36 protein-coding genes (1 of these 36 running past the window's edge) are annotated in these 40459 nt (G+C 54.6%); 9 read left to right on the top strand and 27 right to left on the bottom strand.

The window, feature by feature from the left end:
• Positions 1–310: 310 nt before the first annotated feature.
• Entirely contained in the window at positions 311–889 is a 579-nt protein-coding gene (locus KXG62_RS02300) for a histidine phosphatase family protein (protein WP_218090273.1), read from the bottom strand.
• 221 nt (positions 890–1110) lie between these two features.
• Here KXG62_RS02300 and KXG62_RS02295 point away from each other — a divergent pair, with 221 nt between their 5' ends.
• Genes KXG62_RS02295 through KXG62_RS02285 form a run of 3 tightly spaced genes read left to right on the top strand, consistent with a single transcriptional unit; the run spans position 1111 to position 4819 of the window.
• Positions 1111–2211, top strand: a complete 1101-nt coding sequence (locus KXG62_RS02295) for a GerAB/ArcD/ProY family transporter (protein WP_218090272.1) — start codon at positions 1111–1113, stop codon at positions 2209–2211.
• Positions 2208–3644 carry a spore germination protein gene (locus KXG62_RS02290; RefSeq protein WP_218090271.1) on the top strand — a complete coding sequence of 479 codons (1437 nt, stop codon included), beginning with the start codon at positions 2208–2210 and terminating at the stop codon, positions 3642–3644. The genes KXG62_RS02295 and KXG62_RS02290 overlap by 4 nt, the downstream gene beginning before the upstream one ends.
• Positions 3641–4819, top strand: a complete 1179-nt coding sequence (locus KXG62_RS02285; RefSeq protein WP_218090270.1) for a Ger(x)C family spore germination protein — start codon at positions 3641–3643, stop codon at positions 4817–4819. Before KXG62_RS02290 ends, KXG62_RS02285 begins: the two co-directional genes overlap by 4 nt.
• 180 nt (positions 4820–4999) lie before the next feature.
• Here KXG62_RS02285 and KXG62_RS02280 read toward each other — a convergent pair whose 3' ends face one another.
• Positions 5000–5983, bottom strand: a complete 984-nt coding sequence (locus KXG62_RS02280) for an SGNH/GDSL hydrolase family protein (protein ID WP_218090269.1) — start codon at positions 5981–5983, stop codon at positions 5000–5002.
• Positions 5984–6417: 434 nt separating this feature from the next.
• Here KXG62_RS02280 and KXG62_RS02275 point away from each other — a divergent pair, with 434 nt between their 5' ends.
• Complete coding sequence (locus KXG62_RS02275) at positions 6418–6792, top strand: DnaJ family domain-containing protein (RefSeq protein WP_218090268.1); 375 nt, start codon at positions 6418–6420, stop codon at positions 6790–6792.
• A gap of 118 nt (positions 6793–6910) precedes the next feature.
• Here KXG62_RS02275 and KXG62_RS02270 read toward each other — a convergent pair whose 3' ends face one another.
• The 12 genes from KXG62_RS02270 to cntA all read right to left on the bottom strand — a co-directional run bounded on the left by KXG62_RS02270 (position 6911) and on the right by cntA (position 22056).
• On the bottom strand, positions 6911–8335 hold the full coding sequence (locus tag KXG62_RS02270; protein ID WP_218090267.1) for a hypothetical protein: 1425 nt from the start codon (positions 8333–8335) through the stop codon (positions 6911–6913).
• Positions 8336–8364: 29 nt separating this feature from the next.
• On the bottom strand, positions 8365–10383 hold the full coding sequence (locus tag KXG62_RS02265; RefSeq protein ID WP_218090266.1) for a glycosyl hydrolase family 28 protein: 2019 nt from the start codon (positions 10381–10383) through the stop codon (positions 8365–8367).
• Positions 10384–10396: 13 nt separating this feature from the next.
• On the bottom strand, positions 10397–11755 hold the full coding sequence (locus KXG62_RS02260) for an ABC transporter substrate-binding protein (protein WP_218090265.1): 1359 nt from the start codon (positions 11753–11755) through the stop codon (positions 10397–10399).
• A gap of 283 nt (positions 11756–12038) precedes the next feature.
• Positions 12039–12161: a hypothetical protein gene (locus tag KXG62_RS34340; RefSeq protein WP_281426593.1), complete on the bottom strand. Its 123-nt coding sequence runs from the start codon at positions 12159–12161 to the stop codon at positions 12039–12041.
• A gap of 68 nt (positions 12162–12229) precedes the next feature.
• Positions 12230–14524, bottom strand: coding sequence for a helix-turn-helix domain-containing protein (locus KXG62_RS02255; protein ID WP_218090264.1), 2295 nt, complete (start codon positions 14522–14524; stop codon positions 12230–12232).
• A 269-nt stretch (positions 14525–14793) separates the two neighbouring features.
• The gene (locus KXG62_RS02250; RefSeq protein ID WP_218090263.1) at positions 14794–15153 is read right to left on the bottom strand and encodes a hypothetical protein; all 360 of its coding nucleotides are present in this window, start codon (positions 15151–15153) and stop codon (positions 14794–14796) included.
• Between the two features lie 611 nt (positions 15154–15764).
• Positions 15765–16949 carry a staphylopine family metallophore export MFS transporter CntE gene (cntE, locus tag KXG62_RS02245; protein ID WP_218090262.1) on the bottom strand — a complete coding sequence of 395 codons (1185 nt, stop codon included), beginning with the start codon at positions 16947–16949 and terminating at the stop codon, positions 15765–15767.
• Positions 16950–17001: 52 nt separating this feature from the next.
• The gene (locus KXG62_RS02240; RefSeq protein ID WP_218090261.1) at positions 17002–17745 is read right to left on the bottom strand and encodes an ABC transporter ATP-binding protein; all 744 of its coding nucleotides are present in this window, start codon (positions 17743–17745) and stop codon (positions 17002–17004) included.
• Positions 17732–18556, bottom strand: coding sequence for a staphylopine uptake ABC transporter ATP-binding protein CntD (gene cntD, locus KXG62_RS02235; RefSeq protein WP_218090260.1), 825 nt, complete (start codon positions 18554–18556; stop codon positions 17732–17734). The genes KXG62_RS02240 and cntD overlap by 14 nt, the downstream gene beginning before the upstream one ends.
• Positions 18553–19458, bottom strand: coding sequence for a staphylopine uptake ABC transporter permease subunit CntC (gene cntC, locus KXG62_RS02230; RefSeq protein WP_218090259.1), 906 nt, complete (start codon positions 19456–19458; stop codon positions 18553–18555). Before cntC ends, cntD begins: the two co-directional genes overlap by 4 nt.
• Positions 19455–20390, bottom strand: coding sequence for a nickel/cobalt ABC transporter permease (gene opp1B / locus KXG62_RS02225; protein WP_218090258.1), 936 nt, complete (start codon positions 20388–20390; stop codon positions 19455–19457). The genes cntC and opp1B overlap by 4 nt, the downstream gene beginning before the upstream one ends.
• 58 nt (positions 20391–20448) lie before the next feature.
• On the bottom strand, positions 20449–22056 hold the full coding sequence (gene cntA, locus KXG62_RS02220) for a staphylopine-dependent metal ABC transporter substrate-binding lipoprotein (RefSeq protein WP_218090257.1): 1608 nt from the start codon (positions 22054–22056) through the stop codon (positions 20449–20451).
• A 237-nt stretch (positions 22057–22293) separates the two neighbouring features.
• On the opposite strand from cntA, the gene KXG62_RS02215 reads away from it, so the two are divergent.
• Positions 22294–22905, top strand: coding sequence for an SCO family protein (locus KXG62_RS02215; RefSeq protein ID WP_218090256.1), 612 nt, complete (start codon positions 22294–22296; stop codon positions 22903–22905).
• A 157-nt stretch (positions 22906–23062) separates the two neighbouring features.
• Here the strand turns inward: KXG62_RS02215 and KXG62_RS02210 are convergent, their stop codons facing one another.
• Both KXG62_RS02210 and KXG62_RS02205 read right to left on the bottom strand, forming a co-directional pair.
• The gene (locus KXG62_RS02210) at positions 23063–24280 is read right to left on the bottom strand and encodes an MFS transporter (RefSeq protein ID WP_218090255.1); all 1218 of its coding nucleotides are present in this window, start codon (positions 24278–24280) and stop codon (positions 23063–23065) included.
• 85 nt (positions 24281–24365) lie between these two features.
• On the bottom strand, positions 24366–24965 hold the full coding sequence (locus KXG62_RS02205) for a TetR/AcrR family transcriptional regulator (RefSeq protein WP_218090254.1): 600 nt from the start codon (positions 24963–24965) through the stop codon (positions 24366–24368).
• 312 nt (positions 24966–25277) lie between these two features.
• Between KXG62_RS02205 and KXG62_RS02200 the strand changes: the two genes are divergently transcribed.
• Complete coding sequence (locus tag KXG62_RS02200; protein WP_218090253.1) at positions 25278–25487, top strand: hypothetical protein; 210 nt, start codon at positions 25278–25280, stop codon at positions 25485–25487.
• On the opposite strand, the gene KXG62_RS02195 is transcribed toward KXG62_RS02200, so the two are convergent.
• Positions 25484–25774: a hypothetical protein gene (locus KXG62_RS02195; protein ID WP_218090252.1), complete on the bottom strand. Its 291-nt coding sequence runs from the start codon at positions 25772–25774 to the stop codon at positions 25484–25486. The two genes, KXG62_RS02200 and KXG62_RS02195, sit on opposite strands and share 4 nt — an antisense overlap.
• A gap of 95 nt (positions 25775–25869) precedes the next feature.
• Between KXG62_RS02195 and KXG62_RS02190 the strand changes: the two genes are divergently transcribed.
• Positions 25870–26769: a hypothetical protein gene (locus KXG62_RS02190; RefSeq protein WP_218090251.1), complete on the top strand. Its 900-nt coding sequence runs from the start codon at positions 25870–25872 to the stop codon at positions 26767–26769.
• Between the two features lie 91 nt (positions 26770–26860).
• On the opposite strand, the gene KXG62_RS02185 is transcribed toward KXG62_RS02190, so the two are convergent.
• The 4 genes from KXG62_RS02185 to KXG62_RS02170 all read right to left on the bottom strand — a co-directional run bounded on the left by KXG62_RS02185 (position 26861) and on the right by KXG62_RS02170 (position 29026).
• On the bottom strand, positions 26861–27121 hold the full coding sequence (locus KXG62_RS02185) for a hypothetical protein (RefSeq protein WP_218090250.1): 261 nt from the start codon (positions 27119–27121) through the stop codon (positions 26861–26863).
• 10 nt (positions 27122–27131) lie between these two features.
• Complete coding sequence (locus KXG62_RS02180; RefSeq protein ID WP_218090249.1) at positions 27132–27374, bottom strand: hypothetical protein; 243 nt, start codon at positions 27372–27374, stop codon at positions 27132–27134.
• Positions 27375–27510: 136 nt separating this feature from the next.
• The gene (locus tag KXG62_RS02175; protein WP_218090248.1) at positions 27511–28155 is read right to left on the bottom strand and encodes a phosphatase PAP2 family protein; all 645 of its coding nucleotides are present in this window, start codon (positions 28153–28155) and stop codon (positions 27511–27513) included.
• Between the two features lie 31 nt (positions 28156–28186).
• Positions 28187–29026, bottom strand: coding sequence for a phosphotransferase family protein (locus KXG62_RS02170; RefSeq protein ID WP_343223414.1), 840 nt, complete (start codon positions 29024–29026; stop codon positions 28187–28189).
• Positions 29027–29302: 276 nt separating this feature from the next.
• Between KXG62_RS02170 and KXG62_RS02165 the strand changes: the two genes are divergently transcribed.
• Together KXG62_RS02165 and KXG62_RS02160 are read left to right on the top strand one after the other, a co-directional pair.
• Positions 29303–30628 carry an endonuclease/exonuclease/phosphatase family protein gene (locus tag KXG62_RS02165; protein WP_218090247.1) on the top strand — a complete coding sequence of 442 codons (1326 nt, stop codon included), beginning with the start codon at positions 29303–29305 and terminating at the stop codon, positions 30626–30628.
• 214 nt (positions 30629–30842) lie between these two features.
• On the top strand, positions 30843–32270 hold the full coding sequence (locus KXG62_RS02160; RefSeq protein ID WP_218090246.1) for a catalase: 1428 nt from the start codon (positions 30843–30845) through the stop codon (positions 32268–32270).
• 164 nt (positions 32271–32434) lie between these two features.
• Here KXG62_RS02160 and KXG62_RS02155 read toward each other — a convergent pair whose 3' ends face one another.
• The 6 genes from KXG62_RS02155 to KXG62_RS02130 all read right to left on the bottom strand — a co-directional run.
• A complete protein-coding gene (locus tag KXG62_RS02155) occupies positions 32435–34009 on the bottom strand; it encodes an arylsulfatase (protein WP_218090245.1) in 1575 nt (524 codons plus the stop codon).
• 89 nt (positions 34010–34098) lie between these two features.
• The gene (locus KXG62_RS02150; RefSeq protein ID WP_218090244.1) at positions 34099–36363 is read right to left on the bottom strand and encodes a helix-turn-helix domain-containing protein; all 2265 of its coding nucleotides are present in this window, start codon (positions 36361–36363) and stop codon (positions 34099–34101) included.
• Between the two features lie 48 nt (positions 36364–36411).
• Positions 36412–38013, bottom strand: coding sequence for an extracellular solute-binding protein (locus KXG62_RS02145; RefSeq protein ID WP_218090243.1), 1602 nt, complete (start codon positions 38011–38013; stop codon positions 36412–36414).
• A gap of 66 nt (positions 38014–38079) precedes the next feature.
• Positions 38080–38970, bottom strand: a complete 891-nt coding sequence (locus KXG62_RS02140; RefSeq protein ID WP_218090242.1) for a carbohydrate ABC transporter permease — start codon at positions 38968–38970, stop codon at positions 38080–38082.
• Positions 38971–38991: 21 nt separating this feature from the next.
• A complete protein-coding gene (locus KXG62_RS02135; protein ID WP_218090241.1) occupies positions 38992–39939 on the bottom strand; it encodes an ABC transporter permease in 948 nt (315 codons plus the stop codon).
• Positions 39940–40223: 284 nt separating this feature from the next.
• A protein-coding gene (locus tag KXG62_RS02130) for a glycoside hydrolase family 2 protein (protein WP_218090240.1) crosses the window boundary here: on the bottom strand, positions 40224–40459 show its end. 1546 nt of this gene lie beyond the right edge of the window; 236 of the gene's 1782 nt are visible here — the last part of the coding sequence; its start codon lies off the right edge, out of view; its stop codon occupies positions 40224–40226.

Raw genomic sequence — 40459 nt, 5'->3', positions numbered from 1 at the left:
TAATGTAAACTTCACAGGCACAGCGTATCCTTCAACTTGCTTGGCTTTTACACATTTCAATGTTTTTCTTTAACTGGCTCGTCAGAAAGACAATGCCAAAAACTGATTTTTCACCACACTTTTAGAGAGAAGCCTGTAGTCCATGTAAAACAAAAGCGCCCTGACAAAATCGTCAAGGCGCTCTTAAGGTTGTGCATGATTGTTCGGTTATTGCGATCCATAATTCGAGCGTCATCTTCAGCAGCAAATACGGGATCGCACCACCGAATGCTATATTCCAGCGAGTCCGCCGCGCCTTCGCCGCGATGCTCTAGCTCCCCTCCAGATGTCGGATGCAGCTGTACAGAGCGTACTCCCAGCATTCGTCCGCGAGCCGGATCGTCGTAACCGACGTGTTGGGCAAGCCGTCACCGGTCTTCTCGTCCTGCAAAAGCCCTTTTAACGTTTGCCCGATCAGGAGGCCGTGGCTGACCACGAGAAGTTTTTTGCCGCGATATTGCGAAGCGACCTCCTCCACGAAGCTCATGCCGCGCGCGCGGACGGATTGCTTGCTCTCCTCGCCGAGGTCAAGCTTGCGCCAATCCTTGCCCCATTTCTCCACCCGCTCCGCTTCCACGGTTCCTTCAATCTGGCCGCGGCCTATTTCCCGGAGCCTTACGTCGAAGGATGGGGTCATGTTGACTGCGGCGGAGATCGCTTCCGCCGTCTCACGCGCTCGAAGCAGGTCGCTGGAAATGAACAGATCCCACGGTTCCTCGGCCAGACGCGAAGCGACAGCCAGCGCCTGCATTCGGCCGGTCTCATTCAGCGGATTGTTCATATGCCCCTGAGCGCGCCGCTCGTTGTTAAAGTCGGTGTTGCCGTGTCTGACAAAAGTAATGGTCGTCATTGTCTACCTCCCTGAAGTGACGAAGATGGGACGCTTCGTTCCATCTTCGATATGGAACTATGTAATCGTTTCCACAAGCTTAGTCCTTTCTATTTTCGTTGTCAATACATAAAACGGGATAATAGGCTACAGCTTTCAACCCCGCCGTCGAGGAATAAATTCGCCTGATTATGGAACAATAACCGTGAAAAGCCAAGTACCTGCATTGGGGTTGGTTCAACGTGGCAGCGAACCAAAAGGTTTTGAATCTTCATCAGCTTGTAACCTTATTCATGCTTTCATCGGGACTCATGGATCATGTGATCGTGATTCCTTTCCTGCTCGGGATCGCAGGCCGAAGCGGCTGGATGTCCGTCATCGGCGCAGGCATCCTGCTGACCTGCTGGCTGCCGCTGCTTAGTTATATCATGAGAAAAACGGACATGAAGCCGATCTTCCTCTGGCTTAAGCAGCAATACGGCTTGACGGTGTCCCTTCTATTCCAAATCCCTTTGATGCTGTATGTATTCGTCCTCGGCGCCATAACGCTGGTAGACACGATCGGCTGGGTGAAAAGCATATTTCTTCCGGAAACGCCCGTGTGGTTCCTTACGATCTTGCTGATGGGCGTTTGCGTATGGGCGGCCCATTCCGGAGTGCGAACGATTGCCAGATGCGGCATCTTCCTGCTGCCGCTCGTTATCGTCTTCGGCATATTTGTCAGTGTCGTGAATATTCCCCGCAAGCATTACGGTCATTTGCTACCTTTGCTGGAGAACGGTCCGTTCCCCGTGCTTAACGGCATGTACGTCGCCGGAGGCGGGTTGATCGAAGTTGCGCTGGTGCTGCTGCTGCAGCAGCATTTGTCGGAAAAGCCGCGGTTCCGCCATCTGCTGCTTATGTTATGGCTGCTGGTCGGTTTGACCTCCGGCCCTTACCTTGGCGCTATCGCGGAATTCGGCCCGGCCGAAGCCGCGCACCTCCGCTACCCGGCATACGAAGAATGGCGGCTGGTGCGGATCGGCCACTATGTGGAGCATGTGGACTTCCTGTCCATCTTCCAGTGGCTGTCCGGCGGTTTCATCCGGGTGGCGCTGGCGCTCTTCCTGCTGAAGGATGTTGCGCGGAGCCACTGGTTTCCCCGAATGAACCCGCTCATTGTTGTCATTGTATCGGCATGCCTGATGACGACGATCGTCCTGCTGCCGTTTTCCGACAAAGACTTCGTCGCTCTGCTCAGCAAATGGTACTTTAACGGCGCCATCTTGGTCGCCCTGCTGCTCAGCGTCGGAATTTCGATGCTGGCATGGCTCAAGAAGCAGGAAAGGAGCGGTTACTCTTGAAAAGCAATGGATTGTTCGAGGAGCTTAACGGGATGATCCGCCATTGTCAGGATATCGCTACGGAGCAGCTGGGTTCAGATGGGCAGAGCATCACCTTGTATTTTCAACCGAAGCTGGTCGATATGAATCGCATCCGCGAGTATTTCATGCCGGAGCTGGTCCATATGCTGTCCGGTTCCGGCAAAAGCATTGACGATCTCTTGGAGGAAAACGGCGCCAAACCGGTCGATCATCCCGATCTGGGCATAGAGGAGTGTGCCTATTATTTGTTTAGCGGCATGCTGCTCGTTTACTTTGAGGACGTGCACAGGCTGTACAGCATCAATTTTGCCAATATGCCGCACCGGCAGCCGGAGGAATCGGCGCTGGAGCCTTCCATTCGCGGAGCCAGGGACGGCTTTGTGGAAGAGCTGGACACGAATATCGCATTAATCCGCAAACGGCTGACGACGGCAGATCTAAGAGTCACGTACTATGAATCCAGCGGAACGACGCCGACGCGCCTGGCGCTCCTGCACTTTAAGGACCGGGTCCCCCTGTCTTCTCTGCATCTTATTCAGCGGCGGCTTGAATGTATCGGTGATACGAATCTGGTTGGCGGCATGTCCCGGCTGGAGGAAGCCGTCTCCGGGAACAGGTATTCCGTTCTGCCGCTGAGCAATTTCACCGGCAAGCCCGACTACGCGGCGGAATGTCTGGTGCGCGGCAAGTTCCTCGTGTTCATGGAAGGGTCGCCTACGGCCATGATCGCCCCGGTTACGTTATCCGAGCTGTTCGTCAGCTCGGAAGACTCGAATTTCAGCTATCACGCGGCCATTGCCAACCGGCTGCTTCGAATTATGGCCGCATTCATTACCGTGTTTTCCCCCGGCGTCTTTATCTCGCTGCTGATGTACAATCAGGATCAAATTCCGTTTCAATTGCTGGCGACGATCGGAATATCCCGTCTTGGTTTACCGATCTCGGCTTTTGTCGAAATGCTGCTGAGCTTATTTCTGCTGGATTTGCTGAGAGAAGCCGGAGCCCGGCTGCCCCGCGCGACCGGTTCGACGATTACGGTGGTCGGCGGGATCATTATCGGGGACGCCGCACTCAGGGCAGGTATTTTATCACCGAGCATGACGTTCCTCGCGGCGGTAGCCATTGTATCCGGCTCCACGCTGGTCAACCTGAACCTGCAAAGCACGACGAGAATCATGCGCTTGTTTGTACTGATTTTATCGGCGCTTTGCGGGATATACGGCACGATTATTGCCTTGTTCTACATGCTGGTGTACGCCATTAACACCGATTCGTTCGGCCAGCTGTATTTTCCTTACGAGCGATACAGCCGCAAGGCCAGCCTGCTCAAATTTATAAGACTGCCGTTTCGCAAAAACAGTACGGATATCGTCCATAACGTGCCCGCCCTAAAAAGCGAGGAAGGCTCATGACCAAAAACGTGATGTCGCGGATTCGAAGGGGATTGCTCGCCGGGGCGGCACTCCTGCTGCTTTCAGGCTGTTGGGACGCCAAGGAGGTACAGCGGTTAAACTATATTGTCGGGCTCGGCGTCGATTACGAGGATAGTAAATTCGTCGTATACACGCAGATGCTCAACTTCTCCTCCATTGCCAAGCAAGAGCAGCAAAACTTGTCGGTCAGGCCTTGGGTCGGCGTCGGGCGGGGCTCGACGATTCTCGGGGCGATCAACGATGTAATCGCAGCGGGGCAAGGCACGATGTTTCTCGGGCATGTGAACTATCTTGTATTGACGGAAAATGTGTTCGAGAAGCAGATGCTGAAGAAAGTATTCGATTTCACGAACCGCAATAAAGAGACGCGCTATACGAAATGGTTTTATGGGACAAAAGGAGATTTGTACGACCTCTTCAGCGCCAAATCATTTTTTGACCGGAGCACGCTCGACAGCATTCTGGCCAATCCCGAAGCAAACTATGCGCAGCTGTCGAATTTAAAGCCCTACTACGTTAACGAAATCGTCGCGGGCATGCAGGAAGTATCCTCGACGGTCATTATTCCATCGGTAGAGCTTACGGATAAAGTATGGAGAGAATCGAACCGGCCCCAGCCCATGATCAAAAAATCCGGGGGGTTTGTATTCAACGGTACGCGGTATCTGGGGTGGATGACCATGAGCGATGTCATGATGGGCCGCTGGATGCAAATGGCCTACGAGGCTTCGCCCTTGACGCTTCGCGCTGACGGCCAAGCGGTTGCGACGCTGGAGATCAAGGACGCCTCGCATCGCTTTGAGATACGGGAGCAAGAGAACGGCCCGCCCCGTTTTGTCGCGATACTCAGTGCCAAAGCGACCATCATGGAGCTTGCGGCCGAGAAGCCGCTGGAGGAAATTCAGAAGCTGGCCGAAGAGACGATACGGAAGGAAATTACGGATTACTATAATAAAGGGCTCGATATGGGGGCCGACCTGCTGCACCTCGGACAAACCTACTACAAATATCACCCTTATCGATGGAAACGCATTAGCAAGAATGGACGGCTGCCGCTCGCACGCGATTCGCTGGAGAAGATCGACGTTCGCCTGCTCATTAATAACGCGCAAAAATATAAATCGCCGCAGTGGACCCGTCCGTATAAAGATTAGGCAGCGCAAGCTGGTTATCGCCAAGTGAGCGATGAGCCGGGATTCTTGCTTCCGTCCGCAGCGGCGCGTCAGACAAGCCGGGAGCAGCGCCCCCGGCTATTGTCGTTATGATGCACTGATCGGGGATCCGCGGTGAAGATTGCGGCGAATGCACTATCCGCCCCGGATTCCTCGGACCGGCTACAACGTATTCCGGATCTGCTTGTACAACTGAAGCGCCATGTGGGCGAAGCCTTCATCGGTCGGATGCGTGCCATCGGCAAACAGTCTGCCGCCATGCGGTACAAGGCTTTCCCCGTCGATGACATGGAAGCCGGGGTACTCCGCGGCGATCTCCTTGATCGTCTGCGCGAGCTCGTCGAACGTGCCGAGCGGCTTCCGGTCATTCCGGATGCTGCGCCAGATCGGAGTCAAGACGTAGATCTGCGCATCGGCGTACAGACGGCTGACGGCGTCGAGGTATGCCGCGCATTTGTCGCGGAACTCGGCCATTGTCGCGTAGCGGCCCCAATCGTTGGTCCCGTACGCGATGGTGACGATTTGCGGCATGAAGGATACATTCTCGTCCAAGCTATCCGCGTTGAAGACGTATCCTCCGACGCCTTGATTGAGCAGCGGCAGATCGAGCGAACGCGCCAGCATGGCCGCGTACGTGCTGGACGGATGCTTGGCGTCCATGCCTTGCGTAATCGAGTCGCCGAGGCAGAGCAGCCCACCATCTGCTCCTCCGACTGGCTCGCACACGGCGCCCGGGGCCAGCTCGAATGAGCGGAAGACGAGTTCTGCGTTATGCGGCAGGTCGATGCACACCTGCTTGACCTCGCCTTCCTTGCCGCCGATCTCATATAGGAACGCCCCGTCCGGGCTTGCCGGGTTGTCCTCTCCGATATCGGCCACCCATCGGCCGTCGACCCAAATGTCGAAATAGACGGATTTGCGGGCTCTGCCCTTCAAGGTGTAATCAAAGCGAATATAGGCGCTATCCGTTCGCAGCTCCAGTTTGCAGCCCGCAAGACAACGGCTCCGGAGACTCAGCGCTTCGCTTGCGGCGTACACGTTCAGCTGCCGTTCCGTGAAACGAAGCGGCGTTACCCCCTCTTCCGTCTCGGCTGCTCCCAGGCAGCCGGTAAAAAGCGATGGAAGCAATGACAAATGGCCGGACATGGATAAATCCTCCTCCAATGGTCGGTTTTTCTTTCACCATAGCACATCATGCCGGCGCCGACAATCTTTTTTGCATGGGAAAGGAAGCGCATCCAAGCGGACCGCACCCCCTGCGTTTGACGAGAATTTATCGAACGAATGGCGATGTCGCGAAGCGAGCGAATCTGCAGAACGGTGCCGCAGACTTCAACGGGCAGTTGCAGGTCACACCGGCTTCGCACGCTGATGACATCGGGGAAGTCTGCCAACGTGGGCGAAGCCCAAGCGCGCGTTGCGGCGCTGCGCGGCGGTCGGTCGAACCCCACGCGGGTATAGCCACAACGTTTTAGTCAAGTGGCGATCAACATAGACCTCGGAAGGCGTAGCGATGGATGAAGTATGATAGAATGAAAGTCGAGAAATGATAGAATGAATGACGAGGAGTCGATGATCCGATGGATGTTATGCGCACGATTGCCGAGGAGAAAATAGCGGAGGCGAGCCGCCGCGGGGAGCTGGATCATTTGCCCGGTGCCGGCAAACCGCTTCCCCCCGACGCGTTGGAGAACGTCCCGGAGGACCTTCGGGTCGGCTTCCGGATGCTCAAGAACGCCGGGATGATTCCCGAGGAAATGCAGCTTCGCAAAGAAATGGTGACGCTCGGCGATCTGCTCGCGGTCTGCCGCGACGATGCCGAGCGTCAAAAACTGGAGAACGAGCTGACGTCCAAACGGCTTCGCTACCAGACACTGATGTCGGGGCGTGGTTGGACGACATCGGAGGCGTTCCGTGATTACGAGCAGCAAATTCGGCTTAAGCTTACCGAGTAATTCGGGCTGCTGTAGTTAAACAGCCCCCCGCCCCTCCACCTTCGCCCTATATATAGAAGCGGCTTAGTTCCTGCAGCTCCGCCCAAATGTACCGCAACCCCGCTTGGCGTCAATTCTCTCAATAGGCGGAAATCGTCGCCCCATTCGTCTTCCAAAAACCGTTCGAGCGCACGTTCCGCGTGTATATGGCTGCGGACGATGAGGTATACAGATCGTAGAGCGATCCGATCGAGATGCAGTCGTCCAGCCACATGCTGTTGCCGCTCCCGTAGTTTTGCCAGTTGACGTTCTGCGTCGTGCTCACGCCGACGCGCGAGTCGTAGCTGACGCAGCCGACATTCCAGCTGTGCGTGCCGGCATCCACATCGGCCACATTCGGTCCGATGTTGTCGAAATACATCCCGTTCACGCGGATGACGGTCGCTCCGTCATGCGAGGTCGAGCCGTTCTGGTTCGTCTCGCCGGGAATGCCGTTATGCCGCCCGATGTTGCCGACCTCGACGGCCGCCGGCACTTTGCCGTTGTAGTGATGATAATTGAAGCCGTCGCTCCGGTTGCGCGCCGCTTCGCAGTTTTGCGAGAAGCATTCCTTCGTCCCAAGGATGTGAAACCCGTTCGTCGCCGAGGCATACTTGAATTTGCAGTTTTTGACGTACACCCTCGTATGGTCCGGCTCGGCGGCCGAATTCGCCGCACGAAACGGATTGGTGCCTCCTTCGAAGCGGATGCCTTCCGCGTAGATCGTCTTGCCGCCCTCGATATTCGCGTTTTTGACGGCAAGGAAGACGCGCAGCCGAGCGTCGGGCGGTCGCGAATCGGCTGTCCGTACCCAGACGTACGTTCCGTCCGAATAGACCGAGCCGGGATTCGCTCCAACCTCGGCAGCTGAGCCGCGGACGGTCAGCTCGGTATAATCGCCGAACCGGTCCGTGAAGGCGGCATCGAACACGCGTCCGACCGAGGAGCGCGCCGCCCTATAGGTCGCCGTCAGTCCGCTCTCGGCCGTCCACGCCAAGAGGTCGTGCGTGCCGAGCACGACGGTTTTGCCGGGCAGCGCGATGAGACTGACGCTGCGCGGGATCGTGGTCGAATTGAACGCATGCTTGCGCGGATATACGCCTTCATCGATATATACGATGTCGACGTCGGGCATGAGCAGCGCTTTGCTGACGGATTGAAAAGCGGTGCCGAGCGTCAAACCGTCGTTCGCGTCGCTACCTGCGGACAGGCTCACATAATAGGCTTTCCCCGCTCCGGTATAAACGAAGGCGGACACATCCCAATCCGTTGCGATCGTCCCGTTGGGCTTCCTGTACAGCGCCAACGGCGCCGGGTTCCAGCGAAATCCGTCCGGCACCGGAATCGCGGAACCGCCGCACGCCGGATCCTCATTCGGATTGGAATACACGCTCTCCGTCACGCTGCCTGCTGCGCCCCCCGCCATCGCCTCGGGAGCGACCCTTGCGATCGGCACGGCGGCCGCGAGCATGGCGACCGCCGCAGTCCGCGCGAAAGCTCTTCTTGTCATTTTATCCGATTCCATCGAAACGACTCCTTCCTGCGTTCGGCGAATTATTGGGGGATCAGGTCCAAGCAATCGATGCGCCCGCCGTCCCCGCCGCTAGCCGTACTCTGCAATACGATCACGTCTCCCGGCTGCAGCGCGACGCCGGAGATCGTGCGCGTGACGCGGGTCGTTGCGTTCGGCGAAGCGGAGCCCCGGTCCTGATCCGCGATCCACGAATCGATGACCGTTCCGTTCAGCGATACCGAGAACGGCGAATTGCCGTCGTTCTCGTCGTAGTACGCGATGACGAGGCTGTATGTTCCTGCGGCGGCCGCTGATAGGTACGATGCCGTGCCGGTGCCGGACGCTTTGATGATCTTGCCGCCTGAAGCGCTCGACTGCGTCTCGACCGAGTATTGGGACAGCGTCATCGCTTCCGCTTCGACCCGGACGGTTACCGGCACCGGCGTTGTTGAGGCGAACGTCACGTTCGGTGTGTAGCTATTGAACGGCACCTTGAACACGCTTCCTTTATTCGTCTCCGTCACCTTCGTACCGCTTACGACGAAATCGGTGAAGGCGACGTTCTCGATCTGATGCGAGCCGTCATACCCTTTGATCTCGGACAAAGCCGGTGAAGGGAAATACGCCGTATGATTCGTGACGCGCACGCCGTCGATATGGCCGAAGCCGTATTCGTTGCTGTCGTAGGCCGTGGAGAAATGCACGAGCATCTTCTTGTATTCGTCGGACACTTTCTCCGACCGGTTGTCCTTGAACTCGATATCGCTGATCGTTGCCGTTCCGTTGGCGTAGATTGCCATGACGCGGTCCGAGAAGACAATGTCGTTATTCGTAAATTTGACGCCGGACACGTTGTCCAATATTTCGCTGCCGATCTTGATGCCCGACTTCATCGTCCAGAACACGCTGTTGCTGACCGTAACGTCAGCCGTCGCTCCAGTGGCTCCGTAATAGCGGGACGCCTTGATCGCGATCGCATCGTCATGCGTATATTCGAATATTCCGTCGATGCTCACCCGTACCGAGTTGTCCGGGTCCGTGCCGTCCGTGCTGGGCAGCGGATCGTTAATGATCTTGTAATTGCGGCCGACGATATCTTCGGATCCGGCGAAGTGAACGGTCCATTTGCCCGAGTTGCGAAAATAAACGTCGCGGATGTCGATATGGTCGCTGCCGAACGTGTACACAAGCCGCAGCGAGCGGGTCATGCTCGCTCCTGCCCCGTCGATGACGCCGCGCCCCAGGATGCCCGCGTTCGAAACATCCGGGAACCCGATGAGCGCGTAAGCGCTGTTCGTGCCGGGCACGCGGGTGAAGTCGGCATCGGCGCCGGTTCCCTGAATCAGCGCGCCGCTTTCCAGGTACAGCTTCACGTTGCTCTTCATCAGCAGTCCGCCGGTCTTGTATTTGCCGTTCGGAAAATACAGGATGCCGCCGCCCGCGTCGCTGACCGCCTGAATCGCCGTCTGAATGGCGAGCCGGGTATTCGTCGCCCCCGTCTTGTCCGCCCCGTAGCTCGTGACGTCATACACGCCGCTTTGTCCGAGCTGCGGCGGGCTGACCTCGAGCGGATCGGCGAGCACGAACAGCTTCTCGTCGGTCAAGCTGTAGTTCTTATGCACAATGAGCCGGATCGGCCGCTCCATCGTATTGCCGGGATTCGTCAGCGTAATCGTCATCGCATTGTTCGCCGTATCGATGACCGGCTGAATGCCCTCGTGGATCGGGCTTATGCTGTAGTCGGCGATCGAGCCGCTGCTGGCCCGGATCGTGACGGTGACGGTGCCGGCGAAAGCGAACCGCGCATAGCTGACGTCGGCATACGCAGACTGTGTCGATGCCACCTTCTCGGCCGTAATCGTCTGACTGCTCGAGCCGTCATACGTCGCGGCCGTAACGGTGAATTGCGCGCTAGCCGTCGTGCCCGGAACATCCGTGTAACGGACGAGCGTGTCGGCCGCACGCACTTCCTGCTGCGTGAGCAGCAGACTGCCGATCACGCCGGCGCACAGAATGACGGCCGGCATCAGCACATGTTTGAACAGACGTTTGGTTGCCATCGGATTCGCCCCCCTATTTAGGCATCTCTTGCTCGATCTTCTTGTTCGACCGTTCCTCGACCTCGCGCAGAAACGTGTTGATATCGGTTTTGCCCGTACCGAGCTTGAGGATACCGGCGCTTTCGGAAAGGATGGCGCGTACGGATTCGTCGTATATCGTCTTGTCGGCAAGCGGAGCGAGCGGATTGTGATATATCGCCTCGTAGAACCCTTTCCCCTTCAGCGGCGTGCCTTCGTACAGCTGCTTGCGCACGGCATCGTTCTTGATCGTCGGGATAGCTCCTTTGTCGCGCGCCAGATACGCCTGATGTTCCTCGCTGACCAAATATTTAATGATTTCCATCGCTTCGGCCTTATGCTTGCTCGAGCTGGCAATGCCGACATACGTCGGATACGGCTGCGTTCCCGTTTTCGTCCCGGCGAAAATGGGCGTCGATACGACCCCGTACTTGATCGGCTCGAGCTTCGTCAGCATATCGCCGCCTCCGTACACTTGCGAGAACTGCATCGCCACCGAACCGAGCAAAAAGTCGTCGAATTTCGGGATGCGCTTGTTATCCGTCAGCCAGGTCTGGTAGGCGGCGCTATCGTAAATTTTGACCATGGAGACGTCGATCAGCTTCTTCCAGTCGGGATTCGTCATAAAGGCGGTCCGACCCGTCTTTGCGTCGACATACGGCGTCGAAAGCGAATTCATATGAAAGAAGTGGTGATAGAACGAGAAGGCGAAGCCGAGATACGTCTTGCCGCCTTCGGTGCGCGTCAGCTTGCGTGCGATGTCGAACGTCTCGTCCCACGTCATGCCGTTCTTCGGATACGCCACCCCGAACCGGTCGAAAATTTCCTTATTGTAATACATCACGGGGATCGTATTGGTAACCGGCAAGCCGATCACTTTGTTGGAATAAGACGAATTCGCGATGTTGAGGGTGGACGGGTCGTAATTGTTCGGATCGATATTGAACTTCTTCAGCTCCGCCGACATGTCGTATCCGAGCTTGAACCGCTCCAGCGTATTCATGTACACATAGATCGTATCGAAGTAAATATCGATCGGCGTGCCGGACGTGATGAGCGATTCGATCGACTTGACCGCGTCGGGGTTGTTTTTCGGAATGTAGTTCAGCTTGATGTGGGGAAACTTCTTTCTGAGCGCCTCGGCGTTGAACAGCGACTCGATGTCGGCGATGGTCGATCCCCCGGCTCCGGTCGCCACGTTCAGCTCTACGACTTCATTGCTTGGCTTCGGCTCCGCGGCCTGTTGTCCGGGCGCCGGCTCTCCTTTTCCGCTGCTGCAGCCGGCAGCGGCCGTTCCTGCTACGGCGCTAACCAGCAGCGCGGACAGCAGTCGTCTTGTTCCTTGTTTGTTCATCGGTTGGTGTACACCCCTCTGTGTCATTTGTGCTCCGGCGGCGCTTGTCATCGCCCGGGCGGTCTCGCTTCTCCCGCCATCCGGCTCCGAGCCATCCTGCCAGCCATACGGCCGGCAGACGATGCCGCCGAAGTACCTTCATCATAAGAGCGCCTGCTTCGTTACGTACATAATCATAAGCGGCTGCATGCCCTGGCGCCGCGCCGAATCGGTTGGTCGAAGCCGCGATTGCCGCCGCCTTGGGGCGAATTCGGATAATCCGGAGCGGCTGTGCCGATAATCATCAGCGGTTCATTGCGCGCAGCAAGCCGAGCATCGTCGGCTTCGCCGTTCCATAACGGCGCGGCGGCAACTGGCGCCTGATGCCTAGCGTCTTGCCGGATAATCGGTGCTGCTGAACGGACACATGGATAGGGTTGCCCCTGACTGGAACATGCGCGACTCGCGACACGCCGCATGGCAAAAAGCGCCGACTCACAGGCTCCCCTGCGCTCCGGCGCCTCGGCTGTCCCGGTATTGGCCCGGGGTCATGCCTTCCATCTTGCGGAAATAGCGGATGAAATTTTGCGCGTTCGTATATTGCAGCTTTTCCGCAATGTCCGCGATGCGCATATCGGTTCCCGTCAGCCACGATTTGGCCATCTGCAGCCTGAATTGGGCCAAGTAATCGGAGAACGGCATGCCCATCTCTTTGCGGAACACATGTCTGACGTAATCCGGGTGATAATGAATCCGGAACGCGCAGCTCTCGATCGTCAGCGGACTGTCGTATTCGTTCTCGATCATGCGCAGCAGCTCGTCCGTAATGCCCCGATGCTGCTTGTTCTTCCGCTCCTCCATCAAGCGGATCGCCGGCATCAAGACGGACTGGTACAGCCACTCGGTCATCTCCGCAGACGTTTTCAACTCGAACAGCTTATCGTAGAGCGACTTCTCCTCCTCGTATAACGACTGCAGCACGCCCTCGTACTCCTGAAGTACGCGCAGCAGGTCAGTTAGCAGCGCAATCATCAGCATCTGGTACTGGCGATGCGACAACGGCGCGGCGAACAGCTCCCGTGTAAACTGCTCCAGCAAGCCGTAAGCCCGCTCTCCTTCGCACATGCGGACCGCTTCGATCAGCTCGCTCTTCACCTTCTCCGGGTATTCCGGCACGAGCGACCGGTCCGGCTGAACGTCTCCGATATGGACGACCGCTTCAAGACCGAGTTTGATCCGATACTGCAGCGCCTCTCCGGCCTCCTTGTACCCTCTTCCGGCTTCGCTGAGCGAGCGGAACGGACTGCTGACGCCAATGCTGACCGGCAGCCGCAAGTATTGCTTGACCGTCTCGCGGATCAGCTTGGCTGCTCCGTCCAGCCAGGCGCTGTACGCCTGCTCGTCCGCCAGCGGGCTGCCCACAAGCGTTACCTGGGATTGGCCCATGACGATCGGTTCCAGCAGCCGTTCGTGCTGCGGCACGATCTCCGCTATAATATTCGTTACGGCGAACAGCAAGAGCTCCTTGTCCTGTTCCGCGTAGCCCGTGTTCTCGAGCGAATCGATCTGCAGCACAAGCACGCTCATCGCCTTCCACTGCCGTGAAGCTTCGGCCTCGTATGGCGCCCTCTCGCTTCCGTCCGTCTGTCCCAAGTACAGCTTGAGCAAGAAAAAATGCTGCAGCCGGCTGCGCTGGCTTTTCAGCTCGCGGCTCATCTCTTTTTGGTTATGCAGTTGAGCCTGTACCCGCTCTCCGATCAGCTGCAGTTCGTCTTTGCCGCTCGCGGGAATATCGCCTCCACTGCCCGCTTCGCCATTCGCCGGCTGGAACACGCTCTCATAAAGCTTCCGTACCGGCCCGTACAACCGCCTAGCGCCAAGAAGCGAAACGGCCGCACCGATCAGCAGGAAGACCGCACCGGCCGCTACCGTCACCCACTTGATCGTTTCGGATTCGCGCGTCATCGCCGTGACCGATACGAGCGACACATACATCCAGCCATTGTAAGCCGACTTGCTGTAGATCACGTTGTACGGCTCGCCGTCGAGCTGCGTCTTGAACAATCCGCTGTCTGATTCGGAATCAAGCAGCTGCCGGGCGTACGGCATCGAAGCCGCGGACGTGCCGACGCGGGTCCAATGATCCGTATGCGCGACGACGCGCAGCGAATCGTCGATGATGAACGGTTCGCCAAGCTCAGGATGCGTGAACATATATTTGCGCAGTTCCCCGTACGGCACCCGGAACATGATCATCGCGGTCGGTTCCGGCGAGCTGATCGGCAGCGTTCTGACGAAATCGATCGTCCGGCTGCTAATCGTCCAATACGATCCCGGGCGGTCGCCGTACATTTGCTTCCAGTCCGGCTCGAGCGGTCCGAACGGCTCGTATCCGCCGCCGGACATTTTCCACCTGTCGCGCAGCTGTATGAACTGCACGTCCGCGACGCGAAGATCGGACAGCTGAATGCCCCGCAGCCCTTCCTGCAGCCCGTCGATCAGGGCGGCATTGTCGCTCCGACTCCCATCGGTAACGTCCTCGGTCAGCAGCCTGAGCACCGACGGCTGTACCGTGAACTGCGTCAGCGCGTTGTCCGCCGTCCGCAAGCTTTGTTCGACGCGCTGCTGCATTTGCAGCAGCATTTGCAGCGCGCCGTCGTTTACTTTCTGCTGAACGGTCCGGGAAGATAGCAGATATGAGAATACGCCGAGCGTGACCATGGGGAACGTGATGAGGCAGATCGCGTAGACGATCAGCTTGTGGAAATACGTTGACCGGCGCATTTTCATCCTTGTACCCGATCCTTTCTCTTCGCTCCAGGCATAGACGGACTTGTCCGGCGCGGCCTAAGGCGATCATTTCAGAGCGAGAACGCTTTCTTCTATGGGCAATTAACTGTGATGGGAAGATATCTCCTTAGCTCCTAGTGTTATCCTAAACGATGAGCGCAGGCTGCGTCCATACCGTTTTGTGCGTGCGACACGCTTGAACGAGTCCGCGTGTTTCTTCATCGCACCGAAGCTCCGCTCAGCATGCGGCCCGCCCTTCCCGCCCATACTCACGGGAAGTTTGTCGACCAGGATGCTTGCTGCCGATATTCATCCAGCTCCTTGTGAAAGCGGTGAAACGGACTCGACAATATGCGAATGTTTCGTTTCACCTGATTGGTCTTGTGCCGACTATGGCGGCAATGTTCAAGCTCGTCCAGCTGCTTGTCGATTTTTTCGCGAAGAGTAAGAATAAATCCAATGGCAATATGCGAGCGGGCCAGCTCGTGAAGATCCGCGGCAAGCGCCTCGCTCAAGCGATGAAGCTGAGGCAGCTGCAGCGGCTTCGTCACATTCATCACTTCCGGCGTGAAATCGACACGAAAATCTTGACCGGGGACCTGGTCCCAAAAGTCGTACCATGTGTTCAACAAGCCGGTTTCATATAAAAAAAGCTTGAGAAATCCGCATAACCAAGCCGTACAGCTTGTATTCCGCTGTTGACATCCAATACCGTCCGCAAGATAACGGCATCCCTGACAGCAGGAGCCTCCATTAGCAATGCAAACATGGCATATGGAATCGGACCCTATTTCATGCAGCGCATGAATCCCCATCGAAATAACGGCCTGTCTGCTGACTTGTACGGAGGAGGACGATCCTTGAGGGGATAGCGAAACTTGACGTGAAATATCGTTGTCCGTAAAACCCGGCATTCGCATCCGCTCCTTATCGTATTTATAACTTTCTTCTCTTATCAAATAATCAAATATTTGAATATAAATACGATTATACAGCAGCAGCGCCGGATTGGGAAATCGTTATGTAATATCGAATGTCCTTCCTCAGCATCGGACAAGCGAGAACAGCTCTTTCCGAAGGCGGTTGTTCGTTCAAAGATAGCGGCGATGACGGTTCACGCCTTCACGCGTTGCCGGACGGCTTGGATAATCAATATCAAGGAAAGTGCGGAATTTCGACAGTTTATTTTATTAATTCGATTAATGATTAATATAGTTTATTATTAATGAAATTAATATATTTATGTTCGCAGCGTAGGACGCCGCCGTTCATAGGCCACGATGACCATCGCTGCGCCCAGTCCGGCGCATAGAAGATACATCGCCGAGTAGGAAGTGTGGTCCGCGATCAGGCCCATGACAAGGCTGCCCAGCGAAACGCCCATATCCGCCATGGCGATAAACCAGCCGATCATGACATTACGGTCTGCCGGCGGCAGAACAAATGTCAAATACGTCGTTAATATCGGATAGAGCAGCGCCTGCGCGAAACCCATGAGAACGGCGCCGAGGTACAACCAAACGGCGCCCGCCGTTAAAGCGCCGCTCAGACTTAGCGCCGCAGCGGTCAACAGAAGCATAATCCCTATGATCCATGAAGCGTGCCAGTGCCCGTCCGAAGGGATTTTTTTGCGTAGCGCCAGCCGGGCCAGAACGACCGTGCCCGCCTGAAGCATGAGATACATCCCTGCGTTGCCGCTCTCGATCTGTCCGGCATAGAGCGGAATAAATGTCGTAACCGCGCCAAAAACAATCGATGCGACAAGCATCAGCAGGCTGCACCGGCACCACTGGCGATTGCGGATGAGCCGGCTGAACGACTTGAACATCATATCCCCCTGCCCTGTCTTCTGTGCGGCAGGCCGAGACGGTTCGCTGCTCATCTGCGCGCTGTAGCCGACAGCTCCCGTACTGACAGCGATGGCGATCATGGCCACCGTAAAGTAATGCATGCGGTCCGATCCCCACATGCTTAGCGCCAGCAGCGGGCCGAATAATCCTGGCATGTACGAGCATAAGGAGTAAAGCGAGATGCCCTGAGACCGGTCTTTATCCGGCAGCGCGTCGATAATGCCGAGCTGCAAAGCCATCGAGAAGAACGCTGTGCACACGCCTTGCAGTATGCGTGCGACCGCATACCCGCCCAATCCGGTAAAAGGATATAGCAGTAAGGCGAAGCCATTGATCACCAAAATGATGCGAAGCACCTTGATCGGCCCATGCTTATGAATCACTTGGCCCGCCCACGGCCGAAAGCACATGGTCGTACATAAATAGGCGCCCATGACGATGCCAATCGCCGTATTCGATGCACCGAGCGACGCTCCCTTCAAAGGTATAATGACGTTGAGCATCGCGTTCGCGCTAAAATATAGTAATGTCAAAACATATAACCGCAAAAACGGCCATGACCACGCCACGTTCAACACTTCCGCTCCTTTCATCCTCACATTAACATGCCGGTCATCTCCTGAATCCTCAAGCAATAACCATCCGCAGCAGCTTTTTGGCATATGCCGATCGGACGAGCTTGAGCTGCTCGACCGGCACCGTTTCTTCGATCCGGCCATTGTGGAGAAACAGGATCCGATCGCACATGTAAGCCGCAGCTTGGATATCGTGGGTAATGAAGATATACCCAATGCCGTATTCGGTCTTCAGTCGTTTCAACAGCTCGAGCACCTGCACTTGAACCGCTCCGTCCAGCGAGCTGACCGCCTCGTCGAGCAATATGCACTCCGGCTGAACCGCAACCGCCCTCGCGATGCATACCCGCTGCGCCTCACCCCCCGAGAGCTCGTGAGGGTACTTGGTGCGGTAGGAGGGATTGAGCCCGACCTGCCGCAGCAGCAGATCGATCTCGCGCGACTGACGCTGCCGGTCGCGACAGCGCATCGCAAGCGGCTCCATCATCGCTTCCTCCACCGTGTAATACGGATTGATAGAGGAGGTATAGTCCTGGAATACGGCGCTTAAGCTTCCCGCGTGCCCGCGCCGATCCTCCGCACGCTTTCCCGCCACGACGACGGTTCCCCGATCCGGCTGTTCGATGCCCAGCAGAATGCGTCCCAGTGTCGATTTGCCGCTTCCGCTTTCCCCGATGATGCCAAGACATTCCCCCTTGCTCATCGCAAAGCTGATGTCATCGAGCACAAGCTGCCGCTTCGATGAGAAGAACCCGCCTTGCCTGTATGATTTGCTCACTCCATCAACGTTCAGCATCGCGACCGCCTCCCGTCATTCGCTTATAATGATCATTCAGCGCCTGCCTAGAAGTAACCAGATGCCGCGTATATTCATGTGCAGCGCCGGACCATATCGCTTGCACCGTCCCTCTTTCCACGATTTCTCCGCTCTTCATGACCAGAACGTCATCGGCCAGCTTTTTGACAATGCCCAGATCATGGGAAATAAAGATCAGTGCGCAGTCCATCCTTTCCCGCAAGCGGATAAACTGCTCGACGACTTCGAATTGCGAGACCGTATCGAGCGCAGCCGTGGGCTCATCCGCAATAACGAGCTCAGGCTGAAGCACGAGAGCCAGCGCGATCATGATGCGCTGCAGCATGCCGCCCGACAGCTGATGCGGGTATTTATTCATCACCTCGACCGGATTTTTTAGCATTACGCTTTCCATGGCCGTTTTCATGCGGTCCGTGATGACGTCCCGGCTCCAGCCGAAATGCCCGGCCAGCGTCTCCCTTAGATGAACTCCGATCACGCGGGAGGGGTCGAATGCCCGCATGCCATGCTGCCAGATCATGCCGATCGATTTCCCCCGTTTTTTTCTCATGTCCTGCTCGGAAAGCTCGGCCAAGTTTTCGCCGTTAAACCAAATACGGCCGGATTGGCGCAGGGATGTCTTATTCAATCTTACAATCGCCCGGCCCGTAACCGACTTTCCGCTGCCGCTCTCCCCTACGATAGCAAGACAGCTTCCCTCTCTTACTTGAAACGAATTGCCGGGAATAATGACGTTCCCGGTTCGGCTGTCCCAAATGCTCAACGCCTCGACTTCCAGCAAGCTTGTCATCCGACCATGCCCCCTCTTTCTTTTCCGTGAAGCCCGCTGGTCATCACCGCTGCTGGCAATGGCTGCTTCTGTCTGGAGGACATGAGCTTGGGGTCCAGCGCAACCTGGAGCGCATCCGACAAAAAATTGACGGCCGAGACGACTACAATGACGGCGACACCTGGCGCAAGCAGCATCTCCGGCCTTGAGAACATCACTGCCCTCGCTTCATTCAGCATCATACCCCACTCCGCATGAGGCGCCTGAATGCCTAGTCCGAGGAAGGAAAAACCCGATATTTGCAATATCATCGACCCGAAGGAGCTGCTGGAAATGACAGCGATCTCGGGCAGCGCAGCAGGAATAATGTGCTTGGCGATAATGTGCGCGTCCCTGACGCCGATCGCTTTGGAGAACTTCACATAGTCCGCTTCGGCATACGCCATGACCGCCGTTCGAATGACCCGGGCGAACCAGGCCCATTTGGACAGCAAGAATGCGATGATAATATTCTCAAACCCGACGCCCAAAATTCCGATGACGGCCAGCGTCATGACATATCCCGGGAACGAAAGCATCACATCGCAAGCTCGCATCAAGACGGCATCCGTTCTTCCTCTGAAGTATCCGGCCGCAATGCCTGCGATGCCGCCGCATAATACGGAGACGGCCAACGCAACGAATACCCACAGCACGCTGGGTCGGATGCCGTATAATAATCTGGAAAGGATGCATCGGCCGAGATGATCGTTGCCCAGCCAATATTCCCAGGACGAAGCCGCATAGCGAAGCTCCATATGTACATCCTCGGGATGATGCGGCGCAAGCCAGGGAGCGAACAGCCCGGCTATGACGGTGATCGTCAGGACTGATAACGAAACGGCAGCTAACTTGTCCTGCATGACATACTTGAATCGCTTCATCGGGATTCCTTTCTGACTTTCGGGTTGACCATCGCGTGGATCATATCCGCAGCAGCGTTGAAGAAGACGAAAGCCGCCGCCAGCACGAGAACGTAGGCTTGAATGACCGGAAAGTCTCGGCTCAATATTGATTTGATACTCAAGCTCCCTAGCCCGGGCCAAGCAAACACATTTTCCACAACGACCGTGCTTCCAAGAATGACGGGAATGGCCATACAAAACACCGAAATGGCTGCCTGCATCGAGTTTCTTAACATATTTCCGAATATGGTAAACTCCTTTAATCCGCAAGCCCTGCCATACCAAACATACTCTTCATGCAGCTGGCTGAGCATAGCGCTTCGAACGACTCGAAAATAAACGCCCGCATATCCAATCGCGATGACGCTAACCGGCAAAATGTAGCCGGCGTACGAATCCATTCCGCTTGTCGGCAGCAAGTCCAGCTTCACGGAGAAATACCAGATCAGCAGTGCGGCCAGTCCGTACGAAGGCATCGACGTCAGGAAAAAGAATACCCCCCTGACCGATTGGTCGAGCAGCTTTCCCTCGTACAGTGCGCAAATCATGCCTAACGCCACCGACATCGCAATGATGACGGCGACGGATGCCAGCGTCAGCTTCAGCGTGTTCAGCAAAGCCGGGCCGAGCAGCGACCACACCGGTTGTCCCGTCACGTACGACTCTCCGAAATCAAGCTGCAGGCAGGCAAGCAGCCAGCTCATATAGCGAATCAGGAAAGGCCGGTCCATGCCCAGCTCCGCCTTCGTCTGCGCAATCAACTCGCCCGTGATTTGCGGAACGCCCTGCGCCTGCAGGATCACTTCGGCTGGGTCCATCGGAGACAGATGTACGAAGAGGAACGTGATGAACGAGATAGCCGCAAGCAAGGGAACGGAAACCAGCAGCCGTTTCATAACATAACTTCCCATAGGTTGCTCCTTTATAATAGAAGAATCTCACAATTGCATGGGTTACTCGCAGATCGGATTATTCAAAGCGCATTCGCTCAAACGGCAGTTCAAATTGCGTCTGCTTGAAGGAGAGGCCCCGCAGCGTCTTTGGCGCCACGACGGTGACGCTGCCGTTCGTAAGCGGGATAAAGACCGCCTCGTCATGCACGATGCTCAATATATCCGCATATAACGATTTTCGCGTTTTCTCGTCCATCGTTGTCATGACCTGATCGATTTTCTTATACAGCTCTTCCGCCTTCGCAATGCCGGCGGTCGTATAATAATAGGAAGATTTTGTGGCAAAAGCGGCGATCGTGCTCTGCGGATCATAGGCTAGTCCCCATGTTTGATTGAACAGCAAATCATAACCCCCCGTGGATCTTCTGCTCGCGATCGAAGTGGATTCCTCTCCGATGATCTCAAGTCCGATCCCGATTTTTTTCAAACTGGCCTGAATCAACTCCGCTTCCGTTTTTTGCGAAGAGGACTGGGCGTCATAATACAGCTTCATCGTTAACGGAGTCCCGTTTTTCGTTCTTGCCGTTTGACCGCTGGATATCGTCCAGCCGGCTTCGCCTAGCATTTTTGCCGCCAATTCCGGATTGTAGCTTCGCTGCTTCAACGCGACGTCGGCGTAATTGACATTGCTCGAGAACAGCTCGTGAGCCGCAGCTTCGGTGCCGTGGAAAATTTGCTTGCTGATGGCCTCCCGGTCGATCGCGAGCCATATCGCTTCCCGCACCGCCGTTTCATGCACCGGATGATTGCGCTTGCTGCTGTTGGCGACAATCATCTTCGTGTTCATCGCTGCGCTCCGCACAATCTGATATTTGCCCGATTGTGCCAGCTTGTTCATGGCTTCCACATCGAGACTGTCTGTGCCCCGGTCATCGGTGAAGACGAAGTTGACCTCCCCTTTACTCAACGCCAGGAACGTCGTCTCACCGGCCGGCAGCACTTTGGCCGTAATCTTCTTGATGGAGGGCGCCCCTCCCCAATAGCTCTCATTCGCTTCAAAAACCGCATGCCGGTCGACTTTATGCTCGGCAAGCTTATAAGGCCCTGTTCCGTGGTAGCCAGCCACGCCATCCTTGGTCTCCCCGTTTATAAAGCTTTTCGGAGAAAGGAACACGTACGGCCGGGTCATGGACAGCTCCAGCAAGGCCGGATCATAGGCTTCCGTCAGAACAAGCCGAACCGTCTGATGATCGACGACATCGCAGCTCGCAATTTTGGAAGACAGCTTGATCCAGGAATGCTTGCTGGCATTGCGCTGTACCGCATCGATATTGCGCTTCACGGCTTCGGCATTGAACGGCTCTCCGTCATGAAACCGCACGTTGCTTCGCAAATGGAAGGTATACACCTTACCATCCTTGGAAATGTCCCACGATTCCGCAAGCAGCGGCTTGATGCCTTGATCCGTATTTTCCACCAGCGATTCGTACACGATCCCTTGCGCCGGCATGGAGCCCGCATACAAATGCGGATTCATATCGTTAATATCTTTCGCTGTGGCATACACCAGCTCTTTCGTTCCTGCATCCGCTCCCCCATTCTCCGCCCGGTCAATGGTGCAGCCGGAAAGCAGCACAACCAGCGCCATGAAAGCGGACAGGAAAGCAATTAACCTTCGAGTCATCACAACAGTCCTCCTTAAGCGGTCGTTCTGCACGGCATGAAGCGCAGAAGTTCACCGCTATTTATTCGTAATATTTACGATTACATTGTATCCATCATTTGGGCAAGCGTCAATACCTTTCATTTTCTTGACCTTGTACCGATGCCGGATATAGCTCTTACGAGTCATAGGTGGACCCGATAGGCCGTGATATAATGAAGGCTGCCGCATTATTAATCGCAAGGAGCGTACCTAGCCATGATCGCTGCACTCAAACGCCACGGCTTCAAGCTGGTTATAGGCGTGCTTTTGGCCACACTGGTCTACAGCTTCTATAGCCGGTTCGGCCATGACAACCCGCCCCTCCCCTCCGTTAAACAAGCCCCGGAGCTATCTTTAATTAACCTTGACGGTAATCCGGTCCGGTTGGAGCACACCGCGGGCAAAGTCCGGCTTGTCGAGTTTTTGTTCACGAGCTGCCCGGACGTCTGTCCGATGACGACTTACAATATGGTGAAGCTGCAAAGCCAGCTGAAGCAAGACGGTTTGTGGGGAGATAAGGTGCATTTCTTGTCTGTCACATTCGACCCGCAGCGCGATACTCCTGAGATGTTCAAACGGTATGGAGACATGATGGGCATCGATTATACCGGCTGGACGCTGCTGACCGGCACGGAACAGGAGACCGCCGATGCGGCCCGCAGCTACGGGGTGCTGGTGCAGAAGATGCCGGACGGCTCCTTCGTCCATACGGTGAGCTCACTTTTCCTGGTCGACGGGCAAGGCAAAATCCGCAAGGTGTTTCCGATGGGGGAAACGATGAACAACGATGAAATATTGAGAATGATCCGGCAGCTCGTCCGGTCGTAAAACAAGCAAATGTGCCGGAAACGACAAACAAGGAGCAGCTGTCCTGTTGCGACAGCTTGCTCCTTGTTTGCGTTATTCCGACATTATGCGGCGGATGGGCCGTTATTGGGCATGCATTGAATCATGTCACGCTCTGAGGGGGAATGCCTAGTCGTTATCAGGAAACGACCTGTGCGTCCTGTACGCTGCGATTTTTCGCTTTCAGCGACAAACCGAAGCAGAGAAGCAAGATTACGCTCGCGAGCATATACGGGTAGTTCACGTTCACGTCGAACAGAAAGCCCGATACGATTGGGCCGGCAATATTGCCGAGACTTGTAAAGGCCGAGTTCAAGCCTGCGACATAGCCTTGCTGGTCCTTGGCCAGCATGGACATTTGCGTGCTGATGGCCGGACGCATAATATCGATGGCGAGAAACACAATAAAGGTAACGGCAAAAATAATCCAAAATTTATGAACGAACAGCGTCAGCAAAATAAACACGCCGGCGAACAATAAACATATCGAAATGACGCGCTTCTCGCCGAAGCGGTTCAAGATCCAGCTGAACGCCGTGAGCTGCACGACCGCGCCCGCAATCGAGCCGAATGTAATGATAAAGGCGATTTCCTTGGGCCCGAAGCCGAATTTATGATCGACGAACAGTCCGAAGATCGTCTCGAAATTCGCCAAACCGAACGTCATCACGAATACGATAATCAGGCTCAAAAAATACGGCTCGCGGTAAGAATGCAGCAGTTGGGACAGCAGACTGCCTCTGCTCTGCTGTGACGCGCCGTCAGACGGAACATCGGACGGCTCTTCCTCGCAGGGCCGAGACTCTCGCAAGATCAGCAGCGTGACGCAAGCGGCAATCACCCCGCCCGCCGCAGCGGCGTAAAAAGGAACGCGGATGCCATATTCCGCGATGTACCCGCCAATCCCCGGCCCGATAATGAATCCGGTCGTAATGGCTGCGTTAATATACCCCATGCCGGCGGCACGCTCTTCTTTGGTCGTGACGTCTGCCGCATACGCCATAACGGCCGGCATTATGAGCGCTGCGCTAACGCCGCCGAGCAGCCTGGAAACGAACAACAGCACCGGATCGCTCGCGATACCGAACAGCATCTCGGAAATGGCGAACACAAGCATGCCGATAACGATCATTTTTTTTCGGCCGTACGAATCGGCCAGTCTGCCGGCCAGCGGCGAAAACAAAAGCTGCGTCAGCGAAAAGGCTGCAACGAGCAAGCCGACCGTACTCCCGCTAATCCCCAAGATCTCCATGAACTTCGGCATGATCGGTATAACAAGACCGATGCCGGTAAACACTAGAAAAAGATTTAACATCAGGAGCAGTACAGCTCCCCGATTTTTTAACAATACTGCCATGATAAGTTCCTCCAAACAATAATACGATGTTGCGTAAAAAATAAAATACTGAATATTCATTCTAGATTATTGCGAAAAAAAAGAGCTAGCGGGCTTGCCTCACAATGCCATGCAAAAATACGTCGATAGCGAGCCGGTAAGCTGCCAGCGCTTGCTCTGTCCCCATCTTGCGGGTATGTTGATTTAAACCGAACAGCAAGCTGTCCAAAAGTAACGCGTGTCCGGGAATATCCGTAATGTCGAGCTCGCCGCGTTCGACGCCTTTTCGCAGCAATTGCTCGTTAAAAGTAAGATACCCTTTGATCATTTCGTTAATACGCTCTTCCACATCGGAGGCTTTCTCGGCGTTGTTGAAAAATTCGTCAACGGCCTTCGTGAACGGATGATTCAACTGATCGAGCGCCAGATGCTCCGCCATGCCATACAGCTTATCTGCAATGCTCGAATAGAGCGGCTCCTTGGTCAGCCAGGTTTCCTCCCACTCCTTGTTCCATTCCTCGATTAAATGGAGAAATAGCCCTTCCTTGCTTTTGAAGTGATAATAGATGTTGCCTGCGCTGCAGCCGGTGGCCTTCACGATCTCTTCTATCGACGTCGCCTTGTACCCTTTTTGCACGAATAACGCTCTCGCCGCGTCCGCAACCTTCTTTTTCGTCTGCTCGCTTTGCAGTTTCTTTTTATTCACTCATCGCTCACCTCTTCGGCTGGCTGATCCGATTCCGATCATAAAACCCCATAATACTGAACGTTCATTCAGTATTATATACAAAGCTGCCGATTTTCGCAAATCAATACGAGCAGTTGATCCCTCCGTACGATTCCATTGCCGGGAAACGCCAATAGCCCTCACTTGTCGTGAAGGCGAAGCAGCGAACGCTCTGCCGAATAGCGCGCACAGAACGGATGAAAGCATATTTGCATGGGACGCGAATAAGAATTATAAAACGGCAGCATTGCCTACAGCGCATTTCAGTCCATGGTGCAGAGGTGACCCGCAATGAATAAAATCGAATATGACTCCATTAGAGTGAATAGAGTTCAGAACAGTTCGGGCCTTTTTTACGGGGTCAATATACAGTACGGATGGAACCATACGTCGCGAGTTGCCGACGGCTTCGGTAAGGTGTCCGGTCACTATAACCGGATCTTGAAGAACACGTCCGCCATCCGGGAATCCGGCTCCAAGCCGTCCCGCCCGATGGATTAAGGCATTTGTTTTCGCTTTTCCGCAAGCTTCTCCATCCATTTCTGCAGCTTCTCCAGCTTCTCCGGATCGTGTTTCTCGGAATCGTCCGTATCGCCGCTCATCACAAGCTGCTTGTTATACGCGATCGCGTTGTTGTTCCCGGAAACGGTGCCGAAGCCTTGCTTGCAGCCGTCCGCCGTTGTCGACCAGCGGTACTGGCGGTTATGTCCGACAAAAATCCCTGCATTGTCGTCCACTCTATTGACGGTGATGTGTTCGAACCGGATCCGAGGAACCGAAAGGTCCATGATTACACCCCCACCTTTCTTGAATGACATACCGATTGACAAGCTGCGCGGTGCCGATGCGCCCAACGCGTATATTGTAAAGGGATGAATACGGAATGGTCTTTCACGATAATACATTGCTGCATCTTCTGCAACGCTTGGAACAGCGGCTTGCCCGGATCGAGAGCAAAGTGAATGAATTAAGCGCACAATCGGTTCAACCGTCGTTCCATATCGATGTCATGAACGTTCAAACATTAAACCTGGAGAAGCTATCCTACCATCTGGACCATATTGACATTAAAGAAGTCAGCGGCATGTTGAACATCGGCAACAATGCGATTGCGAAGCCGGCCGACCATTCTCCGCTACAGAAGTCAGACAATCCCGGGCCGCAGAACAAAGATCCGCTTGCGAACACGAATGAAAGCACACCGGATATTTCGGTCAAAATCAACGGCAAGAGCGTCCCCTTTACGCTGTTTGGACAGCAACCGGCAGCGCCTGAGCAGCAGGTCAAGCTCCGTGAGCAACACATGGACGATGACGAACCGGATGGCGATGAAGATCACGATGCCCTCTCTCCCCCGCAAGCGCTGCAATCGGTATTTACGTTCCGGGATATTCATGTCGGTGCGGTTGAGGACGCTTCCGCCGTCAATTTCGGCAATAATTTCCCGACGAATTTCAAGAGCGTCAAGAAGCATAACCAAGGGTTCGGCAACATCTTGGGCAATAACAACGATATTCATCATATCGAATCGCTTCTGGAGGAAAAGGACGTCGTTGAAATATGGCATGAAAGCCAGCAACCTGCGAAGGAAGATGCGATCGGAAAGCTTCTGGAGGATTCGGAGAAAAAGGATGGCAGCGAGACGGCCGCGCCGGATGAGCAAAGCGGCCACGAGGCGCACGACGTTCATGACGCTCACAATGCACATGACGCGACGTCCAAGTCAACAGACGAACCGGCGCATCCCGAGAATCCGGAAATACTTCATCGATCGATCCGTTGAGACGATCGAATTCGAACAGACCCGCTGAACCGTCCGGCGTAACACGAGCCTCGGTCCGTCGGGTCGTTTGCCGCTTCCGCAGCTTTTGCAGCTACTGCTGTGTAACAGGTTCGTTACTATTGCCTTGCTGCGACGAGAAATCCGAATCAAGCATATCGTTATCGTTAATCACATTTACATTATAAGCGGCCGAATTGTGATAACCGGCAATCGTGCCGAAGCCGCAGTTGCTTTTCCGGTTCACCTGCCAGTTGGACTGAGCATTGTCACCGGTAAATACGCCCGAATTCGAAGCGAGTGAGGTAATGTTAATATTCGTGAACTGGATGCACAGTTTATCGTTCAGTTTCATAATAGATTCCCTATAATTGCGTGACAGGCTGCGGGTTAATGACTTCCGGCTGCGTAAACGGCGAATCCATGAGATCTTGGTCATTGATCACATTGATGCTCCCTACTACGATGGAATTCATGTAGACCCCGTTACCCGAGTTAAGCTTCCCCTGGGTTTCCCAGTTGGGCTGGCTGTTCTGACCTGAAGCGATAATCGAATTGACAGACATACTTAACACATTAATTGCATTGAACACAACGGATACCGGCATGATGCTTTCCCCCCGCTTCCAGCAAGTATGCGTTATCTTATGCATTCTTCAGGAGCCTTGTGACAAATGCCTATATTTCCCCTCCGACCGAGACGGTCATCCCCTGAATCGGAACGCATCGCATGCTGTCTATTGCTTACTTGCTTGCGGACTTGTCCATATACCGCTGATAGTACCACACCGACGCCGTCATCCAGCAGCCGCTGGCCAAATAGCCGGCCAATACGTCGCTCGGGTAATGGACGCCAAGATAGATTCGACTGACGCCGATGGCAAGAATCATCATCATGCTTAACAGGACAACAAGTCCGCGGCCCAGCCTGCTGTCGATATGCTTCCATAACAAGAAAGCAATGACGGCGAATAGACTGAATGCCGCCATCGAATGTCCGCTTGGAAAGCTGAACCCGTTCACTTCAATCAAGCGGCTAATGGTTGGACGCTCCCGCTGAAACAGAAGCTTCAGCATCGCATTCAGCAGCATCGAGCCTGCAACGACCCATAAGAGCAATAGAAGCTCCCGGCGGTGGTGAAGCCATTTGTACAATATAACGGCAGCGAGCAGCATAATCGCCAAAACCGCACCGACTTCGCCAACCGCCGTCACCCCTCGCATCAGTCCCGTCAGCGCCGGAGATCTCCGGCTTTGAATGAAGTCGGTCACCGCTTGATCCAGCCGCAAGACCAACCATTCATCCATAAGAAAAACGACAAATCCGAAGCCCGCGGCGCAGCACAGGCTTACTGCAATGGCGCGCGTGAGCTGTAATTTCAATTTCATGAACGACTCCTTGCTCCCCCGATATTATTTTTTAGAAAAATGCATATAACCCATTCGTAAAATATATATATTCCTGCTCGGTTAATGTCTGCGTTCCATAGCCGGCGAAGAAGGCGTCGATGTCCATCCGATTCTCGAAAGCGTTCGGCTTCGGACGTATCGCTAGTGAAAGATCGTATCTCGGATCGCCGAACGCTCCGCCGCTCCAATCTATAATGCCAGATATGTTGCCCTCGGCAACCAGCACATTGTCAATGGTGAAATCGCCATGAATGAATGTATAATGCTGCGGTAACGGTTTATTTGTCTTCAGCCATTGCAGCAGCTCGGCCGTACCGTCCATCTCATAATGAGCCAGGTTATACTCCGCTTGCTTTAACCTATTGTCCAGCCAATCGGAATTTCCGACGAGCGACTCCGGGCATGGCGTGGCATGAACGGCTGACAAACACGCGCCGAACTTGTAAATCAGCTCTTGTCTTTTTGCCGAGCGCCGCTCCTTCTGCAAAGCTTCCCTTAATGTCTCTCCTTCCAGGAATTGCAGCAAAGCCCACGCCTGGCTATCATCCGGCTGCTTGACCAGCTGATAGATGTCCGGCACAGGCAGCGAGACGGCACGCAATGCGCGCAGCACGTCCGCTTCCTGGAATAGCCAGCCGCTGTACTGCTCACCTTTCGCTCGTTTGATCACGTAACGACCTGCCGTTCCTACGATAATAGCCACATCCGATGTATGTCCCTGCCTCGGAAAGGCTATAGATTTCACAGTCCCCACATGATCCGTGATCGGCTCGGGAATGTCTTGCAACGGAATCGGATTCAGGCGGCATCCCCCCTCACCTTTTTTATATAAATAATAACATATGGGCATACGTCCAACGAAACGGCGGGACAAGCGCATATCGCAAGATCATAGTAAAACATAGCAGCCGAAAGAGAGAATTCCATGTAATATTAGCAGAATTGTGTATCGATTTCACGGGATTGTTTATGTTCCCGTCAACCGGATCACGCTACAATGTAAACGTTACCAATTCTATATGAATATTCTATGAGGAGGAATGCTTTTCTCGCGACATGCTGCTGTGAAGCCGACAAATTGCTCATTTGGCTTCCAAACCCAAATACTGAAAGGATGTGCTATTGAATGAAAAAATGGTTCCTGCTTCTCTCCCTCGCAGTCCTGGTGCTGACCGTGTTTAGTGCCGGAGCTTTTCCGCTCCCTACCGCGAGCGCCCAAGTATTGCCCGGAAGCTATAATTTGAAGCTGATGACGTTTAATGTCAGGAAAATGACGGCGGATGACGGCACGCCGAACTCCTGGAGCAATCGAAAAAATATTGCGGTCCATGTCATTAACAATTTCGCGCCCGATGTGATGGGATTGCAGGAGGCGGACAAAGCCCAAATCGACTACTTTATCGCCAACTGCAGCGCAACCTACCAGTCGATCGGCACATCTCGCGAAGGCAGCACGACGACGGGCGAATTCAGCAACATTATGTACCGGTCGGATAAATTCAAGCTGCTTGATTGGGGGGAATTCTGGCTGAGCGAGACACCTTATGTGCCGGGATCGAAAAGCTCGTACGATGCGGACTATCCGCGAATGAGCACCTGGGTGAAGCTGCAGGCCAAAGATAATGCCAACGCGGTCTTTTACTACTTCAACACGCATCTATCCCTCGTGCTGGAAGCTGCGCAGCAAGGGGCGAATGTCATATTGAGCAAAACAGGCGAGTATGTGAAAGCTTCCGACGCTCCCGTATTTATCGGCGGAGACATGAACCGGACGGAAGTGTCGCCGGTGTACGCTACGTTCCAAAATGCAGGCTTTAACGACACCTGGCGAACCGCTGGCAAATCGTTCGCGAACGACGGAACGTACAATGCGTTCGCGGGAGATCTGGACAGGGCGCATATCGACTGGATATTTGCCAAAAACATAACGTCTGTCAACGCCATCGAAATCAATCGCTACAATGAAAACGGCCGCTACCCATCGGACCATTATCCGGTAACTTTGAATGTAACGATCCCTTTGACGACCGATACGGCCAGCCGTCCGATAGGCCAGACGATCTGGCTCAAGGCTTCCGCCAACGGCAATTATGTAAGCACCAGAGCCAATACGACGGACAATCCGCTCTGGGCGTCGGCAACAGCCGCGAATACATGGGAGAAGTATGAAGTGGTCGATGCGGGGAACGGATTTGTGTCGCTCATCGCCAAAGCCAATAATTTGTATGTCAGCGCGAGAATCACGACGACGGACGTCCCGCTTCAAGCCAAATCCAGCTCCATAGGCGCTTGGGAAAAATTCATATGGATCGGGAACGGCGACGGCACCGTCTCTTTCCGGTCGATTGCCAACAACAAATACGTATCGGCCCGTTCCAACAAAGCGGACAACCCGCTAGAGGCAAGAATCGACTCGGTCGCGGGCTGGGAGAGATTTACTTGGGGCAACTAAAACCAAGTCATCTGCTTGCTCACTACGGTAAATAAAGCATCCGGCATAAGCGGTCTCGGTGGAGGCCGCTTATTCGTGTTCCGTTAAGCCGACCGACCGTGCGGACAGCGATAAATAAACCATAGCATTGTCATAATTTCGGTCAAGCCTGTCATAGACAATAGGGTATGAAGAAGAAGCGCACTTATTTCACCTATTTCTAGGAGGCTGAGCAATGAAAGATAACCAAGAGTCTCTTCGAGGTTCTTCCGATGGGACGGCACCGAATGCGGATTCCGGAAGACATCACCTCAAAGGACATATCCATGCGCAAGGGACAGCCGAACCGCCGGCCGCTTTCCATTCACAGACCGTCGGCGATCGGGGTCCTGTGCTCGAGCAGGACAATATGCTGCATGAAACGCTGCAAACGTTCGTTCACGAGAAGATTCTGGAACGGCCGGTACATGTGAAGGGCTTCGGCGCATTCGGGTACTTTCAAACCGTCCATTCGATGGCAGCCCACACGAAGCTGTGCTTTCTGCAAAGTCCGGGCCAGCAAGTTCCCGTGACGGTCAGATTCTCCCTGGCCGTCAGCAACAAAGGAACGCCGGACACCTCCCGCAATGTACGCGGCTTCTCCACCAAGTTTTATACGGAACAAGGGATATTCGACCTTGTCTGCAATCATATCCCGGTGTTCACCGTACGGGACGCGATTCGGTTCCCCGAGACCATCAAAGCCCTGCTGCCATCCCCGGTGAACAACTTGATTGACCCGGAACGATTCTGGAGCTTCGTCGCCCGCGCGCCTGAGTCTACTCATTTTCTCGTCTGGCTGTACTCGGACGCCGGAACCGTGAAGAGCCTCCGCCACATCCCGGGACATAGTGTGAACACCTATGTATGGCGCAATGCACAAGGCGTCCGCGCTTATGTGAAATACCACTGGATGCCGCTTGCCGGCGTTCAGTATATCGACCGTCACGAAGCTTCCCGGCTTAGCGGTGAAAATCCGGACATCGCCGGCAAAGATTTATATGATACATTAGCCGCGGGAAGCAATGTGGAATACGGGCTGTATGTGCAGCTGATGAACCCGGACGACGCGGCCGTTCTTCCATACGACCCGCTCGACGACACCAAGACATGGGATGAACGACAGTATCCTCTTCATCCCGTTGGAAGGCTAGTCCTCAATCGCAATCCGGACAACTATATGGAGCAGGTTGAGAAGATTGCCTTCTCGCCGGCCAACCTGCTGGATGGAGCCGAGCTGTCCGACGACAAAATGCTGCAGGGCCGAGCGAACATTTATTGGGATTCGCAGCGCCGGCGGTTAGGTCCGGATTTCCGCAGCATTCCGATCAACCATCAGGAGCATTGGTCTCCCTCCTCCCTTGTCACGAGCGGGAGCGGACGGTATGTGGAAGGTCATCTCGTCAGATCCGACTTGTCCAAACCGGATGATTTCACGCAAGCCGGCGAATATTACCGCAGGCTGCCCCCTGTGCAGCAATCGCATCTGGTCGATAATCTGGCCGCCGACCTGGCAGGCATCTCCGATGAAACGCAGCGCATCGTGCTCGGCTATTTGTCCTGCGCCTCGGCCGAGCTTGGGGAACGAGTAGCCCGAGGCATTCAGCAGCAGGGCCAAAAGTAGCATCCGGGCACCGACCATCGCTTAAACAAGCCGCGACAATGCAGAAGAAATAATAGGCCCAACCGAATCATTCAAAGCGTTATCCTTTGAATCGTTCGATTGGGCCAGCTACAACGAAGTTTTTACGCCAGAGGTGCAGATTAGACCGGTTTCCCTTATCCTCCCTACGGCGTAATTTCTTGCGTTCTCAACAAGTAGTCGGTCTTTGTGACTTTCATATAGTCGCTCCACGGGATGACCCCCGCTCGTTGGGCCCATTGTTCGTGTTGCAGGGCGAGCTCCTGTACTTTCTCCGGGTATTGATCCGCCAAGTCGTTTAATTCGACGCGGTCTTCTTCCATGTTGTACAGCTCCCACTTCTCCTCATGCGGCCCCCGGTCGCCTCGATATCCCCATGCTGATGTAAATTGCCAATCCATCCTGCAGCGGGAGAGCAGCTTCCACTTGCCTTGCCGGACGGCCCGATTGCCTTCATGCTCCCAGAAGATGAATTCATGCCCCTCGCGCTCGCTCCCTTCGAAGATCGGCAGCAGGCTCTTCCCTTCGAGCGGCACAATCGCGTTGCCTTGATAGTCCGATGGATAGGCGACACCCGCAGCGTCAAGGCAAGTCGCCATGATATCCATCAGATGTCCGAATTGATGCGTAATCGCGCCTTGCTTTATTTTCTCCGGCCACCGGGCCATGAACGGCGTCGAGATGCCGCCCTCGTTGACCATATGCTTATACAACCGGAAAGGCGTTGTGCTTACGTTCGCCCAGGGGAGATGATAGGCGATGAACGAGTCTGCCGTACCTGGCGGCTTGTCGCTCTTGAGGCCGATGCCCTCCGCGCAGGCTCCGTTATCGGACAGGAACATCACCAGCGTATTGTCCTCGATTTGCAGCTCCTTCAGTTTATCGAGCACTTTACCGATTCCTTGGTCCATACGATGAACCATCGCTGCGTAGACGGCCATTTTCAAATCCCAGGCTTCTTTGTCCTCGACGTCATCCCAAGCGGGCGCACCGCTGTCACGCGCGGTGAGCGGGCTGTTGCGTTCATCCAGGATGCCCTCTTGCAGTAACCTTGCGTATCGTTCCTTGCGAAGCGTGTCCCAGCCCACCATGTAGCTGCCCGCATATTTAGCAATATCCTCCGGGTGCGCTTGCAGCGGCCAATGCGGCGCCGTATAAGCCAAATACAGGAAGAACGGCTTCTCCTGCTGCCCGTATTGTTCAATATATTCCGCTGCGCTGTCGCTGAACCAATCGGTTGTATAAAAGCCTTCTTCCGGCGGTTGATACGGAGCGTTGCGCTTCATCAGCGTCTTGCCGGGCTCCGGCTTGAAGTAATTGCTGGCGCCGTCCAGTAAGCCGGTATAATCGTCAAAGCCCCGCTCGAACGGCCGCTGTCCCGGCTTCTTACCGAGATGCCATTTCCCGACCATCAAGGAGTGATACTGATCGCCAAGCGCCTCGGCGATCGTAACGCATTGCTTGTTGATGGCGCCTGTATACGCCGGATTGCCGATATGCTCTTCCATGAACCCCAATCCCGCCTGATGCGGATACAGTCCGGTCATCAGCGAGGCTCGGGTCGGGCAGCAGCGCGGCGTGTTGTAAAATTGCGAGAAGCGCAGCCCCTCCCGGGCGAGCCGGTCCAGGTTCGGTGTGTGGATTTCAGAGCCGTATGCGCCGATATCGGAAAATCCCATATCGTCAGCAAGAATGACGATGATATTTGGCTGTTTGTTCATGTCGCTCACCTTTTTCTAAGTAATCTGCGCCAGCGCTTGGCGCCGTACAAATAAGGGGAGCCCGCACCTTCCCCGCAGACGGGCTCCGGCTATTGTTTTCCGACGAGCTGCCTGTATTGCCCCGGCGTCACGCCTTCGAGCGCTTTAAACTTCCTTACGAAGCTTGGAATGTTCAAATAGCCGACGTCGGTCACGATATCCTGGATCAGCTTGTCGGTATGCTGCAGCTGCAGCTTTACCTCCTTGATGCGCAGACCCGTCAAATAGTCGACGAAGTTGACGCCGGTCTCCTCCTTCACGAATCGGCTCAGGAACGAAACCGACAAGTGGAATTTGTCTGCGATCTGCTCCAGAGAGACGTCGTTATCCTTGTAATGCTCATTGATATACGTAATGATCCCGTTCTTAAGCTGATGCTTTTGCTGCTCCCGGTAATGGTTCACCTGTGTGCAGAAGTAGACGATGAACATCTCCATACCGGCTTGAAATTCCTCCAGCGAATTGAAGCGCAGCAATCCCTTCATGTCGAAGGACAAATTGTGCAAATTCATCTGGTTGATCAATTTGAAGATTTGATTGACGATATCAAAGCAGAGGCACCGCACCATCAGGTACGACGGCGTCACTTCGGTCATTTGCGCCAGCAGCGCCTTCAGCGTCTCGAGCGCGACCGCCTCGTCCCCTTGCTTCAAGCTTTGCATCAGCAGCGCCTGCTCCTTGATCGGAAACCAATGAATCTGCTGCTGCCGTGCATCGATGTCGTCGAAGAAATAGATGGCGCTTCGTTCATTCCCCCGATGATCGAGCAGCGTCGCCGTGCTTTCCAGATACGAAGCGGCCACATGCTCCAGACTTCGGTACATGGTCCCGATGCCGACCGTCGTTTGCAGTCCCAGGTTGTCTTTGGCGAGCCGGACCAGTTGATCGGCCATCTCCGTCTGCCGGCCTCGTTCGTCGGCAGGAGCTTCCTGAAGTACCGCGATGATCGCAATGTACTGCTCCCCGGCGATTTCGACGCCGTAACAGCGGTCCTGGGCGAAGTATACGTTCTCAATCAGCGCGACCACATGCCCCAGATCGTATCCCCGCGCCTCGCCGGCATGAACCGATAACGCCATGCAAAAGTATGCATCGCCGTGCAGCATCAGATTCGAGCATTTGATTAAATAATCCCGTTCATCGGCGGCAATCGATTTGCCTTTCAATAGCGTGAGCAAGCATTGATCTTTAATAAACGGCCTTTGCGCATTCATTTGCGCGAGCATTTCCTGATTTCTGCGGACCGCGCTTTCGAATGAATTCCGAATCAGTTCGAACTCGTTGCCACCCTCTCCCCCATGCTGCTCGTAATCCGTCTTTTTGAAATATGCGGCCAGCGCTTTAATCGGCCGGTAATTACGTCTGGACAACAGAAACGCTCCGATCAAACCGATCGTGACCAGCGCAATGATCGTGCAGACGATGAGCGTCCGCATCGCGATAACCCGCTTATAGAAGAACGATCCGGGCATGGCGACGATATAGCTCCAATCCGTTTCCTCCGAAACCATGCGAGTCACCGTCAGGCTCATATGACCGGCATTCACATTCGAAACGCCGGTTCCTTTGCTCATTCGGAGCTGTTCTTCCAGCATCGCCGCGTCAGGGAAATCAACATTGCTGTGCAAAGAAACGAGCGAGCTGTAATATGGATCGTAGATGAAGATCGCCGCCTCCAGATTGCCGAAGAAATTCTGGAATTTGGACATGATCTCCGACTCCTTGATCGTAAACAGCACTGTGCCCTGAGGAATCGACTTCAGCAGCGGTACGGGGAACATAAAGGCCAGCACGTTGCCGCTGCGGGAAAGCGCCGATTCCTTCTCGACAATTCGTTTTGTTTTGGGAGCGCTCACGGAATTCAGCTCCTTGAAGAAGCTGGCGCCCATCCAGTCGTAATCGCCTTTGACGCCTTTCTCGAATGCCGAATACTCATAGGCTCCGGTTGTCAAATAAACCGTCGTATCCCCGCGCCGGTAATACATGATTTCGTCAATGAAAGGATAATGCTCCTTGTACGCTTCCAGCTGCGGCACCATCATGCGAAGCTTCGCCTTATCGTCGGCGGCTGCGTCCTGCTGCAATTCCAGCTCGCTTGACAAATGGTACACGATTTCCCGCAGGGATTTCAGCTCCAGATCGATCTGGTTCCGGATTTGCGTCAGCTTGGTGACGTTCGCTTCGGACACTTCATGCTGATAATTGACCACGTTGAGATAATATACGATGCCTCCGAGCGTAAGCAGCGGCGTCATGAAGATGACAAGATAAGAAACGAACAGCTTGTAGAACATACTGTTTCTGCGGCGTAGCAAGAGTTAAGCCCCCTTTGCAGCCTTCTCTTCCTGTTCACGAACGGCCGATCACTTCTTGGATGTGTACCGGTTGAACGCAGCTTGCGTAATCGTGACGGCTTCTTCGATGCCGAGCTTTTTCAACTGGCTGACGTATTCGTCGAATTTACTGAGCGGCTCCGCGCCCAAAATAAACTTCAGCACCATCTCATCGCTATACGTATTCACTTCGTTCATAATTTTGGCCCGTTTGTCCGTTTCCTCGCTCGTCATGCGAATTGGCGGCAGCCGCAGCGAGCTGTCCACATCTTTATCATCCGACCATTTTTGGCGCACTTCGGCGGATGCGGGGCTCTTGGCCAAGTTCGGGTTCGCCTCGACGTCGGTATACATCAGCTTGGGCGCGAAATGAACCCTTAGAATATAGTTTGCGTTATCCGTGCCGTATTTCGGATGATTTAAAATATAGTCCGTATATTTCGGAACGCCGTTGACCAGATTGTACGTCTTCCCTTCGATGCCATAGTTATACAGCATCGCCCCTTCCTTCGAATAAGCGTAATTCAGCCAGCGTACCGCCTCGGCTTTGTATTTGGACGACGAAGCAATGACGGTTTCTTGGCCTTGGCCGGGTAACGGCCAGTCGGCGGGCTGATAGTGAACTTTGTCGCCTGCCTTCAATCTGGGGTATGGCGCGGGTACGTTGCTTTGCTTCAGCTGAACTCCTCTATTGAACGTGGCGACGACGGCGTCGACGAGCATGGCGGCCTTCCCGCTGTCGAACAACGCTTGCGCCTGCTGGTTCTTCAAGCCGGCGAAATCTTTATTGATGTAGCCCTCCTTGAACCATTTGTTCATCAGCGTCAAATATTCCTTGAACTGCGGCTGCATTTGTCCAAAGGCTACGTTCTTGCCATCCTTCAAGTAGAAGCCGTCCAAAATGCCGTAAGGGCCGATGAACTGCTCTTCCATGCCGTTATCTTTCATAATGTACGGGGCGATGCTCTTCGTATCTTTGATTGCCTTGAACAGCTTCTCATAATCGGCGATCGTCCTCGGGACGTCCATATTCACCGCTTTGAGCATGTCTTCCTTCAGCATGATTCGTCGGAACGGCGCATCCTGCTTCGGCTTCACCATGTAGAAGGCCGGGAATTTGCCAGCGTCGTTCGTTGCCTCACGCTTCGTTTCCGCATCGGAGTTGACCAGCTTGTAGTAATCCGGTGCATATTTCTCGATATACGGCGTCAAGTCGGTGAATACGCCGTCCCGGACCCCTTTGTCTTCTCCGCCGATATAACGGCCCGCGCCCGTTATGATGTCGGGGAAATCGCCCGACGCAATCATCAGATTGAACGCTTCCTTCTCTTGGCCTTGCGGCGGATGAATGAACTCGATCTTGATCCCGGTGCGCTTCTCCAGCTCCTGGTACACCTCGTTCTGCGCATAGCTGCTGATGAACTGGCTTGCCGGCGCCTGCATCGGTGTCCATACCTTCAACGTAATCGGCGTTTTGACGATCGGCAATCCGGTCTCGTTCATATTCGCGCTCGGCGCTTCGAGCCCGTTGCTTGGCTGCTTGTCATCGTTACTGCATCCGGCCAGCCCCGCCGTCAGCAGCATGGCGCTCATGCCGATCGCCGCCGTCGTTCTCGTCCATGTCCTCTTCATGTGTACGAAACCCCTCTCCATTTCAGATGCGAAGCATGCAATGCACTGCGCGCTGTCATTCAACCGTTACCCTTTGATGGAGCCCAGCATGACCCCTTTCATGAAATACTTTTGGCAGAACGGATATATGAATAAGATGGGTACGGTTGCCACCATGATGGTGCAATATTTAATGATGACATAGACAAGCGCCTTGTCGTCCTCCATCACGGCTGCGCTTTCCAGCGAGTTGCCGCTCGCCGAATTGGCGATCAATATTTCCCGCAGCAGCAGCTGCAGCGGATACAGGCCACGGTCGCGCAAATAGATCATCGCGTTAAACCAGGCGTTCCAATGGCCGACCGCGTAGAACAGCACCATGACGGCCACGGTCGCTTTCGTCACCGGCAGGATGATCCGGAATAAAATCGTAAAATCGTTCGCTCCGTCGATCTTGGCCGATTCCTCCAGCCCTTCCGGCACCATGCTGAAGGCGGTTTTCATCACGATCATATTCCAGGTCGCAATCAATCCGGGAATAATAAGCGCCAGCCTGGAGTCGTACAGCCCGATATTTTTGACGAGCAGAAAGTTCGGAATGAGCCCGCCGCCGAAATACATCGTGAACACGACCATCATCATCAGCGGCTTTTTGAGCATCAAGCTTTTACGCGACAGGACGTAAGCGCCCATCGCCGTCAGCAGCACGTTGAAGAAAGTGCCGACGGTTACGTAAATGATCGTGTTCATGTAGCCGATCAGGATGTTCGGATTTTTGATAACGATTTCATAAGCAATGAGCGAAAAACCTTGCGGTTTCCATAAAATGCCCGAGTGCATGGCGAACTTCGCCGGATCGCTGAATGAAGCGAACAGCACATGAACCATCGGGTACAGGCATACCAAACCGAGAAATAAAAGCAACAGATGATTGAACGAATCGAATACGACTTCTCCGAAAGATCTTCGGGTGATCATGCGGACACCTCCCCGTTGCGGTTACCATAAGCTCTGCTTGGCGAATTTGCGGCTTAAGGCATTGGCTGCTACCAGAATGATGAAATTGATCGTCGAATTAAACAAGCCTACCGCAGCGCCGAAGCTGTAATTGGCTTCCTGCAGGCCGCGACGGTATACGTAAGACGAAATGACGTCGGCGGTTTCGTAGGTAAGCGGGTTATAGATGAGGATGACTTTCTCGAAGCCCTCGCTCATAATATGGCCGAGCCGCATGATAAGCAGAATGACGATCGTTGGAATGAGCGACGGGATCGTCACGTGCAGCAGCTTCTTGAACCGGCCCGCCCCGTCGATGGACGCCGCTTCGTACAAGTGCGGGTCGACCGATGACAGCGTCGCCAAGTAAATGATGCTGCCCCAGCCGACCTCCTGCCATATGCCGGACAAAATGTAGATCGGGCGGTACAAGTCTTTTTGCATCAGCAGGTTCGCGCGTTCGCCGCCGAACAAAGCGATGATGTCGTTGATTACGCCGTTGCTCGCAGTAAAATCGACGAGCATGCCGCAAATGACGACGAGCGATATGAAATGCGGCATGTAGCTGACGGTTTGAATCGAGCGCTTGAACGCATGGCTGCGGATTTCATTGATTAGCAGCGCAAGGAGAATCGGTGCGGGAAATCCGAATAAAATTTGGTACACGTTGATCAGCAGCGTGTTTTTGATCACCCTGAACGCATACGGGCTTGTCAAAAAGTCATTGAAATGCTTCAGCCCGACCCACGGGCTCGCGAACATCCCCTTGAACGCATTGAAGTCTTGAAACGCGATCATCAAGCCGCCCATCGGTACATAATGAAAGATGAGGTAGAAAGCAATAACAGGGAGCGCCATCATGTACACGTACTTGTTCATCATGATGTCTTTGCGAAGTCGGCTTGTGTAACGGGTCTTGCTTACGGTCGTTCCAGCCGCGGACAATTTCATGGAATCACCTCCGGTTTGTTGCGTCGCCATCGTAAGGCTTATTGTATGTTAGCGCTTTCGTTTGGGCAATTTGCCATTTTATTTCGGTATGCCGTTTTTGCGAAAGTAATAGTAAGCGCTTACAAATATGTTTGTTGCCCCATTGCCGCCCTCGCTTTGCCGCGTTTCTCCGCCTTCCACCGCGTAGAAGGAAAAGGAGTCCGGATGCTGCACCCGAACTCCAAAACAAAAGTGACATGTCACTGTACGGCTTCCTTAATTATCGCTCTCTCGCCTTGCTCCGGCTACACCTTCTTAGGAGCGAGCGGACCGGCCATGATAGCGCGAATTTGCTCCAGCGGCACTTTCGGGGTCCGGTCATACGTGAGCAGGCCGTTAATTTCCTGTTCCACGTCGGTCAGTTGCGTATAGCAGTAGCCTTGCACGACCGGCGAGGTCAGCATCGGGTCGACGACGGCCTTCAGCTTGCGTACGAAATCGTCATCGTTCTCGGCGCCAGAGTAGCCCCAGCCCTCCCACT

It is taken from the genome of Paenibacillus solanacearum (assembly GCF_910593845.1).
GTDB classification, from domain to species: domain Bacteria; phylum Bacillota; class Bacilli; order Paenibacillales; family NBRC-103111; genus Paenibacillus_G; species Paenibacillus_G solanacearum.
This window is presented reverse-complemented; position numbering and strand designations above follow the sequence as displayed.

Bases quoted from the DNA above. Each gene is read 5' to 3' on its own strand.
- KXG62_RS02300 (WP_218090273.1), bottom strand. From the start codon at position 889: ATGACGACCATTACTTTTGTCAGACACGGCAACACCGACTTTAACAAC.
- KXG62_RS02210 (WP_218090255.1), bottom strand. From the start codon at position 24,280: ATGGCAGTATTGTTAAAAAATCGGGGAGCTGTACTGCTCCTGATGTTA.
- KXG62_RS02180 (WP_218090249.1), bottom strand. From the start codon at position 27,374: ATGCCGGTATCCGTTGTGTTCAATGCAATTAATGTGTTAAGTATGTCT.
- KXG62_RS02135 (WP_218090241.1), bottom strand. From the start codon at position 39,939: ATGAAATTGTCCGCGGCTGGAACGACCGTAAGCAAGACCCGTTACACA.
- KXG62_RS02195 (WP_218090252.1), bottom strand. From the start codon at position 25,774: ATGGACCTTTCGGTTCCTCGGATCCGGTTCGAACACATCACCGTCAAT.
- KXG62_RS02275 (WP_218090268.1), top strand. From the start codon at position 6,418: ATGGATGTTATGCGCACGATTGCCGAGGAGAAAATAGCGGAGGCGAGC.
- opp1B (WP_218090258.1), bottom strand. From the start codon at position 20,390: ATGGGAAGTTATGTTATGAAACGGCTGCTGGTTTCCGTTCCCTTGCTT.
- KXG62_RS02255 (WP_218090264.1), bottom strand. From the start codon at position 14,524: ATGAAAATGCGCCGGTCAACGTATTTCCACAAGCTGATCGTCTACGCG.
- KXG62_RS02155 (WP_218090245.1), bottom strand. From the start codon at position 34,009: ATGAACAAACAGCCAAATATCATCGTCATTCTTGCTGACGATATGGGA.
- KXG62_RS02240 (WP_218090261.1), bottom strand. From the start codon at position 17,745: ATGCTGAACGTTGATGGAGTGAGCAAATCATACAGGCAAGGCGGGTTC.
- KXG62_RS02265 (WP_218090266.1), bottom strand. From the start codon at position 10,383: ATGGCAACCAAACGTCTGTTCAAACATGTGCTGATGCCGGCCGTCATT.
- KXG62_RS02185 (WP_218090250.1), bottom strand. From the start codon at position 27,121: ATGAAACTGAACGATAAACTGTGCATCCAGTTCACGAATATTAACATT.
- KXG62_RS02160 (WP_218090246.1), top strand. From the start codon at position 30,843: ATGAAAGATAACCAAGAGTCTCTTCGAGGTTCTTCCGATGGGACGGCA.
- cntC (WP_218090259.1), bottom strand. From the start codon at position 19,458: ATGAAGCGATTCAAGTATGTCATGCAGGACAAGTTAGCTGCCGTTTCG.
- cntA (WP_218090257.1), bottom strand. From the start codon at position 22,056: ATGACTCGAAGGTTAATTGCTTTCCTGTCCGCTTTCATGGCGCTGGTT.
- KXG62_RS02270 (WP_218090267.1), bottom strand. From the start codon at position 8,335: ATGGAATCGGATAAAATGACAAGAAGAGCTTTCGCGCGGACTGCGGCG.
- KXG62_RS02200 (WP_218090253.1), top strand. From the start codon at position 25,278: ATGAATAAAATCGAATATGACTCCATTAGAGTGAATAGAGTTCAGAAC.
- KXG62_RS02215 (WP_218090256.1), top strand. From the start codon at position 22,294: ATGATCGCTGCACTCAAACGCCACGGCTTCAAGCTGGTTATAGGCGTG.
- cntD (WP_218090260.1), bottom strand. From the start codon at position 18,556: ATGACAAGCTTGCTGGAAGTCGAGGCGTTGAGCATTTGGGACAGCCGA.
- KXG62_RS02140 (WP_218090242.1), bottom strand. From the start codon at position 38,970: ATGATCACCCGAAGATCTTTCGGAGAAGTCGTATTCGATTCGTTCAAT.
- KXG62_RS02280 (WP_218090269.1), bottom strand. From the start codon at position 5,983: ATGTCCGGCCATTTGTCATTGCTTCCATCGCTTTTTACCGGCTGCCTG.
- KXG62_RS02260 (WP_218090265.1), bottom strand. From the start codon at position 11,755: ATGAACAAACAAGGAACAAGACGACTGCTGTCCGCGCTGCTGGTTAGC.
- KXG62_RS02165 (WP_218090247.1), top strand. From the start codon at position 29,303: ATGAAAAAATGGTTCCTGCTTCTCTCCCTCGCAGTCCTGGTGCTGACC.
- KXG62_RS02190 (WP_218090251.1), top strand. From the start codon at position 25,870: ATGGTCTTTCACGATAATACATTGCTGCATCTTCTGCAACGCTTGGAA.
- KXG62_RS02175 (WP_218090248.1), bottom strand. From the start codon at position 28,155: ATGAAATTGAAATTACAGCTCACGCGCGCCATTGCAGTAAGCCTGTGC.
- KXG62_RS02285 (WP_218090270.1), top strand. From the start codon at position 3,641: ATGACCAAAAACGTGATGTCGCGGATTCGAAGGGGATTGCTCGCCGGG.
- KXG62_RS02170 (WP_343223414.1), bottom strand. From the start codon at position 29,026: ATGCCCATATGTTATTATTTATATAAAAAAGGTGAGGGGGGATGCCGC.
- KXG62_RS02145 (WP_218090243.1), bottom strand. From the start codon at position 38,013: ATGAAGAGGACATGGACGAGAACGACGGCGGCGATCGGCATGAGCGCC.